Annotated in this window: 43 protein-coding genes (2 of these 43 cut by a window edge); 28 read left to right on the forward strand and 15 right to left on the reverse strand. The window is 45.7% G+C overall.

The window, feature by feature from the left end; translation table 11 throughout:
• Together MHI12_RS12790 and MHI12_RS12795 are read left to right on the forward strand one after the other, a co-directional pair.
• Positions 1–599: the 3' portion of an alpha/beta hydrolase family protein gene (locus MHI12_RS12790; protein ID WP_353883785.1), read on the forward strand. Its footprint begins 421 nt before the window's first position; 599 of the gene's 1,020 nt are visible here — the last part of the coding sequence; its start codon lies off the left edge, out of view; its stop codon occupies positions 597–599.
• Between the two features lie 656 nt (positions 600–1,255).
• Positions 1,256–2,371 carry a rhamnogalacturonan acetylesterase gene (locus tag MHI12_RS12795; RefSeq protein WP_405172985.1) on the forward strand — a complete coding sequence of 372 codons (1,116 nt, stop codon included), beginning with the start codon at positions 1,256–1,258 and terminating at the stop codon, positions 2,369–2,371.
• Between the two features lie 133 nt (positions 2,372–2,504).
• Here the strand turns inward: MHI12_RS12795 and mnhG are convergent, their stop codons facing one another.
• Genes mnhG through MHI12_RS12825 form a run of 6 tightly spaced genes read right to left on the reverse strand, consistent with a single transcriptional unit; the run spans position 2,505 to position 8,413 of the window.
• On the reverse strand, positions 2,505–2,897 hold the full coding sequence (mnhG, locus tag MHI12_RS12800) for a monovalent cation/H(+) antiporter subunit G (RefSeq protein WP_405172565.1): 393 nt from the start codon (positions 2,895–2,897) through the stop codon (positions 2,505–2,507).
• Positions 2,881–3,165, reverse strand: coding sequence for a Na(+)/H(+) antiporter subunit F1 (locus MHI12_RS12805; RefSeq protein WP_017688855.1), 285 nt, complete (start codon positions 3,163–3,165; stop codon positions 2,881–2,883). Before MHI12_RS12805 ends, mnhG begins: the two co-directional genes overlap by 17 nt.
• A complete protein-coding gene (locus tag MHI12_RS12810) occupies positions 3,165–3,641 on the reverse strand; it encodes a Na+/H+ antiporter subunit E (protein ID WP_036608718.1) in 477 nt (158 codons plus the stop codon). Before MHI12_RS12810 ends, MHI12_RS12805 begins: the two co-directional genes overlap by 1 nt.
• 6 nt (positions 3,642–3,647) lie before the next feature.
• Complete coding sequence (locus tag MHI12_RS12815) at positions 3,648–5,126, reverse strand: Na+/H+ antiporter subunit D (protein ID WP_315939646.1); 1,479 nt, start codon at positions 5,124–5,126, stop codon at positions 3,648–3,650.
• On the reverse strand, positions 5,119–5,457 hold the full coding sequence (locus MHI12_RS12820; protein ID WP_036670645.1) for a Na(+)/H(+) antiporter subunit C: 339 nt from the start codon (positions 5,455–5,457) through the stop codon (positions 5,119–5,121). The genes MHI12_RS12815 and MHI12_RS12820 overlap by 8 nt, the downstream gene beginning before the upstream one ends.
• Position 5,458: 1 nt before the next feature.
• Positions 5,459–8,413, reverse strand: a complete 2,955-nt coding sequence (locus MHI12_RS12825) for a Na+/H+ antiporter subunit A (RefSeq protein WP_405172986.1) — start codon at positions 8,411–8,413, stop codon at positions 5,459–5,461.
• A 461-nt stretch (positions 8,414–8,874) separates the two neighbouring features.
• Between MHI12_RS12825 and MHI12_RS12830 the strand changes: the two genes are divergently transcribed.
• Positions 8,875–10,515, forward strand: a complete 1,641-nt coding sequence (locus MHI12_RS12830) for a diguanylate cyclase domain-containing protein (RefSeq protein ID WP_405172566.1) — start codon at positions 8,875–8,877, stop codon at positions 10,513–10,515.
• A 71-nt stretch (positions 10,516–10,586) separates the two neighbouring features.
• The gene (locus MHI12_RS12835) at positions 10,587–11,108 is read left to right on the forward strand and encodes a hypothetical protein (RefSeq protein WP_405172567.1); all 522 of its coding nucleotides are present in this window, start codon (positions 10,587–10,589) and stop codon (positions 11,106–11,108) included.
• Positions 11,109–11,211: 103 nt separating this feature from the next.
• Here the strand turns inward: MHI12_RS12835 and MHI12_RS12840 are convergent, their stop codons facing one another.
• Positions 11,212–12,351, reverse strand: coding sequence for a GGDEF domain-containing protein (locus MHI12_RS12840; RefSeq protein ID WP_405172568.1), 1,140 nt, complete (start codon positions 12,349–12,351; stop codon positions 11,212–11,214).
• Positions 12,352–12,583: 232 nt separating this feature from the next.
• Between MHI12_RS12840 and MHI12_RS12845 the strand changes: the two genes are divergently transcribed.
• From MHI12_RS12845 to MHI12_RS12875, 7 genes are all read left to right on the forward strand, one after another.
• Positions 12,584–19,294, forward strand: coding sequence for a hypothetical protein (locus tag MHI12_RS12845; RefSeq protein ID WP_405172569.1), 6,711 nt, complete (start codon positions 12,584–12,586; stop codon positions 19,292–19,294).
• Positions 19,291–20,982, forward strand: a complete 1,692-nt coding sequence (locus MHI12_RS12850; RefSeq protein WP_405172570.1) for a hypothetical protein — start codon at positions 19,291–19,293, stop codon at positions 20,980–20,982. Before MHI12_RS12845 ends, MHI12_RS12850 begins: the two co-directional genes overlap by 4 nt.
• Positions 20,983–21,135: 153 nt before the next feature.
• The gene (locus MHI12_RS12855) at positions 21,136–21,393 is read left to right on the forward strand and encodes a YolD-like family protein (RefSeq protein ID WP_036608707.1); all 258 of its coding nucleotides are present in this window, start codon (positions 21,136–21,138) and stop codon (positions 21,391–21,393) included.
• A 100-nt stretch (positions 21,394–21,493) separates the two neighbouring features.
• Positions 21,494–21,613 (forward strand): hypothetical protein, encoded by a 120-nt coding sequence (locus tag MHI12_RS12860; protein ID WP_017688846.1) that lies wholly within the window; start codon positions 21,494–21,496, stop codon positions 21,611–21,613.
• 156 nt (positions 21,614–21,769) lie between these two features.
• The gene (locus MHI12_RS12865; RefSeq protein WP_076217026.1) at positions 21,770–22,273 is read left to right on the forward strand and encodes a ferritin; all 504 of its coding nucleotides are present in this window, start codon (positions 21,770–21,772) and stop codon (positions 22,271–22,273) included.
• 476 nt (positions 22,274–22,749) lie between these two features.
• Complete coding sequence (locus MHI12_RS12870) at positions 22,750–23,490, forward strand: polysaccharide deacetylase family protein (protein WP_405172571.1); 741 nt, start codon at positions 22,750–22,752, stop codon at positions 23,488–23,490.
• A 44-nt stretch (positions 23,491–23,534) separates the two neighbouring features.
• Complete coding sequence (locus MHI12_RS12875; protein ID WP_405172572.1) at positions 23,535–24,443, forward strand: hypothetical protein; 909 nt, start codon at positions 23,535–23,537, stop codon at positions 24,441–24,443.
• Between the two features lie 186 nt (positions 24,444–24,629).
• On the opposite strand, the gene MHI12_RS12880 is transcribed toward MHI12_RS12875, so the two are convergent.
• The 3 genes from MHI12_RS12880 to MHI12_RS12890 all read right to left on the reverse strand — a co-directional run bounded on the left by MHI12_RS12880 (position 24,630) and on the right by MHI12_RS12890 (position 27,520).
• Positions 24,630–25,229 carry a response regulator transcription factor gene (locus tag MHI12_RS12880; protein WP_036608692.1) on the reverse strand — a complete coding sequence of 200 codons (600 nt, stop codon included), beginning with the start codon at positions 25,227–25,229 and terminating at the stop codon, positions 24,630–24,632.
• On the reverse strand, positions 25,226–26,374 hold the full coding sequence (locus MHI12_RS12885; protein ID WP_405172987.1) for a sensor histidine kinase: 1,149 nt from the start codon (positions 26,372–26,374) through the stop codon (positions 25,226–25,228). The genes MHI12_RS12880 and MHI12_RS12885 overlap by 4 nt, the downstream gene beginning before the upstream one ends.
• Before the next feature lie 87 nt (positions 26,375–26,461).
• On the reverse strand, positions 26,462–27,520 hold the full coding sequence (locus tag MHI12_RS12890) for a fatty acid desaturase (protein WP_405172573.1): 1,059 nt from the start codon (positions 27,518–27,520) through the stop codon (positions 26,462–26,464).
• A gap of 374 nt (positions 27,521–27,894) precedes the next feature.
• Between MHI12_RS12890 and MHI12_RS12895 the strand changes: the two genes are divergently transcribed.
• From MHI12_RS12895 to MHI12_RS12945, 11 genes are all read left to right on the forward strand, one after another.
• The gene (locus MHI12_RS12895) at positions 27,895–28,734 is read left to right on the forward strand and encodes a YitT family protein (RefSeq protein ID WP_017688839.1); all 840 of its coding nucleotides are present in this window, start codon (positions 27,895–27,897) and stop codon (positions 28,732–28,734) included.
• A gap of 538 nt (positions 28,735–29,272) precedes the next feature.
• Complete coding sequence (locus tag MHI12_RS12900) at positions 29,273–30,502, forward strand: ROK family protein (RefSeq protein ID WP_405172574.1); 1,230 nt, start codon at positions 29,273–29,275, stop codon at positions 30,500–30,502.
• A 36-nt stretch (positions 30,503–30,538) separates the two neighbouring features.
• The gene (locus MHI12_RS12905) at positions 30,539–31,591 is read left to right on the forward strand and encodes an ROK family protein (RefSeq protein ID WP_405172575.1); all 1,053 of its coding nucleotides are present in this window, start codon (positions 30,539–30,541) and stop codon (positions 31,589–31,591) included.
• A 49-nt stretch (positions 31,592–31,640) separates the two neighbouring features.
• The gene (locus MHI12_RS12910; RefSeq protein WP_341007133.1) at positions 31,641–32,864 is read left to right on the forward strand and encodes an MFS transporter; all 1,224 of its coding nucleotides are present in this window, start codon (positions 31,641–31,643) and stop codon (positions 32,862–32,864) included.
• A 21-nt stretch (positions 32,865–32,885) separates the two neighbouring features.
• Positions 32,886–35,129, forward strand: coding sequence for a helix-turn-helix domain-containing protein (locus MHI12_RS12915; RefSeq protein WP_405172576.1), 2,244 nt, complete (start codon positions 32,886–32,888; stop codon positions 35,127–35,129).
• Between the two features lie 236 nt (positions 35,130–35,365).
• Positions 35,366–35,740, forward strand: a complete 375-nt coding sequence (locus MHI12_RS12920; protein WP_405172577.1) for a hypothetical protein — start codon at positions 35,366–35,368, stop codon at positions 35,738–35,740.
• Positions 35,741–36,136: 396 nt separating this feature from the next.
• A complete protein-coding gene (locus MHI12_RS12925) occupies positions 36,137–37,738 on the forward strand; it encodes an extracellular solute-binding protein (protein ID WP_339784173.1) in 1,602 nt (533 codons plus the stop codon).
• 110 nt (positions 37,739–37,848) lie between these two features.
• The gene (locus MHI12_RS12930; protein WP_062834078.1) at positions 37,849–38,751 is read left to right on the forward strand and encodes a sugar ABC transporter permease; all 903 of its coding nucleotides are present in this window, start codon (positions 37,849–37,851) and stop codon (positions 38,749–38,751) included.
• A 38-nt stretch (positions 38,752–38,789) separates the two neighbouring features.
• A complete protein-coding gene (locus tag MHI12_RS12935; RefSeq protein ID WP_076249554.1) occupies positions 38,790–39,662 on the forward strand; it encodes a carbohydrate ABC transporter permease in 873 nt (290 codons plus the stop codon).
• 244 nt (positions 39,663–39,906) lie between these two features.
• A complete protein-coding gene (locus tag MHI12_RS12940) occupies positions 39,907–41,613 on the forward strand; it encodes a hypothetical protein (RefSeq protein WP_405172578.1) in 1,707 nt (568 codons plus the stop codon).
• Positions 41,614–41,914: 301 nt separating this feature from the next.
• The gene (locus MHI12_RS12945) at positions 41,915–42,880 is read left to right on the forward strand and encodes a sugar phosphate isomerase/epimerase family protein (RefSeq protein ID WP_405172579.1); all 966 of its coding nucleotides are present in this window, start codon (positions 41,915–41,917) and stop codon (positions 42,878–42,880) included.
• A gap of 146 nt (positions 42,881–43,026) precedes the next feature.
• Here MHI12_RS12945 and MHI12_RS12950 read toward each other — a convergent pair whose 3' ends face one another.
• From MHI12_RS12950 to MHI12_RS12965, 4 genes are all read right to left on the reverse strand, one after another.
• A complete protein-coding gene (locus MHI12_RS12950; protein ID WP_405172580.1) occupies positions 43,027–43,662 on the reverse strand; it encodes a response regulator in 636 nt (211 codons plus the stop codon).
• Positions 43,659–45,962 carry a sensor histidine kinase gene (locus tag MHI12_RS12955; protein WP_405172581.1) on the reverse strand — a complete coding sequence of 768 codons (2,304 nt, stop codon included), beginning with the start codon at positions 45,960–45,962 and terminating at the stop codon, positions 43,659–43,661. Before MHI12_RS12955 ends, MHI12_RS12950 begins: the two co-directional genes overlap by 4 nt.
• Positions 45,963–46,126: 164 nt before the next feature.
• Positions 46,127–48,163, reverse strand: a complete 2,037-nt coding sequence (locus tag MHI12_RS12960; protein WP_405172582.1) for a serine hydrolase — start codon at positions 48,161–48,163, stop codon at positions 46,127–46,129.
• 309 nt (positions 48,164–48,472) lie between these two features.
• Positions 48,473–49,057, reverse strand: a complete 585-nt coding sequence (locus tag MHI12_RS12965) for an AAA family ATPase (protein ID WP_091031308.1) — start codon at positions 49,055–49,057, stop codon at positions 48,473–48,475.
• Between the two features lie 243 nt (positions 49,058–49,300).
• On the opposite strand from MHI12_RS12965, the gene MHI12_RS12970 reads away from it, so the two are divergent.
• Both MHI12_RS12970 and MHI12_RS12975 read left to right on the forward strand, forming a co-directional pair.
• Positions 49,301–49,636 (forward strand): PadR family transcriptional regulator, encoded by a 336-nt coding sequence (locus MHI12_RS12970; protein WP_076318094.1) that lies wholly within the window; start codon positions 49,301–49,303, stop codon positions 49,634–49,636.
• Positions 49,633–50,970, forward strand: coding sequence for an FtsW/RodA/SpoVE family cell cycle protein (locus MHI12_RS12975; RefSeq protein WP_405172583.1), 1,338 nt, complete (start codon positions 49,633–49,635; stop codon positions 50,968–50,970). Before MHI12_RS12970 ends, MHI12_RS12975 begins: the two co-directional genes overlap by 4 nt.
• 44 nt (positions 50,971–51,014) lie before the next feature.
• Here MHI12_RS12975 and MHI12_RS12980 read toward each other — a convergent pair whose 3' ends face one another.
• Positions 51,015–52,826, reverse strand: a complete 1,812-nt coding sequence (locus MHI12_RS12980; protein ID WP_405172584.1) for an ABC transporter substrate-binding protein — start codon at positions 52,824–52,826, stop codon at positions 51,015–51,017.
• 134 nt (positions 52,827–52,960) lie between these two features.
• On the opposite strand from MHI12_RS12980, the gene MHI12_RS12985 reads away from it, so the two are divergent.
• From MHI12_RS12985 to MHI12_RS13000, 4 genes are all read left to right on the forward strand, one after another.
• Positions 52,961–54,580 carry a DUF4153 domain-containing protein gene (locus tag MHI12_RS12985; protein ID WP_405172585.1) on the forward strand — a complete coding sequence of 540 codons (1,620 nt, stop codon included), beginning with the start codon at positions 52,961–52,963 and terminating at the stop codon, positions 54,578–54,580.
• A 92-nt stretch (positions 54,581–54,672) separates the two neighbouring features.
• On the forward strand, positions 54,673–55,023 hold the full coding sequence (locus tag MHI12_RS12990) for a hypothetical protein (protein WP_235193801.1): 351 nt from the start codon (positions 54,673–54,675) through the stop codon (positions 55,021–55,023).
• The gene (gene yidC, locus MHI12_RS12995) at positions 54,960–55,847 is read left to right on the forward strand and encodes a membrane protein insertase YidC (protein WP_405172586.1); all 888 of its coding nucleotides are present in this window, start codon (positions 54,960–54,962) and stop codon (positions 55,845–55,847) included. The genes MHI12_RS12990 and yidC overlap by 64 nt, the downstream gene beginning before the upstream one ends.
• 288 nt (positions 55,848–56,135) lie before the next feature.
• Positions 56,136–57,671, forward strand: partial view of an AraC family transcriptional regulator gene (locus MHI12_RS13000; RefSeq protein ID WP_405172587.1) — the 5' portion only. It continues 432 nt past the right edge of the window; only the first 1,536 of its 1,968 coding nucleotides appear in the window; it begins with the start codon at positions 56,136–56,138; its stop codon lies off the right edge, out of view.

Genomic DNA, 57,671 nt, shown 5'->3' on the forward strand with positions numbered 1-57,671 from the left:
ATGTGGTTGCGGCTCCAGAGTTGCTCGGATTTGGTGATCGAAGATTGGAAGAGGACCGCGATGCGCCACCAGGGGTAAGTTCCTGTACGAAGATTGCTGCGCATCTGCTCATGGTGGGGAAGACCCTTGCCGGTCATAGGGTGTATGAAACAACACGTGTATTGGATTATGTATCGACTCGGCCAGAAGTGGATTCGGAGCGAATTGGAAGCATGGGTATCTCGGGCGGTGGGCTGGTGACCGCATTTACAGCCGCGTTGGATGAACGGTTCAGGGCAACTGTGGTAAGCGGTTATGCAAATACATTCCAGGGCAGCATATTGGATCGGAATCATTGTCTGGACAACTATGTGCCAGGTATCCTACGTGAAGCGGAGTTGCCGGATCTCATCGGACTGATTGTGCCTAGGCCACTTTTTATAGAAGCTGGAAGTGATGATCAGGTGTTCCCCATCCATGCAGCGAGAGAGGCGCATGCCCGTTTGACACACATATATGAGCAGGCGGGAGCATCAGAATCACTGGATGCGGATTTCTTTACAGGTGGACATGAGATTAGCGGTGCGAAGGCTTATGACTGGCTTGACCAAGTTCTGTAAAACTGAGGCTTTATTACCATCTATATAAGTTGAACTAATCATTTACACGATAACGGAGAAGAGAGAAAAAACCTGAAAAAGCGAAGCTACATCGGAAGCATACGCTATCACCGGATTTTCCCTTGAGAAAAGGGAATCGAAAAATCTGGGGACAACAGCGATTGGAAGGTTATTCTGTCTTCGTAGTGTCTGTGTAAATAATTTTCAGTTCAACTAGATTGTGTCTTCAAACTGAACGTGTCTGGAGCAGGGCACGGAGCGGGAGCGCTAACGACCCTGTGACGTCTTATTTAGCGATTTGAAGCGCCCGCAGCAATCTAAGGAATCTGAAACACGCTATATTGGAATAAGCAGCCGTTTACAGCGTGTTTGTTAGGTGAATTTGGTTAATAACGTGTCTCAGGTTCCTTACAAAATAAAAGGAGGACTCGAAGGCTAAATAAGACGTCCTCGGTTCCTTAGAAAATCGTCTGGACAATTCGCCAGGATCAGCAATCCTTGACTTCAAGCTGTTGGACCCTGACATCCTTCAACGTATTGCATGCCTAAGTTTGAAGACACACCCTAATTTAATTCTGATTCGAGAGGAGAATTCAGTGATGAAATGTTCAATATCGGTTAAGCTTCTGCTCTGTTTTGTTCTGTTTGCGAGTACAATGGGCATCGGTTTGGGAAGCAGTGGAGGGCAAGTCGCCGAAGCGGCAACGGACAATTACAGATTTGATTTTGGTTCGGGTGCTGTTGAGAGCGGTTACACAGGCGTGTCCGCAGGAGATGCTTATACGCCTACGAAAGGTTATGGCTTCAACACACCTGCACAGATGAGGAATGTGTCTGCCTCAGGAAGCGGGGTTAAGAGTGACGCTGTGCAGTTTCTGACTTACGGCACCAAGAGCACCAATACCTTCAATGTGAATCTGTCCAATGGTCTCTATGAGGTCAAAGTGGTTCTGGGCAATACAGCCAGAGCGAGTGTGGCTGCAGAAGGTGTCTACCAGATCATTAATATGACAGGCAACGGGGCAACGGACCAATTTCAAATTCCGGTGACTGACGGGCAATTAAACCTGCTGGTTACGGAAGGAAAGACAGGCACCGCCTTCACACTTAGTGCACTCGAAATCCGGAAGTTATCCAATCAGACCGTTACCAACCGCACAATCTACATTGGTGGGGATTCAACAGTCTGCAATTACTATCCGCTGGGTAGCAGTGTACAAGGAGGTTGGGGACAGCTGTTTCCGTCCTATGTGAACAATTCCACCTTCCAGGTTCGCAATATAGCGGCAAGTGGTCAGTTTGCGAGAGGATTCCGCGATGATGGTCAGATGGAAGCGATTCTGAAGTATATCAAGCCAGGAGATTATTTTATTTTGCAATTCGGAATTAACGACACCAATGCCAAGAACAATACAACGGAGGCGCAGTTCAAGGAGATTATGCGGGATATGGTGCGTCAGGCAAAGAACAAAGGAGCAACGGTCATTCTCTCTACGCCTCAAGGCCGGGCAACGGACTTTAACTCAGCCAATGTGCATCAAGCGGAGAACCGCTGGTACAATCAATCCACACGTGCACTAGCTCAGGAAGAGGGAGTCACTCTGGTTGAACTGAATAAGTTAAGTTCTGCCTATTTCACGTCCATTGGTCCAGCGGCAACACTTGCTCTGTATATGACAGGAGATAGTCTGCATCCGAATCGTCAAGGGGCTGCGGAGCTTGCACGTATTGTGGCTGCGGATCTGAGAAGACAGGGACTTAGTGGATTCTGACTATGCTATGCTACTTAATCTGTCTGTATAATCAGTGTTGATCCGTGTATGAAAAATAAAAAAATACCCCCGGGAACATGCCGCGAAACGGGCGGCTGATCCTCGGGGGTATTTGTTATGCCTAGGCTGGGGATTACTCCATCATATCCTTGGCTTCATGGTTCACTTTTTTCCCTTTTAATAAGGGTTCCAGTTCATCTTGAACGCTCTGCTCCCACAGTGGTACATCTGTGCGATAGGCGGCCCGTCCGTTCAGATGTCCGGCGACCGGAGCCGTGATGAATACAAACAGGATACCTAACAACAAGCGGGCACTGATATAGTTATCGAAATACCAGAAGTAGAAAAATGTAGCGCCTAATACACAGAACACACCAAGCGTCATACTTTTGGTTGCGGCATGGGCACGTAGATATACATCAGGCAGACGAATAAGTCCGAATGCACTGAGTGCACTGAGTAGTGCACCGAGCAGTACGAGTAGACCTATAGCGGTTTCAGTGGTTACTTTAACGATCTCCATCATTTTTGAATACCGCCCCCCGTTCGATATAACGTGCAAATGCCACTGTACTTAGAAAGGCCAGAATACCAATCAGCAATATAATATCCAGATAGGCTTGGGTTTGCAGCATCATCGACAGAACGGCAACGATGGCAATCACATTGATACCGATGGTATCCAGTGCCGTGATCCGGTCAGCCATGGATGGTCCCCGAAGCACCCTGTACAAGCAACCCAGAATGGCTAAGGAGAGAATGAGCAATGAGATGAACAACAGTGAGGATAACATTAACGCGTCACCTCCATAATTGCTTTTTCAAATGTATTTTGGATATCATCTCTCATTTTCTGTTCATCCTTGATATCCAGTGCGTGAATAAACAGTTTGCGTTGATTACCCGAGATCTCAAGCGGCAGAGAACCTGGTGTCAATGAGATGAGTAAGCAGAGCAGAGTAACTTCCCAATCCGAGGACAATTGAGTTTTATACGTAAAAATACCGGGCCTTATATCTAACTTGGGCTTGATAATCTGGCGTATAACCTCAATGCTGGCTCGCACCAGTTCCTTGAACAGCAGTGTAATCAGTTTGAAAATGGCCCAGACTCGCACAATATAGAAGCGCTGGGGGAAGAATCTGCGCATCCCCCCGATTAGAAGCAGTCCGAGCAGGTAACCTATGAGAAAACCAACACCATTCCAGGCGTTGTTCAGAAACATCCATACAAAAGCAATGATAAGATTCAGTACAATCTGAAAGGCCATAGACATCTACTCCTTCAATACGGCATCAATATAAATATTGGGATGCAGTAGAATATCACCTGCGCGGGAGGTTAATTGGAACATGCCTTCAGCCCCCACACCCATTACGATGATGAATACAAACAGAATTCCGGCAGGAATCAGAAGGCCGTTCACCGCGTAAGGGCGTCTTGTAACCCCGGCAGGCGGTTCGCCCCAGAACGCTTGTATGAAGATGCGCAGTACCGAATATAACATCAACAAGCTCGAAAGCACCGCAATGCCGGTAAGACCATATAAGCCTGCCTGCAAGCCTCCTTCAAAGAGAAGCAACTTCCCTGGAAATCCACTAAATGGCGGCAAACCTGCCAAGGCAAGTGCACTAATGAAGAACATCCAGCCGAGCAGCGGATAGCGATGGATCAGCCCACCCATGTTATCGAGTTTTGATGTTCCGGCAACAGCGATCAAGGCACCGCCGAGCAGGAAGAGCAATGTTTTGATCAACATATCATGCAGCATATAGAAGAGCAGCCCCTCCAGTGCAGGACGACTGGCCGAAGCCATACCAAAAGCGACAAAACCTACACCTGCGACCACGTTGTAAATGAGAATTTTGTTCACATCGCGGTATGAGATCGCACCAATGACACCAAGGACCATCGTTGCACCAGCCATCCATCCGATCAGTGTATGGAAGAAATCAGGATCATGATAGAAGATCAGTGTGAATGTTCGCACAATTGCATACAAGCCAACTTTGGTGAGCAATCCTGCGAACAATGCAGTGACGACAGCAGGTGGTGCCGCATAAGAGCCCGACAGCCAGAAGAACAGGAACAGTCCGGCCTTGATGCTAAATACAATCAGAAAGAGAACAGCAATTAAGGTAATGACTCCGCTCTGTCCCACTTCAGCAATTTTGACGGACAAATCTGCCATGTTCAGTGTGCCAGTTATGGAGTAGAGGAAGCCGATGGAAGCAACAAAAAGTGCTGAAGAAACGATGTTAATCAAGACATACTTGATCGTTTCCCGAAGCTGTCTTTCGGTACCTCCCAATACGATCAGTGCATAGGAAGAGATGAGCATCAGTTCAAAGCTGACAAACAAATTGAACAAATCTCCTGTTAAGAATGAACCGTTAACTCCTGCGATCAGAAAATGAAAGAACGGATAGAAGTGATGTTCTTCTCTCTCCTTGTTTACACTGCGGAATGCATACAGCAGACAAGCCAGCGCAATGATGGAAGCAGCAACAACAAGCAACGCAGACACCATGTCCGCAACAAGCACAATACCATAGGGAGGTGCCCAACCGCCCATATTAAGCGTTAGAACTCCAGTTTGAGTCACACGAGTAATGAGTATCGTTGAGACCGCAGCTGTAAACAAAAGTCCGATGACACTAATGATCCGCTGGATATTTGTTTTCCGGAAAAATAGCAGAGCCAGAACACCTGTAATCAAAGGCAACAGAATCGGCAGAACGACGAGATTATTCATATGGGCGCCCCCTTACTTCTTCCATATCGTCTGTTTTTAACTTCAGATAAGAACGATAGGAGAGAACAAAGAAGAACGCAGTGAGGCCAAAATTAATAACAATCGAAGTTAGTATCAAAGCCTGAGGAAGTGGATCGACATAACGTTCAGCCATCTCCCCAAGCAGTGGTGGTGCCCCAGTTTTGAGACGTGACATGGTGATCAAGAGCAGATGAACGCCATGGGTTAGTATGGACATGCCAAGTACGATGCGGAGCAGGCTCCGCGACAAGATTAAAAAGACGGCAACCGCAAACAGAATGCCAACGGCTACACACATCAATATTTCCATATCAGCGATCCTCCCCGATCTGTAGAATGATGGTCATGGTGACACCCAGGACAGCGAGATACACGCCAAGATCAAACAGCATGGCCGTGGCGAGTTCTGTTTCTCCCAGCAAAGGAAGTTCGAAATAGCCGAAGGTTTGACTTAGGAACGGGACTCCGAATATAAATGAACCCGCACCCGTAAGTAAGGCGATACCCAATCCGATTCCTGTTAGAATACGGAAGTCAACCGGTAACGCTTTGCGTATCGTATCTGTACTGAATGCCAGGGCAATCAATACGAGCGCTGCTGCTGTGACCAAGCCACCGATGAAACCTCCGCCCGGATTGTGGTGACCTGCAAAGAAGAGATGCATGGCAAACGTCAAAATGATGAACACAACGACCTTGGTGGTCGTTTGCAGCAATACATCATTACTCTGCAAGGGGACAGTATCCCACGAGGATGAGCTGCGTTCCCGGTTACCATACTTTTTCGTATTGTCTGTTTCATCATCCAGATCGGGCTCGGAATCCTTAGTTTCGTCTTTCTTACGGAACTTCAAGCGGGCTCCGAGATCCTTCGCTTCGAGGTTCAGATTAATCATGGAGTAGATGGACAATGAAGCAACCCCAAGCACCATAATCTCCAATAACGTATCGAAGCCTCGGAAATCCACCAATAACACGTTCACGACATTTTTACCACCGGCCGAATCATAGGCTTCCTGAAGGAAGAAAGTAGAAATGCTGTCGAGTGATGCTGTTCCGCTTGCAGCCAGTGCAACAAAAGTCATCACGATCCCGACTGCAATCGCTACGATCATATTTACCGTGAGATAACTGCGGCTTGATTTGCCACGTTGAAGCTCAGGCAGATGGTAGAAGCAGAGCAGGAACAATGCAACGGACACCGTCTCAACAATCATCTGTGTCAACGCCAGATCCGGCGCCCGGAAGAGTACAAACAGCAGAGTTACGAGGTAACCAACCGCTCCGGTCATAATGACTGCCGACAATCTGTTCTTGGCAAAAGGAATCGAAACTGCAGCACCGATGAGCGTGACTAGCAATACGACCTCATAGAATGAGTAAGGTGCATTGCCCTGAAGATTCCAGGTAATATTTTCTCCTGAACGGAAGAAAGCATAGACCAGCAACGCGACCGTGAATGAGAAAATGTAAACGAGATAATTACGAACCGAGCCATTCATATAGGCTTCCGTCCATTTGCGTGCATAATGCTGAAGATTATCCAGCACGACATGGTACATATTGTTAATTGTTAATCCTTGTGGATAATGCTCATAAATATTCCTCCATCGTGGCAACAGCTTGTAGAGAGTGATTCCGAGAATCACAACTCCGATCGTCATAATCAGTTCCGGAGTCCATCCATGCCACAGAGAGAAATGTACATCGAAGCGCTCATTCCCATTCAAGAGGGATGGAAGCACAGCGGCCATGGCCGGTTCAATCAGTGATCCGGCCAGCAGATTCGGGAAGAGTCCGAATACGATGACAAGAACACCTAGAACAACAGGCGGAATGAGCATGCCAGCGGGCGCTTCGTGCAGCTTCTCGGCAGGGATCTCGCTTTGGCTACGACCGAGGAATGTTTTGAACACGATAATAAGCGCATAGATCAGGGTAAACACACTTGCAAGCCAAGCGAATACCGGCAATAGAACACTCCAGGACCCAAGTCCAAAGATTCGTAGATGCGTGACTTCCACCATCGCCTGGAAGAATAGCTCCTTGCTGAGGAATCCGTTGAACGGCGGAATACCCGCCATGGCAAGTGAACCAATCAATGCCACCGTGAATGTAATTGGCATGAATGAAGCAAGTCCACCGAGCTTCCGAATGTCACGTGTACCCGTTTCATGATCAACAATCCCTACGACCATGAACAGAGCGGCCTTGAAGGTTGCATGATTAAACAGGTGAAGCAGCGCAGCGGTTATTGCCACAGTGTACATCGCAGATGATTCGCCATATCCGAAGTAGAGAGCAGCAGATCCAACCCCTAACAGGGACATGATCAGACCAAGTTGAGAGATGGTCGAATAGGCAAGAATCGCTTTGAGATCGTTTTTTTTCACCGCCAGGAATGATCCATAACATAAAGTCAGAAGACCAACGCCGGTAACGAGCCAGAACCAGAGTCCCTGTCCACCGAAGATCGGCGTAAACCGGGCGACAACGTACAGTCCGGCCTTGACCATGGTGGCTGAGTGAAGATAGGCACTAACAGGTGTCGGAGCTTCCATGGCATCCGGCAACCAGATATGGAACGGGAACTGAGCTGACTTGGTGAAAGCTCCAATCAGGATCAAGATAAGTGCGGGTAGAAATAGTGCGCTTTCCTGAAACTGACCCAATCCTGCAATAGTTGCACGAATACTGAACGTTCCGGTAATGAGATACATCATCATGAATCCGGTAAGCATGGCGAAACCGCCAAATACCGTAATCAGGAATGATTTTTGTGCTCCTGAAGTCGAGGCTTTACGTTTGTAATGGAATGCAATCAACAGGAATGACGTAATACTGGTCAATTCCCAGAATCCGTAGAGCACGATCATATTATCAGATAGCACCACGCCCAACATGGCTCCCATGAACATCAACAGATACAGGTAGAAACGGTTCAGCGCTTCTTTCATATCCATGTAGAAGATGGAGTAGAGAACAACGAGGACACCGATTCCGGTGATTAGCAGTGTCAGCATGAGGCTCAGACCGTCCAGATACAGGTTAAATCCAATGTCCAGTGAAGGAATCCATGGGATATTTCCAGATACGGTATTGCGCTGTGACACAGCGGGTATGAGACTCGCAAAGTATACAAATAATAGTGCCGGAACAAGGAGAACCGGCCATCCCAAATGTAATTTACGGAAGAAACGATGCAGCATGGCAAGTAGAATGCCAGCGGCAAAAGGCAGAATAACAGCAACATGAAGCAGGCTCAACATTACACCCCCAATGTTTAGTATTTCGATTACTCTCTCTGTGACATACAGGCGCATGATCCTTTGAAGGATATGCTTGCTCTCTATATTCATAACCCAAGTATGTATATACAGAATCGTGTCTATTCTTTGAATGGAAGAAACACGGTGAAAATTTCAGTATAATATTGTATGGGCATGTATAATAAAAGAACACACAAGTTCCGATAAATATGAAAACGATTAGGGCGTGTCTGAAACTCCGAAGAAGCAGATTTTGCCGAATTTTCGTTCCAAGCCAGGAAGTTTTCCGCAGGCGTGCCGGGGCACGTCAAGGGAAAGTGACGCAGCAGGGGGCGAAAAGGCGGTAAAAGATGCACTTCAGCGAGTTTTGAGACACGTCCGAGGTGACATTCCGTGTACTCTTTACAGCATAGTTATGTTGAAAAGCAAGATGGTTTCACCGTGTAATGGAGGAAGTAATGTCATTCAAAATTAGAACTGTGCTTACAGTCATCTTTGCTGTGTTATCCCTGCTGGTTACTCTGACGATTGGGTCTATTTTTAGCCAAAAGTCATTTGTTGCTGTAGAGACTGAGATTGGTCACTCGCTTACAGGCACGGCCTCACAGGCTTCGGACAAGCTGGATCGATTCATGTCCGCTCGCGCGGGTGAACTGGACCTGCTGGGCCGGATGGTTTCGTTGAAAGATGGATTCCAACCTGATGAGATTCAGATGCTGCTGGATCAGTTACAAGATAGCTTTCCCTCATTCTCATGGGTTGGATTCATGAACCCAAAAGGAAAAGTGTTAGCTGCCACGGATGGTATCTTGCTTGGGGAAAATTTATCGGAGCGACCTGTGTATCAGGAGGGAATCAAGGGTAAATTCATTGGAGATGTGCATAATGCAGTACTTCTTGCCAAGCTGCTTCCGAATCCAACGGGAGAGCCGTTGCAATTTGTCGATATCAGTTTTCCGCTGAAGGATAGCAAAGGAATGATTCAAGGTGTGCTCGCTGCACATTTAAGCTGGGAATGGGCGAAGGAAGTTGAGGAATCCGTACTTGCCCCATTGAAAAGAGAAGAAAAAGACATTGAGTTCTTTATCGTGAGCAAAAAGGAACATACAGTGCTGCTCGGGCCGAAGGAATGGGTCGGTAAACCGTTGGTATTGCCCGGCATTGAAGAGGCCCAGCACAACAAAAGCAGTTGGTCCATTGAAAAGTGGCCTGACGGTAATGAATATGTGACAGGGTTTGCCTACAGCCAGGGCCATCTGGATTATCCTGGATTAGGCTGGACTGTAGTCATTCGTCAAGTCAAGTCATCTGCTTTTGCGTCTGTGTTTGACCTGATGTGGTTTAATGTGTGGGCGGGACTTGCCGTTACCGTGCTGTTTGCACTGATTGGCTGGGTTGTCTCACGTCTGATCTCTGCCCCACTTGTGCGTCTTACCAGAGTAGCCAATCGACTGCGTGCAGGGGAAGAGCTTGAGATTCCTGCGATTAAGGGGATTAAGGAGATTGAAGTGTTGTCCCGTTCGCTTCGGGATATGCTGACCTCTCTTATGAATAAAAACTCAGAGCTGGTCGTGATGCAGAATCTGGCGCATTTTGATCAGTTGACTAGTCTGCCGAATCGCACTGCTCTTGAAGTGTATTTGGAGGAGTCTCTGGAGACCGAAAGTGAAAATCACACGCTGACTTTTCTCTATCTGGATCTCGATGGATTCAAACGGGTCAACGATACACTTGGACATCAGACTGGAGATGTGCTGCTACAGAAAGTGGCCCAGCGACTGTCGGCTCTTGGTCAGGAGAAGGGTATAACAGTCCGATTGGGCGGAGATGAATTCCTGATTGTACTTCAGTCTGTTGGAAGTCATCCGAGGGAAGAAGCCATGGCTTATGCAGAAGCCATCATTCAAAGCCTGAACAAGCCGTTTATTATTGAATACGAGCGAATTCGAATTGGATGTAGCATCGGAGGTGCTGAATATCCAACCAACAGCGACAACCCAAGTGAGATTATTCGGATGGCGGACGAAGCTTTGTATGAGTCCAAACGTGCTGGCAAGAACAGAATGACATTTTATTCCGAGTTGAAGCAAGATCGTTAGCGTATAATAACATTAGCTGGGTTATCCCAATCACCTTTGTGCGAATGTGCGTATAAACAAGGAGGGGTGAAATGTCTGGAAAATATACATCTGTACCTTATGGTTATGAGCCACCTGCGGCCAGCCGCAAAGGCACACTGACTTTTTATGACTCGTTTGAACATGTGACCGATGAGCAACTTGAACGCGCCGCTGCAACGGCGGACATCCGTTCATTCGTACAGCTCGTGCTGTATCCTTTACACGAGAGCACGTTTAAACGAATGAGCAAAGGTACAATACAAGCCTATTACAAAAGAGAAGATCGCCTGCATGATTGGCGGCGGGAACATCCAACCTCCCGTATACGCGTGGAAGGACTGGAGGGCAAGAGAAAAAAATATACGCCTGTGGATAGCGCGCTCCGCCATATCACTGCGGAATATCCAGCCCCTCACTTTCTGTATTTGACGATAGAGATGGCGAATATGTTTGCTTCATTTGATTCCTTCAAGGATTGGATCAAAGAGCTGCGTCTCATCATTGACGGATCGTCCGAATACCTGCATCCGATGCTGGAGCAAAATCGCCATCGCTGGGAATGGGCGGAATGAAAACATAGATGTATGAAAAAGATCGGCGTGTTGATCGTATTCAGACCCAAAAAAAGTTGTGTTGTACAAACCGGAATTCCGGTGTACAGCACAACTTTTTTATTTATATTTTCTCTGCCAAGGACGAAGCCAGATCAAGTGATGTTACGGTTTTATTTTTACCTGTTCGTTTGGCGGCATACAGACAGGCATCCACTTCCTCGAACAATTTGTCTTTGGTTAGATTAGGGCTGTAGCTTTTGAGACCGATACTCACGGTGATGGAAGCTCCTTCAAGTTCCAGATGGCCCATCAGGGCAATCTTCTGGCGAATCTGTTCCACCAAGGCATAAGCCTGCTTGAAAGATTGCTCAAACATCAATAAGGCGAACTCTTCGCCCCCGTACCGTGCTGCAATATCACTTGAGGTAATGGTTTCCTGAATGATCAGGGACACTTTCTCCAGAATGATGTCTCCAACCCGATGACCATACGTATCATTAATGGATTTGAAGTCATCAATATCGATCAGGGCCAGATGCAGACTCATGCCACTGTTGGCATACTCAAATGCTTTTTCATAATAATCCTTGAAGGAGCTTTGATTATAAAGGTTGGTTAAACCGTCTGTTTTGGACTGTTTGGTCATAATGGCATTTCGCACAATAAGGTCCTGCTTGGCAAGCATGCTGGCCTGAAGATCATTGAGCACCTCAACGCCGCTTGTTACGATAACCTGTGCTACATATGTACCTAGGATTAGAAAAGCAGGAATGGATACCATGTCAAATGAAGACAGGTACAACCGGTAGGCCGGATCGAACAAAACCAGAAAGTAACCAGTCATCTGCATCAGAAAGACAGTCCAGACTCTCTTTTTACTGAAGAACAGCACCGAAGCAAAGATGGGCAACAGACAGATTGCTAATATAATCCGAATGTCATAATTGACATGAATAATCGTCCAGGCGATAACCGTGCTGGCTATAGACATGGTGTAAAAGGAATATGAACTGAAGCGCCGATCAACCCAACTTGCGAACAAAATGCATGAACTGCTGACGGCCGTAGGCCAGAAGAGGACATTCATCACGAAATCTGTAGGTGTGCGATCATACTCCAGAAACAGGAAACAGCCAATCTGAATGGCGAAATGTGCAATGATAACAACCCAGTAGGCATGGAGCATTTTTTGAATCCATTTGGAATGTTTGAACTCGTACTCTGTTGGAATGTGGCTATTGTGCGTATGGAAACCTTTCATATATCACCGCTGACTGCATCATAATGGTACGACAGAATTACTCTCGTATATGATAATTATAAATCACAATGAACAAAACGCAAATGTATTTAACTGTTATGTGAGAACAAGACTCACATAAGTTTCGAGTTGTCACAAACTTTTTATGGAGGACAAACAAAACTCAACAATACACTCATAGACTATATACATGGCTCCGTTCCATATGTAGGAAATCATTGATGAAGGGGAGGTGATCTTCATTCCTCTTGTCGTTCGTTCAACCGTTAATGCTACGGGAGCAATTACATTTACAGGAAATACGCTTGGACTGAGTCGTTCGGAAACAGCGGGAGTACCCGGAACACAGGACAGTATTGGAGGTTTTATCACAACCAACACCAGCCTCCAGTACGGCACCTATCCACTGGGAACGACAAGCCTGTATCAGAGCAACAGTTCAGCAGCCATTCTTACACTACCTGCTGGAAGTACCGTTCTGTATGCAGAATTGATCTGGGGCGGCAGTTACATTAATGGTACAGTCAATCTGAGTGCTGCCATCAACAATCCGGTTACGTTTATTACACCCGCAGGGACTTCCAGTGTGACTCCTGATCCACTTACCTACAATCAATTCGATCTGGGGGGCGGTGCTGCTGGCTATGTACGTTCCGCCAATGTGACTACACTTGTTCAAAGCGGGGGAGCCGGTACATATATCACTGGAGCAGTGGTAGGCACTATTGTTATTCCAAGTGATTCCACGGCCAATCATGCGGGATGGACACTTGGGGTCATTTATCAGAATCCCAATCTGCCTTTTCGCAACATGTCTTTGCGTGCAGGCGGCGTACTTGTTCAATCCACTTCACCACCTGTTGTTACCACACTGACTGGATTTGCAACGCCCCTTTCCGGTGTATTGGGAGGAAGAATACTGTTCAGTGCGCAGGAGGGCGACGCGAACCGGACCGGTGACCAGGCATTATTCGGGCCAACCTCAGCTACATCGGTTGCTTTGTCCGGGCCCAATAATCTAGCTGCGAACTTTTTTGCTTCTCAGATTAACGGAGATACCGGAGCGCTTAATACAACAGGAACGTTTGGGACACGAAATCAGATCAACGGGGCTCCAGGTACGAATATTATCGGTGGACGTCAAGGCTGGGATATTACCAATGTGGATGTTTCAGCAAGACTGATCAATAACCAGTCATCTGCGGTATTGACATTAACGACCTCGGGGGATGCCTACATTGTCAACGCCAATGCAATTCAAGTTGATATTAATGCACCCAAGATCACATTGGCTAAGGCAACGGTGGCCGCCGGTGCAGTTGCCGGGGATAGTATTCTATATTCAGTTACCGTTACCAATGCAGGCACTGCGAGTGCGGCCAGTGTTGTTTTATCCGATTCACTTCCTGCAGGTCTTACTTTTATTCCAGGCAGTGTCACGGTTGCAGGTGTATCCCGTCCAACACTTGATGTGACGGCAGGCATTCCGCTGGGTTCGTTAGCTTTATCCAGTAGTGTTGTTGTAACCTATCGAGCACTCATCGGTCAGGATGCAAGCATCCTGCAACTGGTGAATTCGGCCAATGCAGCCTTTACATTTCAAAGTGTAGCAGGGGGGCCGGTCATTACCGGAGTTATTCCGTCCAATAACTCCACCCTTACTGTTTATTCGCCAAACCTGTCCATTGTGAAATCGGCGAGTACCACCAATGCGACGGTGGGTGACCTGGTAACCTACACACTTCAAGTGAACAACGGAGGGAATGTTGCTGCTAATGTTACATTGAGGGATAACATTCCAAGTGGTAGCTCATATGTAGCAGGCAGCTTTCGTCTGAATGGAAATGTGATTGCTGGCGCCAATCCGGTTACCGGCGTTAATCTGGGGAGCCTCGCGGCAGGAAGTGCCAATACCGTGACTTTTCAGGTACTTGTAACAAGCTTGCCGACACCGCCGACGCTTGTGGATCAGGCGACAGCTTCTTATTCCTTCAATTCACCTGATGGTCGTACGATCACGGGAAACATCGCCTCGAATACCTTAACAATCCCGGTAACATTGCCCAATGTGACCACGGTAAAGTCAGCATCCGTTACCGATGTTGCTGTCGGGGAGACCTTCACGTACACCGTAGTTACTACCAACAGCGGTATTCAGGTGATTAACAATGTAGTACTTACAGATGCGCTCCCTGCTGGAACAACTTTTGTTCCCGGCAGTGCAACCGTAAGGGGAACTGTCGTACCGTCTGCGAATCCGAGCAGTGGTATCTCTATTGGGACATTGGCGGCCGGAAGTTCTGCGACGGTGACGTTTCAGGTGAATGTGCAGTCTTTGCCTGCTTCAGGTTCGTTAATCAATCGAGCGGTAGTGTCCTATAGCTCTGGTTCGTTCACGGGCATTTCCAACTCCAATTCCATTACAACCCCTGTATACCAAGCTGTTGTTGGTATCAACAAGTCGGCAAGCCAAACTAATGCGACACTGGGGGATCAGATTGCATACACACTTGTGGTCACGAACAGTGGAAATATAGCGACTCAAGTGAATGTGACCGATACGATTCCAGCGGGGCTGACGTTTGTCCCGAATTCGGTAACTGTGAATGGTACTGCACGGCCTGGAACAAGCCCATTAACCGGAATAACACTGGGCAGCCTCCTACCGGGAGTTACGGCTACGGTGGTGTTTCGCGCTACACTCACCACACTTCCGACTCCCCCGACACTGGAGAATCAAGGGACAGCAAGTTATACGTACCAGCTTCCAAGTGGGAGGAATCTCTCAGGCAGCAGCTTATCCAATATCGTTCGTATATCTGCATCGGCTCCCAATATTTCTCTTAGTAAAACAGTAAATACACCGGATGCGACAGTTGGAGATGTGCTTACGTATACCGTTGTTGCAACAAACGCAGGAATTAGTGGAGTACAAAATCTGGTGATTTCGGATACACCATCCGGCTCTGAATTTGTCCCGGGTAGTGTCACGATTAATGGATCTGCTGTTACCAGCGCAAGCCCCGTTGCGGGAATCGCAGTGGGTACATTGAATAGCTCAAGCAGTGTAACTGTGACCTATCAGACCCGAGTGAATTCCGTTCCATCTACGGGTTTGGTTAGTAACCAGGCCAATGCAGCATTTACATCAGGCAGTTTTAATGGTGTTTCTTCTTCTATATCAGTAAACACCCCCATATTTCTGCCAGTGATCCAAGTGGTGAAGTCAGCAAGTACAACAAGTTTGACGGTAGGCGATACGTTTAATTACACCATCCAAATTAACAATACAGGTAACATAGCTGCAACGGTTACCTTGACAGATCCCATTCCAGCAGGAGCAGTATTCAGCACAAATAGTGTCATTATTAATGGCGTACCTACCCCTGGGGTCAGCCCGGAGTCGGGTATCAGTCTAGGAGAGATTGCTGCGGGCTCAGGTGCAACGGTCACCTTTGTTGCGACGGTTACCAGTTTGCCAGATGCAAGGCAGTTAATTAATCAGGCGGTTGCCTCGTTTGCCTACACACTCCCAAGTGGGAGAACAATTGCCGGTCTCTCGTCATCAAACACCATCACTATTCCAGTGTCTCTGCCCAATGTTACCATTGTCAACAGTGACAATGTAGAGTACGGCGTAGTCGGAGATGTCATTCGATACACATCTGTTATTCGTAATAACGGCACAGTAGCCGTTAATAATGTGGTATATGTCAATCCTCTTCCTTCGAATACCCCATTTGTACCCGGAAGTGTCATTGTGAACGGGACTTCGTTCCCGCTCTCCAATCCGACCGCCGGCATTCCAATCGGTACGTTGGCTCCAGGAGCCGAGGTTACCGTAACTTTTGAGGTGACGATTACCATGCCGATTCCTTCGCAGATTAACAATCAGTCGACGGTCAGCTTCACATCCGGTTCATTTTCAGGGTCATCATCGTCCAATACCACACAGACTCCGGTTATACAACCGCAGATTTCACTTGTCAAAACGGCAAATACCGTAAATGCGACCGTAGGTGATACGGTTGTATACACGGTAACGGTCAGCAACACAGGCAATCTGGAGGCAAATGTTACCGTGACAGATACCATTCCTGCTGCGACTACTTTAGTACCCAACAGTGTGGTTGTATCCGGTGTGCCACAGCCAGGAGCGACGCCAGCAGCAGGCATTCCGGTAGGCATTGTAGCAGCGGGGGCGACGGCTGTTGTCACGTTCGCCGTTGTTGTGGATTCACTTCCATCTCCGCAGCAGCTTAGCAATTTTGCTACATCATCCTTTACATTTACACCTCCAGATGGGCGGACGTTGACTGGCTCAGCCACTTCGAATACGCTCACGTTTCCAGTCTCGTCACCAAACGTTGCTGTTGTCAAAAGCACAACTTCCACTGCGGCTACTGTAGGCGATACGGTGACCTATTCCATTCTGGTGACCAACAGCGGAATTGCACCGGTGAACAATATTCAGTTCTCGGACCCGATTCCAGCCGGAGCCTCCTTTGTTACAGGTAGTGTCACAGTGAATGGGGTTGCGCAACCTGGAGCCAATCCGGCAGGTGGGGTATCCCTTGGTACATTGGGGCCCGGAACGTCCGCAACGGTCACGTTCAGTATCCGTGTCGACGCGATCCCGCCAAGCAATCAGTTGAGCAATCGCTCTACGGTCAGTTTTACCTCAGGTACATTCTCAAGCACAACCTTTTCAAATACCGTGGTCACTCCGGTGTACCAGCCTATTCTTTCAGCACAAAAAACAGCCAGTACACAAAACGCTACCGTTGGGGATACGGTGAGCTACACGATAACCGTGAGCAATCAGGGAAACTATGGAGCCCAGATTAACCTGACAGATAACCTTCCAGCCGGAACCATTCTTGTTCCAAATAGCGTTATTGTGAACGGTCAACCGCTGCCAGCAGGAAGTCCGGCAACCGGCATCCCCGCAGGCAATGTGGCTCCCGGAGCTACGACCACCATTACCTTTTCAGTGGTTGTTGATACGCTGCCAAGTCCGCAACAACTGGTGAATCAGGCTACGGTAGCTCTATCATATACATTGCCGGATGGGCGGAACATCACGGAGTCTGTTCTATCTAATGTGCTGACCATTACCGTATCGGCACCGGATGTCGATGTCGTCAAATCCACAACTTCGACGGCGGTATCTGTTGGTGATGTCGTAACGTATAGCATCGCTGTAACCAATAACGGAATTGCAACGGTCAACAATGTGGTTTTCACGGATGCAGTGCCAACAAGTACCGTTCTTGCGCCAACCGGCGTGTTTGTCGATGGTGTTCTGCGACCAGGTGCCAATCCTTCTACGGGAATAACACTTGGTTCCATCGCACCTGGTGTTACGGTAACCGTTGTATTTAGTGTGCAGGTTACGGCACTCCCGGCAAGTGCAGTGTTAAACAATCAGTCCACTGTCAGCTTTACATCAGGTGTTTTCTCAGCGACCACATTCTCCAATACGGTTACAACTCCGGTCTATCAACCTATTCTGTCGGCAGTGAAAACGGGAGATCAGACGATAGCAACGGTAGGGGATACCGTTGTGTACAGCATCGCCATTTCCAATACCGGGAACTATGGGGCATCCGTCACGTTGACCGATACCATTCCGGCAGGAACAGAGCTTGTTCCAAATAGCGTTATTATTAACGGGGCTTCTGCACCAGGTGCAGATCCGGCTTCGGGTATTCCGCTTGGTGTCGTTTCCACAACAACTCTGGTTACCTTCTCCGTTGTGATTGTGACGTTACCTTTGAGCCAGTCCATTACCAATCAGGCTTCTGCGACATTTTCGTATACATTACCTGATGGAAGAACACTTGGAGGCACGATTACGTCCAACGCACTCAACATTCAAGTATCTGCTCCGAACGTGAGTGTAGTTAAGACGGCTTCGGTAGTTGATGCCGTGGTAGGCGACACGATTGTGTATGAAATGGTTGTGACCAATGAAGGAATTGACCCGGTAAACAACATTGTGATCACCGATCCGATTAACCCAGCCACCACATTTGTTACAGGCAGTGTTCTGGTGGACGGCGTCCCACGTGCCTTGGCCAACCCTGCGCTGGGCATAGCTCTTGGTAGTTTGGCGCCTGGAGCATCGATAGCGGTATCGTATGCAGTGCGGGTCAATACGCTTCCAACACCACCACAAGTGAGCAGTCAGTCTTCCGTAAGTTTCACATCGGGTGTCTTCTCGGGAGCAGCGTATTCCAATACGGTTGTAACACCAATCTATCAGCCGATTATTGCCGTAACCAAAACAGGGAGCACCTCCAATGCAACCATTGGTGACACCATCACGTATTCTTTTGCAATTATCAATAGTGGGAATCTTGCTGCTAATTTAACATTAATCGACAGTATACCAAACGGAGCGGTACTGCTTCCTAACAGTGTTCTGATTGATGGTGTTCCACAGCCAGGTGCCAATCCGGAGACGGGTATCGTTGTGGGTACCATACCGTCCGGAGGTACGGTTACTGTAACGGTTACCCTCGAAGTGACTGTAGATACGTTGCCGCAGGATCAGCAACTGGTTAACCAGGCGGTGGCCAACTATACATTTAGTCCACCCGATGGCCGTCTGTTGACGGGGACCGTATCTTCGAATGTTCTGGTTATCCCGGTATCTGCACCCAATGTTGTTGTTGCCAAAAGCACAAGTGCCATTGATGCTGTTGTTGGTGATGTAATCACCTATACGGTTGTAGTAACCAATAGCGGCATTGAAGTGGTGAATAATGTGGTCATGGTTGACCCGGTACCTGTCGGTACAGTATTTGTGCCAGGAAGTGTTACGGTGGATGGTGTGCCAAGACCAACAGGGAATCCGAATACAGGCATCACGCTTGGTTCGATTGCTGCGGGTGCTTCCGTTACGGTTACATTCAGAGTAGAGGTTGTGGTGATATGAGCCAATCTTCCGGTCCGTTGTCCCACTGGCTAAAGAATCAGTCCCTGGTTCGATTCAGCTCGGGTGCGACTGAACTGGAACAGGTATCCTATTCGAATACGGTTGTAACACCGTGGATCGGCCCCAGGCTTGAAGTCAGAAAAGTGTGCAATGTCACAGAGGCTGCCTTGGGGCAGTCTCTTATCTACCATGTTGAAATTGTTAACACCGGAAATCTTCCGGCCTTAGTGCACCTATTGGATCAGCTATCTGCAGAGACGGCACTGCTTCCCAATAGTGTACTGCGTGATGGTATTCCGTTACCGGGAGCATCACCAGAGAGAGGATTGCCTCCAGCCGAAATCGAGCCCGGAGCCACGTTGCGATACCACTTCCAAGTTGTAATCTTGCGTTTACCTGAGACACTGAAGCTGCTGAACCAGGCACAGGTTAACTATGAGTTTTTGACACCGGAAGGCAGAACGGTTACAGGTATGGAACAATCCAATATCGTGGAGGTCAATCTGGTCTCATCCCGGCTGGAGATCTCCTTGCAGGCGGATCACATCTATACCTTCTCTGGGGATATTGTCATGTACACCGTCATCGTGAGCAATCCGGGTTTTATTGCAGCCACGAATGCCCAAGTAACGATTTCTTTGCCACAAGGTATTGTTTTTATACCTGCGAGTGTAATAGTAGATGAAATGTTTGCGCCACAAGTAACGCCTGATACGGGTATACAACTTGGAGAGATTTTGCCCGGAAGCTCAATTAGGGTACAATATCGGGTTCAGGTTATGGGGGGAAGCGATGCGAACGGAATATCAAGTGTAGCTGTACTGTCATATATCTCGGTAGGACAGCAGGAGACGGTCTACTCCAATCAGGTTACCCTGGAAGTGATACAGCCCCAGGTCTCTGTGCTGAAAAGTGTGCTCCCGGTAACGGCCACATTGGGTGATGCCGTCCAATATAATATTACCGTCTCCAATGCAAGCAGTTATGCGGTGGATGGAACTCTCCTGGATGTACTGCCAACAGGTATGACATTTGTCGAAGGCAGTTTGGGCTGGAATGGGGTTAAACGTCCCGGAACCAATCTGGTTAAAGGGCTTAATCTGGGGACGTTGACAGCCCGGTCGATACTGAATATTCAGTTCGAAGCGAAACTTCCAGATCGAGATGAATCGATGCCTGATGACTACAGGTATGTGAATCATGCTAGCCTGATGTATACATTTAGATTGCCAGATTCACGGTCAGTGCAGCGGATGATTACATCCAATGAAGCTGTGGTCGAATTGAAAGCGCCGATAATTCGCGCTTACGTTCAAGTGACACCCACATTGGTCGAGCAGGGAGGTACCGTCACTTTTCAGGTACGCGTGGGGAATACGGGCAATTTGCCGGCACGTGTACAACTTGGGAGCATTTTACCTGAGGGTGCCAGATGGCTTGGGCAAGCTACGGGTGAGCTCCAATTGAGCATATCAGAGTATTCCACACCACGGGTTCTGCATGTGGGCGTGATTGAGCCTGGAACGGAAAAAAACATCTCGTATGTAGCGAAGTTAGCTTCTGAGAAGGCGGGGACGCTGCAAGGAGACTTGATTGCTCGGTACACGTATGAATGGAATGGACAAAAACGGGCTGGCGAAACCCGATCGAATGAGTACAGCATCATTGTGGAGTATAGAGAAGAATAGGAGGTATCACGGTTAACGGTAACTTGCCTGAGTAATTTGTTCATTCTGGATGCCATGAGATTACACGAACGTAAATGAATGGTATACTAACTGAATATGAACTCGGCAATCAACCCGTGGAATCGGGACGTCGGAGTAGAGGAGGCAGCCACATTGGCAAAAGCAAAAGTAGCAAAAAGACCTACACGGGATGAGTTTGAACTTGAAGAGTTGGGAAACCAGCTGGTTGAAGCCTTTCGGGAACGTTCGGAAGTACTGTTGACGGTATGGGGCAAAGAAGATCAGGTGCAAGGAGTCATCGTCAAAATGGACTCCCGTACACGACTCGTGCATGTAGAGTATACCGAAGAAGAGTTCACAGCGAAGGTACCTTTTCTGGATATCATGCGTGTGCAATCTCCCCGGTACTGAACGAAAAAAACAGCAATCTGAATAATTAGGGCATCCGCCCTGTCAAAGTCGTTCTTCCTGCATAAGATAACCCATACCTGTTGCAGAGGAGGTACGGTCAATGAGCGAAGTATTAGGTGGAGAAACAAGAGGCTACGGATACGGAGGTTTCACTTCTGTAGGTGCCATTCTGGTTCTGTTCATCCTGTTGGTTATCATCTCCAAAGCGTTCTTGGTATAATTGCATATCTTTAAAGAATGAAAGAAGCTCTGCCATCGCGGCAGAGCTTTTTTGTTCATTCAGTCTTTGGCGAATTTTGTAGAAAATCGGTGTAAGTCCTGCTTACGTTATGTTAGAATATAACCATCCCTAGAGAAAGAAAGAGGTGTTTTGATTATGAGCCAAACGTTAACAGAATCTTTAAATGAACAGATGAACTTTGAGTTTTATTCCGCTCATGTATATCTGGCTATGGCAGCCTATTGTTCCAGCAAAAGTCTGGATGGATTTGCGAACTTCTTCATCGTGCAAGCCGAAGAAGAGCGATTCCATGGCATGAAAATATACAAATTCCTGAATGATCGTGGACAACGTGCCACCCTTGCGGCTTTGCCAGAACCGAAGAATGAATATGCTTCGATGCTGGATGTATTTGAGCATGGTTATGCTCATGAACAGCAAAACACGAAAAAATTCTACAATCTGGCTGACATCGCTCTGAATGAACGTGAACATGCAACGATGTATTTCCTGAAATGGTTCATTGATGAGCAGGTTGAAGAGGAAGCATTGTTTGACAATATTATTCAGAAGCTGCGCCGCATTGAAAAAGACAGCAATGCCTTCTACATGCTGGATGCCGAGTTTGGCAAACGTTCGTTCACAGCTCCTGCTGAATAAATGCACGTAGGGAGTCGATAAGATTCCAGCGTCAAAACACCATGTACATACAGCATGAGGTAATGATCCTGAAAGCAATGGGGGCAATCCCCTTGCAAGGGATGATGGTTTGATGCCATATGCTGATTGAAGACAAAGAAGCCTGCACTTGTGCAGGTTTTTTTGCATGCAACGATATTTAATGATTGTATTGTATTGATTTGCTTGAATTGGAGTAAAGGTCTATCAAAATTCTGAATATGGGTAATAGAGGATATGTCACAATTGATCTATCCTGGCGGGATCTTATTTTGCGCAAATCTATCAAATTCGTATTAAATTTTAGGTTTATCTGACAAAAGTGTAACTCTACCGTAGTCTTTGGAGCGAGAACAGGAGCCACTATCTTTGATAGTATTAGGATTAATCGCCAAGGGATGAAGGTAGAAAAACATGGACACCCGGGGAAATATAACACAAAAGGGAGACTTTTAATTATGCTACATATTCGTAAATCTATCATGGTCACACTTGCTATTTTACTAATCATTCCACTATTATTGCCGCAGTCGGTATCTGCCAAATCTGCTGCATCCAAGGATGGTGAAAGCAAAGCGAATTCCAAAATCATATACCTGACGTTTGATGATGGGCCAACCGCTCATACGGGTCAGTTACTGGATATTCTGGATCAGTATCATGCGAAGGCAACGTTTTTCATGCTGGGTCCTCAAATGGAGAAATTTCAGAAGGCTACCAAACGAATCGTAGCTGACGGGCATGGATTGGGTCTGCATGGTGTGACTCACGTTCCAGGCAAATTCTATAAATCTGCATATAGCGGATTGAAAGAGATGCAACAGGCCAATGTAAGTCTGAATAAGGTTGCCGGGGTTAAAACAAGTCTCGTTCGGACGCCATATGGTAGTAAACCATATCTCAAACCGGCATTCCGTAATGTACTGCTGGGACAGGGTGGATTCCATCTATGGGATTGGAATGTGGATTCGGAAGACTGGAAATACCAGAAAGATCACCAGAAAGTTTATAACAGTGTAATGAAGCAAATCCACAATGTGCAAAAGAGTGGAACAACGCCAGTTGTGCTTATGCACGACCAGGAAGCAACGCTGAAAGTATTACCGCAAGTGTTGAAAACATTGAAGGCAGAAGGGTATCGTTTTGAAGTATTAAGCAAAAAAGTGCAGCCGGTTAACTTCTGGAACGACAAGCGTTAATCTTTTTAATTTTTAGATTGGCTACAACGAAGGAGGTACACATCATGAAGAAACAGCCATTATGGATCACGATTCCAGTAACGACAGCCGTTTTACTTGCTCTGGCAGGATGTGGCGGACCGGATTCAAATGCAGCAACATCAGAGAATAGTTCTTCACCAACGACAACAGTGGGGGAGCAGACCGAGACCGGAAGTGGTGGTGCTGATTTCTCTAATGAAAATGAAACAGGAACCAAAGAGAATACGGGCACAACAGATAATAAAGACACATCAGGATCGAAGGCAATTGACAACCAAATTGCCACTGGTCAATCAGGTGTGAATGATGTGATCAAGCAAGTTCGCAACCAGTTGAAGATGAAGGATGCAGCGTTACCCACTTCATTTTCATTGGACAAGGGTACATCTTTGGGGGCGGCAATACTGTCCAATACTGCTGATGCATTTAAGGTAAACTTCTACGCTACTACTCAGTCTGTTGCCATTAATGATCAATCTTTAACTGCATCCGACAGTAAGATACCTGTACTGGCTTCCTATGAAGTGAAGACCTATAAAGACCCGAATCAGCCAGAAATATTCCCTGAGACGGACCTGAAAGATATTCCAGCAGATATGGCTGTGGATCTAGGACATGGCATCAAAGGTATGAGTGAAGGTGCCGCAGGCAGTCAATATCTGACTTGGCAAGAAGGTAGATGGACGCTGGAAATTCGTTCGGTTTCCGAAGATGAAATGAATAATCCGGGCATAGCGAAGAAAATGGTGGAGTACCTGGAGTCACATACGTTGCCAGTACCCAAAGATAAAGGTTATATCAAGGTTGAATATCCAAGTGGTGGACAGTCTGTTCATGTAACGATCTCATGGCAGGACGGTAACCAAATTCATCAGCTTAAGACCGATCAAGTGCCATTAGAAGCTCTTGGCATGGTTGTATCTGTGAAATAAATCTTGAGTATTTTACGGATATTCTGCAATGTAGAAGAGATGAGTGTTGGATTGTTACGATACACATAAAAAAGCTTGGCCCAGGAAGAAATTGCTGGGCCAAGCTTTTTATTTTGAGCATGTTATCGCAGCTTAAGCAGCCGGGGTACATGCTTATTTTTGTTTCAATGGGTTAAAGCGGTGCTTTCATTTGAACCACCCTTTTTCCTTGGAGCGAGTGATGGCCTCAATCCGGTTACTGGCATTTAACTTGTTGAGAATAATGGAGATGTAGTTACGCACCGTGCCCGTTGTGATGAACAGATGCCCGGCGATTTCCTTGGTGTTTTTCCCATCTGCCATAAGGCCTAGTACGGCATTCTCCCGTTCTGTCAGGGGATTTTCTTCTACATAAGCTTCATCTACCAAGTCGGGAGCGAAGATGCGTCTGCCATTCATAACTTGGCGGATCGACTCGGCAAGTTCTTCAATTGGACTGTCTTTGAGCAGGTAACCACGGACACCGCCCTTTAGGGCACGTTCGAAATATCCGGTCCGGGCAAAAGTGGTCAGGATAATGACCTTACAGCTCATTCCTTTGAGTTCTTCTGCGGCTTCAAGGCCGCTTTTTACGGGCATTTCTATATCCATCAGACAGATGTCTGGTGCAAGCTCCTGAACAAGGGCAAGGGCTTCCTGGCCGTTGCTGGCACGTCCGACGACTTCCATATCTTCCTCCAGATTGAGGAGGGAGGACAAGGCGCCGAGCATCATGCGCTGATCTTCCGCGATTACAATTCTAATCATGATTCTGCCTCCTTTATCGGTTTGCGAACGAGTTTCGGAACATGAATAATGATCGCTGTACCCGGGATGTCTGTCGCAGAGCGAATATCCAGACAACCGTTCACAAATTCAAGTCGTTCCTTCATGCCCAAAATTCCTGTTCCGCGCCGATCCTGTTTGCGAGTTCGTTCTATTCCAACACCGTTATCTTGAACGGTTAATACATTATCCGATAGTGTTTCTTTAATGATGATAGTACAGGTTGTTGCCTGGCTGTGTTTGACGACATTCGTGACAGCTTCTTTCAAGCACATTCCGAGCACATTTTCATTTAATTGTGACGTATCCTGTAATTTCGGATTACCTTCCAGCACAAATTCAATCGAAGCGGCCTTCAGAATCTGCTCCGCCCGGAACAGTTCATCGACCAATTGTGTACCACGCATGGTAGTGACCATTTCCCGGACTTCCTTCAGAGCTGTACTTGCCGTTTGTCTGAGGTCGTTCAATTCAATCTCGGCCTGATCGGGATTATTGCGGAGCAGCCGTCTCGCCAGATCGGTTTTCAGACCGATCAGAGAGAGCTTCTGTCCAAGTGTATCGTGCAGGTCACGAGCGATACGCTGGCGTTCTTCCATTTTTACGAGATCATCAAGTCGCTTGTTCGCATTCTCCAATTGGCCTTCCAATTGTTCAGTTTTGTTTTTGTTATACGTACTGATTGGGAGCAGGATGGAGGCCATTAAGCTGATGAATACAAACGGGAGTTGGCTCACCAACAGAGAACTCTGATTAATGAAGCCGTAATTAATGGTTACGAAACTGGCTCCCAGGTTCACCGAGTAGAGGGTGAAGAAACCGGCTTTATTTTTAATATTCCCAATAAAGAAAGCAAGAAACAATGAGAAGTAGGCATAATCATAGGCGATCGTCATCGTAATGGATATGGCAATAAGCATTCCAATCCACATGTACACCTGCCAGCCCTTGGTGATGAAGGCGAGCAGGTAACAGACGAAGAAGACGAGGATAATGATGATGCCGGTTACCATCGTCCATAATTTAGAATATTGTGATATAAAATAGAATGGCAGGATGAAAAAGGCGAGCCATACATAAAGGTTCAACCCTGTTTTTTTATAAAAATTTTGCATCCACTTTTGAATGGAATTCTCCTCCTTGCACTTGTACTCAACTTTAGCATGACTGTAGCATGACTATGGCTTGAACACAAGAAAACGAATCCGACAGAGTTAAGGCTTCTCTGTCAGACCCGCTGGATTGGTTACTCGGATAGGCGGTTGAACATACGGCTTGCGGGATAAGCTTTTGAGCTGTCTGAAGCTAATAAACTGTTTAGAATCTTCATCCCACAGACGGAAGCGCAGGGCAACCAGACTGGAACGTAATGTAATAGTAGTTGCTTTTTGCAAAGGTGGTGTTGCGTTATGTGCTTCTTCCAAGAAATAGTTAGGTACACGTGGGCTCAAGTGATGCACATGGTGAAACCCGATATTACCACTGATCCATTGCAATAATTTTGGCAATTTGTAATAAGAACTGCCTTCAACAGCTGCTTTTACATAACTCCACTCATCTTCATGTTCAAAATATGTCTCTTCGAACTGATGTTGGACGTAGAACAACCAGATACCAAAGAAACCGGAGAAGAAGAAGATAGGTGCCTGCACCATTACAAAAGCCTGCCATCCGACTAACCAGGACATGAATGCATAGAGCACTACGATCAATACGGTAGTCAGGTGTGTATTGATACGTTCTTTACGTCTAGCACCTTTGCGGTTAAAACGGTAAGCCAACAGAAACACGTAAATGGGTCCGATACAAAACAATACAAACGGGTTACGATAAATCCGATAGAAGAGACGACCCCAAGGAGAAGCTGCTTTGTATTCGTCAACCGTCATAACCCAGATATCACCTACACCACGTTTGTCAAGATTACTGCTTGTTGCGTGATGGATAGAATGCTCGTTTTTCCACTGCTGATAGGGTGTAACTGTTAAAACACCCGTAATGGTACCGAGAATATCATTGGCGCGTTTGCTCTTGAAGAATGAACCATGACAGCAGTCATGGAAAATAATAAAGGTCCGAAGTACAAATCCGGATGCCACCAAGGCAATCGGGAAGGTCAGCCAGTAGGAAACCGATAAGCTAAAGTAAGCTGCAGCCCATAACAAGAAGAGCGGGAGCAATGTATTGATTAACTGGCGGATACTTAGTCTGAGATCATTTTTTTCGTAAGGGGTAACTTCTTTTTTTAAGGCCATTTCTTTTGATCTGTTCATAAAATTGTGTCCTCCTTCAATCGTTATAACTGTAATCAGCTACAACTTGGCGTTTCCCGCTAGACTTTCCTGTAGGAAGCGTTTTTATCATTGTAAAACAATCCGAACATGACAGTAAGTCATAAACGTCAGCCTTCTGTAATGATGAATATCAATGATGGACCATGACATTTGTCATGGGTGTATGATACTCAATAGCTCTGCAGAAGACAGAAGAGCAGGTTTTACAAATTCCTTTGCACAAATCACGCAACAATTTGTATTATGTATACAAATTTTGTTGAGAGCATGGTAAAATCTATCCTTGAGTGGTTATGACAACTTATGAGACGGGTCGATTAGGTTGATTTCTGATGGATTGGATGGAATGCATAATGAAGAAACGAATTACGGATATCCTATTTATTATGGCAGGTGCATTTCTGTTTGCACTGGCGGTGAACCTGTTTGTCATCCCGAACGATTTGGCTGAAGGCGGCGTCACGGGTATCACGATTATTTTGTATTACCTGTTTGAATGGTCCCCTGGACTGATGAACTTGATCCTGAACGGTATTTTGTTAATTGTGGGATATCGGTTTCTTGATAAAACAACTACGGTGTATACGATTATTGCGGTTGTATTCAACTCGTTGTTCCTGCATCTGACGGAGAGTTGGACGATTGCATCGGATGAACTCTGGATCAATACCATTTTTGCCGGATTATTTGCCGGTCTTGGTATTGGCTTAATTGTTAGAGTGGGAGGCACAACGGCGGGAACAGTGATCCTGGCCCGACTTGCCAACAAATATCTGGATTGGAATATCAGTTACGGACTTCTGTTCTTCGATCTGATTGTGGCTTTCTCCTCATACTTCATCATTGGACCGCAAGGATTAATGTGTACAATTGTCTTGCTGTTTGTTGGAACCAAAACAATGGAGTTCATTATTGAAGGGCTCAATCCGAAAAAAGCCGTTATGATTATCTCTTCCAAACAGGATGAAATCGCAAAGCAAGTCATTGAGAAGATGGATCGCGGAGTAACCGTCCTGTCCGGTCATGGCTATTACACAAAAAATAAGAAAGAAATTCTATACATTGTGATTAGCAAACAGGAAGTTTCTATGCTGAAGAAGATTGTCCGAGCAGAAGATGAGATTGCTTTTATCACCATTCATGACGTGCGTGATGTATTTGGTGAAGGATTTATTGAACTCTCCAAAACTTGATGAATATGTATATAAGGAAGAAAAGGAGTTGCGGGGAAATATCACCGCAACTTTTTTGATAGGTTAATGGTACCCGGTAATTAATCTAGCTCAATAAGAAAGAACCCTTCTCCGAAGAGAAGGGCAAAAGAATATTAATAATGTTTTCTTTTTTTGACTGGACAATATTCAACAGTGACACAACAATGTTTTTTACACTTTGTAGGGACATATTTAATTTTGGTAACACAAGTTTTCGTAATTTTTTTGTAAAAACACTTTGGTCTTGGATGATGACATTTATGATGTTTTCTATACATATTAAAACCTCCCTGATCGTGATAAGGTATTCTATGAGCGTGTCACTGTTTCGGAAATGTATAAACGTCTATTATTGTATAATAATTCCTTTATTAGGCTTTTGTGTTACAGGTGAAGGTTGGTTCTTTCTAGTAAAAGAGTGCAATGACAAAAAGCTGTACACCGACCAAGCACGATGATATATTGAATTTAATCAATTTGTTAATAAACCTAACTAACTATTAGAGGAGGCGATAACATGGCTGGCACACCGCAGTATATCCGCAATCTGAATGAAAATCTCATTATGGATGCCCTGATAACTCAGGGAACGATGTCGAGAGCGGATATCAGCCGTCAGACCGGACTTAGTAAACCAACGGTGTCTTTGGCGATCGAACATCTGATTGACCGTAATCTGGTGAGGGAAATGGGGAGAGCTGACAACGCTCAGGGTCGCAAAGCAACCCTCATTCGTTTCAATGAAACGGCTTATTATGTCTGTGGTATAGATATCGGCGCAACACGTATTCGGATTGCATTATCCGATCTGAATGGAGAGATCATTGCCTATCGAACATATCCTATGGTTGTTCAAAAAGCTCATGAGCCAGCAGAAGCGACGATGTTGGAGCTTCTTCGAAGCCATATGAACGAATTGCTTGATAAGAATCATCTAAACTGGGATCAGATTCAATGCATCGGGTTTGGTATACCAGGCGTAGTGCTGCCTGATTCAGGGCGTATCCATCGTATTGTGGACCCGTTAGCAGGTCTGGAAGAAGCTTTCTCTCTAGAGTCGTTGTCAGGAGCTTTTCCCTGTGAAGTAATTCTGGAAAATGATGTGAATCTTGCGGCGCTTGGGGAGTATCGGAGTGGTGCAGCAGCAGGGTATCCCTTGTTTGTTTTTTTCTCGATTGGTACAGGGACGGGTGCTGGCATCATGGTACATGGCCAACTGCTTCGAGGTTTAGGTGGCTTAACTGGCGAGATCGCAGAGATGCTGGTGGACGATGGTCGACGTCTGGAGGAAGTGCTATCCGCTGATGGTCTGATGCAACTGGCGAAAGATTATCTAGATCAGCATGATGAACTATTATTGGAAGCTGCTGATCCGGGTGCAGATGTAAATGTTGATGTAGTTGCAAATGATCTTCACAGACACCTGACTCCCGAGAAGTTATTTGAAGCTGCACGTAGTGGAGAAGTAGAGGCGTTAGAGATTTTAAAGCAATACAGCCAGAAGATTGCTTCAGCACTGCGGCAGATTAGCGTTGTGCTTGCTCCAGATCTCATTGTGCTTGGCGGAGGTGTAGGAGGAAACGGTGATGTGTTATTGCCTTTACTGAGGCAGATCATATCTGAGCAATTCCCGGTGCAACCACAGTTAATCTGTTCCAAGCTTGGTGAGCAGGCTGTTGTCACTGGCGCGGTTCAAATAGCCATACAACAAACGATGCTGAACCTTCAGCAGGAAGCCATGGAATAAGAGGTTGGATATACAACATGTGAGGAGGGGAAAGGGATGACAGAATCCGTGAAAAACGTAAGTAATGATTATCAGTCCAATCAGGATGGTACGGTTAGAGGGGATCGATCCGGCTGGATTGCAGGTATTGACATTGGAGGAACCAAAACATTAATGCTCTTGTCATCACAACAGGCTGGAAGTGAAGTTCATGAACGTATCTTGCCTACGCTTGCCAGTGATCAGCCGGATGAGTTCTTCCGATGGTTATTCGCTGAATTGGAAACGTTCTGCCGCGAAGTTGGATGCAGTCTGAATCAACTTTCCGGTGCAGGCTTGGGATTCCCTGGTGTGATTCTGCAGGAGGAGGGGATACTGCGAAATGCTCCAGCTTTTCAGTGGCCTGAGCTAGATATTCGCCCTGTTATTGCGAAGTATTACAGCGGGAATATTATGTTGGACAATGATGTGAATCTGGCCGCAATGGGAGAATATGATCGAGGGGCAGCGCAGGGACATCAACACTGTGTGATGGTCACGGTTGGAACAGGCATTGGAGCTGCTCTTATCCTGAATGGACAACTCTACAGCGGCCAGAATGGAGCAGCAGGTGAGATTGGGCATTTTATTGCAGGAGACGAAGGGCTTCATACCGGTTACGTTGCTGATGCGGATTCCTTTGGCGTATTTGAGCAAGTGACTTCAGGTACGGGAATTACCGAACAGGCGAGGCGTTATTTTGCTGCTGGAAAGGGGAGTTCCTTATCCCTGATTATGAGTCTGGCAGGAGGGGAAGTGGAACAGATTGAAGCCAGACATGTATTCAGAGCAGCCGAATCAGGTGATGTTGCTGCACTTGAGATTCTGGAACTGCCTATGCGTTATATGGCTAGAGGTCTGGCGAATATTACGGCTTTACTCAATCCTTCCATTATAGTGATCGGTGGTGGCGTGGCTGCATCCAACCCATCCTATTATCTAAATGAAGTGCGCACGCGCCTCCAACGTTACACTGTTCTACCTACACTTTTAGCTGTAGCTGAACTGGGGAACAAAGCAGGAGCAATCGGGGCATTGGCTGCAATCAAATCGAGTCTGACACGCACATAAAAATAGAGAATAGGCGAAGCAACTACAGAAATAAAGGATGGAGATCCGGATGAGAAGTAGACATATGAAGGCTTACACAGAGAAAACAAAAGCCGATTCCAATGATGCAAAACGTGTTTTACTCAAATTACAGGGCCTATATCTGTTTATGGGGCTTGCCGGGGGGATGTTTAACCCGTACATTAATCCCATATTGGTAGCACAAGGGTTTTCCAGCAAAGAAACCGGATTTATTATGGCGTTTGGCACACTTGTATCCATTATTCTTCAACCTATATGGGGAATTCTGGTAGATAAGTTTAAAAAGACACGGTTCGTCCTGGTGATAAGCCTGCTTGTTCCTGCGTCGTTAGCGTACTTCTACAATATTCAAGTGTACTTTATATTAATATTGATTTATACTTTATGCACTATATTCCAAGTGACTCAAATACCCGTTGCTGACTCCTATGCGGTTACAGCCGCGAGAGCCGCAAACACCTCATATGGCATGATCCGACTCTTCGGCAGCATAGGAACGGGAGTTGGTGGATTTGCCGCAGGGATGTATCTCTCCCAGTTTTCCATTCACATGTTATGGCTGCCATTTCTCCTGTTTAACATTCTGAGCGCTATACTGGCAAGTACACTTCCCCGGCAGACGAGTATCTCCTCGTCCTCGGTAACCTTCTCCGTAGGTTTGGCAAGATTGCTCCGAAACCGGACATTCCTTCTATTTCTAACAGGTTGTTTCCTGGTTAACCAAACGCTCACTGCGTTTAACTCCTTTTTTGTTATTTCATTTCAGATGGCTGGCGGTTCTGTGACCATGACGGGTACAGCACTGTTGCTGGCGTCAATTACTAATGTTCCATCCATGTTGGCAGCGGCATTCATACTCCGAAAATGGGGGCATGAACGGACGATGCTGCTTGCAGCAGGGGCGTATATGTTACGTTGGGGGATACAATGGCTATGGCCAACACCTGAGGTCATGATTGGCGTTCAGGTGCTGCATGGGTTATCCTTCGGATTCTTCTATATCGCAGCAGTGGAATATGTGGCTTCCGTTACGGGACGTGAGATGCAGGCCACAGGACAAAGTTTATTTAACATGGTGTTTGCTGGCCTGGGCGGAATTGTTGGTAATATGCTTAACGGATATTTACTCGATTCCGGCGGTCCATCACTGATGTATCTGGCTTGCACGATCAGTGCGGCACTAGGATCGGTGATTCTGTATATCGTCAGCAGGCAGGCCAAAGAACAGAGAAGAGCATACTCATTAGAATAGAAATGGAAGGAGTTGGAGCCTATGAAAGTAAATCTGAAGCGGAATTGGCACACCAAGTTGATGTATTCGTATTTTCCTATTTTTCTGCTTACGATTTCCATTCTGATCTTTCTCTCCTTCCTGATTGTCAACGAACTCTCACGTAACGAAACACAAAAAGCCGATATGATCTCCACCCGCTATATCGTGGATACATTGGAGCGCTCGTTAAGTGACATTGAACTTCGGTTGCTTGAAGACATTGGTGCAAACAAAACATATAGTCGCTTTCTGGAAGCTGGCCAGAGACAATTATCGAGTCAGTTCATCTATGATGCGGCAAGTGGGCTGGGACGTATGCTGGATCAGCAGGATATGATTCAATCCATTTATCTCTATCGTATGTCCGATTCCCAGATTCTTACGCCCAGAGGCATGATGCGTTTGGAAGATTTCGAAGATCGTGCCTATATTGAGCAAGCCTTGAAAGATCGGGAGAACCTCGGTTGGAACCTGCCACGTGATTATAAGGAACGTTCCTTCGACGTACCTTCACAGGTGATTAGCATGAATAAGTGGCTTCCGTTACCGTGGGGCGGGGAAGGACTGCTCGTCATTACCATCCGCATGTATGCAGTGGAACGGCAGATTGATAACATGACCAATGAAAAGTTATCTGTTCTTCAGGTTCGGGATAAGAGCGACAATCTGATCTATACCGCGCATCAAATGGACCCTTCAGCAGGTGAAATCCTTAATCGTGTGACTGCGGACAAACTTGGTCTGGTCTTTGAGAGTGGTATTCAATCCGGACAACTGTATTCATGGGTATCCCTTGTTTCTTATGTGTGGATCGGTATTGGTTTATTAACGATTGTTGGTGCGGTGGCGGGACTAATCTACATTACTCGGAGAAATACACGCCCCATTCAGCTGATCATGAATCGAATTCAGGCGTTACAGCCACGTGCCGAGGAGGATGAAGCTGCTCCATCTGTCAAAGATGAACTGGCACTCATCGACCGTGCGCTGGAACATTTGATTGCTCAGACGGTTGACTATGAGAAACAACATCATGAAAACTTGCTGATTCATCGCAGACAGTTGCTTGTTGATCTGATGGAAGGGGAGCGGATGGATTCGTTCCGTCAGCGACTTCGCCATCTGCAACCGCTAGAGGAACGATTCATGGAACCGAAGAGTGTTGCCGTGCTCATTGCAGAGATGAATGGTGACGATCTCTCGACCAATCAGAATATTCTAAAGATTGCGCTCATGAACGTAGTGGAAGAACTTGTGCAGAACGAGACTCAATTCGGTGGTTGGGCTGAATGGTTTGGGAACCGCAGGCTTATTGTGGTGATTGCGTCGGATGAGCAGGAAGGACTGGACCGTGAATTGCTTATGGATCTGGCTAAGCAGATGCATATGTGGATTGCGGAAAACTTCCGCCTCCGGTTTACGTTTGGGATTGGACGAACCGTATCGGGCTGGGATGAGATTACTCGATCCTATGCGAGTGCAGATGCGGGTTTGCGGCATAGACTTACCCTTGGTAAAGATGCCATCGTTCTCAGTGAGCAACTGCCGGATCGTATTGAGCTGCAATCGTACAAGTATTTGCAGATGCTCGCAGACTTTGTCCGTGAATTCAGACTAACCGGCGATGGTTGGCGAACGCAGCTGGATCAGATGTTTGTTGCGTTTAATGAAGATCAGATTACAGATAACGATATTCGCATGTTGCTGCAGGCGTTAATCCAGATGTTGTCCCGTGAATTCGGGGAACTGTCTGAGCGTTTGCAAAGCCAATTTGCCGAGGAAATCCTGACTCGTCTTCGCAGTGATATCCAGCAGGTGGAGACACTGGAGGGGATTCAAGAGATTTTGCAGGAGTGGCTTAAAGAGGTTTATCGCAATTATGTATCTGTAAATGAAACGAAAAGTCATCGCGCGATGATCAACGAGCTGCGGATATATATTGAAGAGCATTTTGATGATCCGGATCTGTCGCTGAAACATCTGAGTGATCGGTTTCAGATCTCGGGTAAATATGCGAGTTATCTGTTCAAGGAAGAGTTTGAGATGAAGTTTGTTGATTTTCTGGTGAAACTGAGGGTCGAAAAGGCCTGTCGTCTGTTGTCTGCATCCGATATGGCTGTTCAGGATATTGCTCTGCAAGTGGGCTATGCCAATGCCATCTCCTTTGGCAGAGTATTCAAAAGGATTATGGGCGTGACACCAGGAGACTACCGCAAGCAGAGTGGAAAACAAGGAGATCAATAACGGAATTGCACGTGTTAGAACATCCGAGTATCGGGTGAAATCCAATAATCTTAGAGATATCAATGAAATCTCCTGAATGAGGCAATAAGGTTTTTCCCTTATCGTCCTTTGCAGGAGATTTTTTGGATGTTCAACAACGATCTTAGGCCAGTGTAGCTGGTATGTTGTTATGGAATTTTACGAATGTCCTATACTAGCATTATGACAATTCATAGATTAATAGGGCAGGAGTGAAGATGATGTACAAACACGGACAGCAAGTAGGGGGATCGGTAGATATCAGTAAACAGGTTACCATCACAGCAAGCAACAACACATTTACATTTCATGTAGATGACTCGTCATATACGATAACTATACCTGTTGGTACCTACAAGACAAGTCAACAAAGGCATGAATCCGAACTTATTCAGGCCATTTCGAAGGCAGGGGCGGCTCAGAACATTCCTGTACGATTTATTTTGGGCGGAATGCATTATGATGAGAAGTATAATGTGTTGATTTTGGAACATACGGATACGAACAACGAACATGTTATCGATCAATTTGCGGGAAATGCCATCGATACGTTGTTTGGTCAAGTGAAGTTTAATCTTCCACCGAGGAATTAGTACGTTGAATCGTTCTACACGTGTTGCTAAACAAGGAGATCACATAAGATGTGGTCTCTTTTTCTTTTTTTTGAAGAGAAATTCTATGGAAAAAGGATTATTGCAAGATGGGTGATGCCAGATTGGGTATGAGAAGTCGACCTTAACACAACATATTATGTTAATATATCTAACGTTAGTGTCGTGAAAATTGTATATTGTCAGGAAATATGTTTATATATCGCGGTATTTAACTTAAAAAACGTAAATTTTACATTTTGAAAATAGTTTATTGTCTAAATATCAGATCGTATGTAATGATTAGTGACATTCACAGGTGCAACAAAATGGGATGAACAAAGTGGAGTGGCAATCATGTGAATTCATTCAGAGCGTGTGCGAAAGGGGAAAGGTCAAATGAGATTATTTCAAAGACGTAAGGCAGGCAAGGCAAGTTCAATCCTCGCAGTGGTAACAGCATTCACTCTATTATTATCTGCATGTTCATCAGGAAGCGAATCAACATCTTCATCTGGAGAGTCGGGTTCGGGAGAAAAAACAACTTTGAAAGTAGAAATCTTCGATCGGGGAAACACTCCGGCGGGCTACACCATTTCGGACAGTTATCTGACTCGCTTCATTCAAGAGAAGTTTGGTGATCCAAACAACATCGATGTTCAGTTTGTTCCGGTACCACGCTCGGAGGAAGTACAGAAACTTAACGTCCTGATGGCGAGTGGCTCTGAAGTACCTGATATCGTCTTTACCTACGATTCGGGAACATTCAATCGGTATGCAGAGCAAGGAGGTCTGACCGAACTTACGGATCTGATCAATCAAAGCGGTCCTAACCTGAAGAAGTTCCTCGGAGATGAAACGCTGGCCTACGGTCAATACGATGGACAACAGTTTGCGGTTCCAGGTAAACGTCTTGTACTTGGCAAGTATGCATCCTATGTTCGTCAGGACTGGCTGGATGCGCTCGGATTGCCTTCACCTGAGACAGCTGAGGAGCTGCATACAACACTGAAGGCCTTTAAGGAAAAAGATCCGGGTAAGGTTGGCACAGGACTTATCCCAATGGGGATGTCGATTGCCTCGGCTCAATATGAACCCCTGATCTGGTCATTCATTGAACCGCTAACGGAAGAACAAAAATATACATTAACGCAGCAACTGGGTTCCAATGACTATCCAACGTTGTTGCCTGGTTTCAAGGACGCTCTGAAATATATGAACACACTTTATAATGAAGGATTAATGAGTAAGGACTTTGGACTCGACAAAGACAAGAAAAAGCTGTGGGAAGATGTATCTAACGGCAAAGTTGGATTCTACACCGAGGATGCGGGGGAGATTTACATCTCCGGTACGTACAAAAACCTGCAAACCAATCAACCGGATGCAGTGATGACACCGATTGATGCATTCAAAAACTCCGAAGGCAAATTTGCCAAACCGGCATATGCACCCAATGCAATGTATGTCATGATTCCGAAATCGAGTAAAAATGCGGAAGCAGCGATGAAGTATCTGGATTGGATGGCTTCGGGCAACAACCTGTTCGACCTGCAATTTGGTGTTGAAAATGAGAACTATGAACTTGTGGATGGGGTACCACTGATCAAAGATGATGCTTCTCCTGAAATTGCAGGCCGTATCTATAATTCTGGTGACATTGCCATTATCGTGAACGGTAAATACGTTGGGGATGACAAGAAAAATGAAGAGGCCTACGTCGTTCAGGTAGAGTCGAAGTATCGGGATGATATGCGCAAGTCGGTAGCGATCTCTAACACGGACACCATTCAACCGGTGCGCTTCTCCAAACCGATTGATGCAGAAGCACGTTACGGTAACGGCTTGAAAGACAAGTTTATGGAGTTCTTCGTGAAAACAACCATTTCCAAACCCGCTGATTTTGAAGCCACGTATGACAGCATGATGAAGGACTACATGGCGAGCGGTGGCCAAGCAATCCTGGATGAACGTACAGAAGCTTACAAAGCGATGAAATAAGTAGAGTAGAGATCACATCTAATGTGTATGACAACAAAGAACAGGGATTTCATTAGGCGATGGCAACATCGCCTTGATGAAGAATCCTGAAAGACATGGGGGGAAGGTTTATGAAAACAAGCATCTATTTCCGCAGAAACTGGCAACTATATGCGTTGCTCCTACTGCCCATGATCTACTTCATTATTTTCAAGTATGGGCCAATGTATGGCGTGCAGATTGCGTTCAAGGATTTTAACTTCTTTCAAGGGATCTCCGGTAGTGAGTGGATTGGCTTGGATGCATTCAGAGAAGTATTTCAAAATCAGGGGTTCTACACTGCATTACGCAATACGTTAGTGCTTAACATGCTGGATTTGCTGGTTTCCTTCCCGGCGCCACTTATACTGGCTATCTTATTGTTTGAGCTGAAAAAGGCCTGGTTCAAAAAGTTGGCACAGACTTTACTGTACATTCCTCACTTTATTTCGTGGGTCATTATTGGAGGGATTGTACTTCAGGTATTCGGTACACAATCCGGTTTTATTAACAATATCTTAATGAGCATGGGATTTGATCCATTACCTTTCCTTTCAGACAAAAACTATTGGCTCTTCACGTATCTTGCGGTAGGTGTGTGGCAGAGTGCAGGCTGGGGTACGATTCTGTATCTGGCATCCCTGACGGGAATTAACCGGGAACTCTACGAAGCGGCTGAAGTGGATGGAGCAAGTCGGTTACGCAGAATCTGGCACATCTCCTTGCCCGGCATCAAAACAACGATTGTTACCTTATTGATCATCAATGTCGGCAACATGATCTCTATCGGCTTCGACCGACCATTTATTATCGGTAACGTGGCTGTACGTGAATACTCGGATGTGCTCAGCACGTTTGTCTATCGTGTCGGTTTACAATCTGGTCAAGTTACGCTCGCAACAGCTGTAGGTTTGTTCCAGGCTTTAGTTGGACTTGTCTTCATACTCGGAGCGAATTATACGTCCAAGAAATTGACCGATGAGAGCATTATGTAGTGGATTGATTCACATATGATCTGTAAGGAGTGAGTAAGATGTCTGAAAACACGGCGAATCGAATATTCAACACGGTAAACGTCATTCTTATTATCATTACGATGGTGCTGTGTCTTGCACCATTCATTCATATTATTGCAATCTCGCTCAGCTCAAACCGGGCGATCGGTTCAGGGGAAGTTTCCTTTTTCCCCAAAGAGTTATCCTTTGAGGCGTATACCAAAGTATTTGCAGATGGATCAATGATTCGTTCCCTGATCTATACGATCTGGCTGACCGTCCTAAGTACGGTGCTAAGCATGGTGATGACCATTGCAGCGGCATATCCACTGGCGAAGAGTAATCTGAAAGGGCGCAAGTGGTTCATGCTTGTCATTGTGGTAACGATGTTCTTCAGTGGCGGCATTATCCCCGAGTACATTCTGATCAAAAATCTACATCTACTCGATAGCACATGGGGACTTATTCTGCCTGGATTGATTAGTCCGTTTTATATGATCATCCTCATTACCTTTTTCCGAGGTATTCCCGAAAGTCTGGAAGAAGCAGCAGGCATTGATGGAAGCAGTCACTTCGGAACACTTATGCGCATTATTTTGCCGCTATCCCTTCCGGTTATGGCAACACTGAGCCTATTCTACGCGGTAGGACGGTGGAATGGTTTCCAGGATGCACTCATGTATATTACGAAGCCTGAACTATACCCTTTGCAATTGAAATTGTATCAGATGATTCAGCAAAACCAGATTACAGAACTGATGCAGAACGAAGGTATTGGTGCTGTTCAAGTCCTGCCTGAGAGTCTGAAAGCAGCCAGCGTTATATTCTCAACGTTACCGATCCTGCTTGTGTATCCGTGGTTGCAGCGGTACTTTATCAGTGGCGTAATGGTAGGTGCTGTAAAAGGTTAATAGAGGTTGTTCAAAAAGTTCACTTTTGATTACGAATGATGCCTAGTGGCATCATCAGCATCGAATATGAAATTTAGCCGAAATAAGCGGGAGGCTTACGAAGTATGTTTCCTTCGGAAACATTGTAGTTGCTCACGTAGTTGTCCTACGCTCCGCTACTCGATTTCTAGCTTAATTCCATCTTCTTGGTACTGAAAACTGATCTTTTTGAACACGCACCTATAGTCTCGGGAGGTTGCATGAAATGACACAAGGAATGGTAGAAAAGATGTCGAAAGAACAGCAGTATCTTGTAAATCAGTCCATGACGATGATGGATAGCTTCTATGATAAGGAACTGGATCTGCTTCGGAGTTTCGAAGAAGAGGATTCATCGCAGCACAGCACACGAGCCAGTGCGCATTATGCGCTCGGGTTGTTGATTCGAAATGAGCCTGGTGATGTGGAACGCGCGATACGGGTGTTCCACAAGGTGCTCGATGTTCAATATGACGCTCCAGATGAGATCTATCACGGAACCTTCGCGACCCGACCAACTGATGTGCATCCACCAGCGGGTCACTATGCTTGGAAATCTTTTGCGCCAGGCACGGCCTATTTCCTGGAACGCACCTTTGAGAAGGTGTCTGCGCAGTTTATCCATAAACTACAGGAAGATGGATCTCTGCTCACAGAGGCGGCAGATCCCAAACAACTGAAGCACATGTTTCATTCGGCAGTGAATCAGGTACTGCCACCGGTCTGGATCAGTTATGATCCCAACTGGCGTGAGTTTATCGCTTGTGTCTGTGTGGTCGTAACTGCCGAATTCTCCGAACTTATGCCGGAGACACTCATGAAACGGATGGATTATGCGATGGAACTGGCTGTTCAAGGGTCAGTAGAACGAAGATTATCCGACGTAATTCCAATGAACACCAATATCGAGTTAATGCATATTTTCATTACCCACTACTACGGCCATCGCTTGAACCGGACAGAATGGATTCGGCATTCGGATGAACAGGCGGAGGGATTGATGAAGGAGTTCGAACAATACGACGGCACATTCGCCGAGTTCAATACGACAACGTATTACGGAGTGGATCTGTCCGTGCTTGGCATGTATCGAAAGTATGGACTCACGGAACGTTTGATCGAAATTGGACACCGGATTGAACATGGGCTGTGGAATAACATTGCGCTATACTACAATGCCAATCTGGAGAATCTCTCCGGCCCGTTCTCTCGGGCGTACGACATGGAGATGCGAGAGCATAGTTCAATCGGTGTATTTATCTATCTTTTGCTTGGTGAAGGGTATGAGTATCTAACAGGAATCAACTGTGAGTCAGGTCATGATCCACTGATTGCGCTCCTTGGGGTGGATGTGCCAGCGAAGGCCGTGCCGTATTTCAAGGCTCATCAAGAAGATCGTCTTGTACAGAAACAGTTCATGGAACTGTGTGAGCGCAATGATCCAACGTCGAATCGTAATCTGTGTACAGCCAAAGCGTGGATTGGTGAGGATCGGATGATTGGGGCCATGTCCGGAAGTGTGAATACCAACGGCCAGATGCATCCCGCCACGATCCACTGGCAGACGAAGACGGGTGAGCGTTATTATCTCCGCTTGATCCGCCGTGAGGTAGGCGAGGGGTGGAATAGTCATCTGCGCGGAGTAACGTTCGATGCGGATCTCACGCCAGATTCGTTAACGATTGATGTGGAATTGGATACAGAGGAAGAAATCGACGTTTATTTTGAAATCAGAGGGCCATCCCTTCGTCAGCAGGATATTACACCAGTGTTATGGCAGTTCCCGGGACTTACGTGTACCATGAAGGCTGAAGCACCTGAACCATCCGTGTTAATGTACGTGAATCATGTGGAGATCATCTATCGTTATGTGGCTGGGAAGACGGCAAACAAGATGAGATTTGAATTGACTCTCCGTGAAGACAACGGATAGAGGAATAAATAGGTATATAAGATGAACTGAACATTTACACGAGAACGAAGAGTGCAGAACCGATCTGAAGAAGCGGAGCGTTCGCCTGAAAGCTTTCTGCAAGAAAGCTGCATCGGAAGCATAAGCTATCACCGGATTTTTCCCTTTGGAGAAGGGGATCTAAAAAATCTGGGGATAACAGCGATCGGAAGATGGTACTGTAATTGGAATGATCTAGTGTAAAGTTTATTGGTTCAACTTATACAGATAGAGATAAATGGAATATGAATGGGCGATAGAATGAGAGACAGGAGGACCAATCATGTATACAGACAAACAGGAATATTCATTCTCAACATGTTGGAATATCAAACGTCATACGACCGGACAAGGCATGATCGAAGAGATCAAGTCTCTTGGATTCAGACAGGTGGAATTGAATTACAACGTTACGGAAGAGATGTTGCAGACGATAGAACCGATGATTGAACGGGGCGAGATCGGTGTATCCAGTGTGCATAATACATTTCCACATGTGGCTGATCCGGATTACGGGACGGATTCCGTCCTGCTCGGATTTGATGATGAGCCGCGCCGCAAACGGGCGATTGAACTCTTACTTCGCTCAGCCGAGTACGCACATCGTTATGGGGCCAAGGCTGTCGTTGTACATCCGGGTGAGGTTCCCTTTGAATACAATATAGATGAAGCGTTGAAAAAGATATACCACGATCAGGGGCCAGATTCACCGGCATATCAATCTTTATGGCAAGAGATGCTGGAGAAGCGGGAAGATGGCAGTGCTCATTATCTGAGCCGGATTCAGGAGAGTCTGGAAGAGGTGTGTGACTTGTCTGAGCAGCGAGGATACGGGGTAAATTTCGGTATTGAGACCCGTTCACGCTGTTATCAGATGCCGACTTTGCACGAAGCAGGAACGATTATTGGACAAATGAAGGGCGCGCCGCTTGGTCTTTGGTACGATATTGGTCACGGTATGATGATGGATCGAATGGGGCTGTACGATAATGTACGTGAGGCTAACGCGTTGATTGATCACGTGGTTGGCGTGCATATTCATGAAACCGTAGGGTTGGCAGATCATTGGTGTCCATACATCCATAGTAAAGACATGACATTTTTTGATTCGTTTTTGGATATTATCGACCGTTCTCCGGTGAAAGTATATGAATTAAAAGCCGCGTGTACACCGGACGAAATCAATGAGAGTCATGGAATAATCACGGCTCGTATTGCTGAACGTCATGCGGCGCGTCAGCGCGGATAGGGAGCACACGCATCAAGCATGAATGCACCTTATAGGAAAACCTCATAGTAAAGTAAATCAACAGATAGAGCGCTTCAGAACAAACCTAAGGTTGCATTACAGGGTGTTCTAGCGCTCTTTTGTTGTTCTTTTAAGTGTGCATGCTTTTACCGTTTCTCAGGGAGTGTTAGGTCACCTAGAATACCTGCCTGATAGCCTTTGACTACAGCACCAATTCTGGACTTAACACCAAATTTCTGTGTAATAGAGGTGATATGATACTCCACTGTACGTTGACTGATCGCCAGATCCTGTGCAATTTCCTTATTGGTCATCTCCAGTGCAATGCGGTTAAGTACTTCCCGTTCAGTTGCTGTGAGAGACTCCTCCAGATTAGGGGATAACATGGTCTCTGGAATAAGAACATGTCCCAACATACTTTGGTGAATGGCGTTGATAATCTGTCCATACGTTGCTTGTTTCGACAAGTAGGCATGGACGCCCAGATCATAAGCTTTTAACTGGAATTCGTGATAGTTGTATCCGGATAGCAGTATGATTTTAACGGATAACCCGTATTGATCTTTCAATCTTCTCACAACCTCGAACCCGTCAAGCTGGGGCATGCGGATATCCATCACAACAACATCTGGTCGCAACGCCTCTACTTCGGATAAAAAAAGCAATGGATCGCTGAATGTTTTCAGTACCTGTATACCGGGTTCGCGGTTTAAGCGGTTGTTGAGACCTTCCATGACCAGGGGGTGATCATCAAGCAGTACGACTGTAATGGGTTCGCTCATTGTTCAGTTGCTCCTTTGGTTAAAGGCAAACGGATGTTGATTGAGGTTCCTTTGCCAAGGCTGGAATGTATGGTGAATTCTCCACCGAGATGCTGAATGCTGCTTTGTATGGATATCAAACCGAAGTGCCCTGTTGCAGTATCAAATGTGGTATGAACATTAAACCCCAAGCCGTCATCCTCTACTTGGAGAATCAAGTCATTATCCCTTGTATGTACCTGAATAGAGCAGAACGACGCCTGTGCGTGCTTCATCACATTCATGATAAGTTCGCGGATCGTCCGAAAGACGGTGGACTTCAGAGGTTCGTGCTTTAACTCTTCAGAGAGGGCGTTGTAGTTTAGTTCCATTCTGATGCCACTTTGCATTTGAAGTGTACGGATGAGCCATTGCAACGCTTCCTCAAGATCGCTTCGATCCATAATATGAGGGTAGAGATCATCACACAATTGACGTATATCTCTCTGGGAAGCATACAGGCACTCCAGCCAAACAGCCGTTTGATCCTTATGCGTCTCTCCGGTATCGTGTAATTCCTCCAAATCACGAGACAGGAAAATCAGATTTTGAAGCAGTTGATCATGAAGGAAATATGAGGTTTTCATACGCTCTGCCTGTTGGGCTTCCATCATAATATCATTGAACTGCCGATGACGGCGTATCTGGTGTTCATGAAGATCTGTCTGGTCTACACGGTATTCATATCGCTTCTGCAGATCGGATAAGAGTTTGCCATTGACGAGCATTCGAATCGCTTCCAGCCTGCCTTTATCAATGATATCCTGTTCTTCAGCTGAAAAAAGGGTGTGATTTTCTTTGTGACCAATGCCCAGAAATCCTATTGTCTCCGTAGTGGGTTCACCTGACAGCTCCCAAACCTGTGCCAAATCATATTTCTGTCGTACAACTTCAATATCCAACGCCTCATTATCGATATTCTGAATGGAAGTAAAAATCCCTGTACCTTCCTGAGAATATCTGTGCTTATCATCAATCCATATGACAATCATACCTTCAATATCGAGCATCTTGTGGAACATCTCGGCAAACACATGAATCATGTCCCGCATGTTTTGCTGCTCAGCCATTCGCACAGTCAACCGCAGTTGTTGGTGTTCCAACCAGTCTTTGTTAAGTTTGTTTTTCTTGCGTGAGCGGGTGAGCATGTACTGATACACCCAAGTGATCATTAAAAACGAGACAAACAGCAAGCTGATATGAATTAACGAATGCAGGTGAGAAGCAGCCAGAAACAGTAAAAATACGATCAAAGCATATAGTCCATGAATCATTAATCTTGGCATAACCAGTTTGAGGTCAAGCATACTCCGTTGTACAAGTACATAAGTGAACATCCATGATAAAGGCAGAAATCCAATTAATGTGTACTCTACAGGCAATAATGGTTCACCTTGAAGCAGGGTTGGAATGGCAAAACAGATGATGAATGGAATCAGGCTAACAAGTATTCCTGTTAACATGAGCAATAGCTGGTTCTGCTCCTTGCGGCTGTAGCTTTTACGATTAACCCATGTCATCCAGATTAAGGTCAGAAGGGTTGTGCAAAGTATAAAGTTAAGTAGATTGGTTGGACCAGACGGCGCAATAGGAGTACTGACGGTAGTAATGCCTTGATTGAACTGAACATCGGTCATCATCCACTGCTTGATGTACAAAAATACTAGGCCTGCAGAATAAGCAACTGCAATACCTCTGCTGATAAATAGTAACCACCGGAAACGATGCAGGCGGGTACGGAATACAAAAGACACATAAAAAGCAGTTAGACAATAAGGTAACCATGCCGCACAAAAGGCTAGAATATAATTGGATAAAGGCAACTGGGATGTGTATATCGTCAGTATACATATGGCCATGGACAGGTTAAGGAGGTAGAACAGACGCATCACTCGTGAACCGGGTTGGCTAAACAAGGCATAGGTTCCTGTCAGCAACAGCAATAATTCTACAATGGATGAGAAGCCGATGTTGAACCATTCACGTGGTCCAGGCTTCATTGTATGTTCGGATGCCTGACCGCGAGAAGTCTCAACGCCGATGGTGTAGGCTTCAGTCACTAAGAATACACCTTTTTGATGGAGTAACTGGACTTCTCTTTTGGGTTCCAGCGAGATAATGGTGTCACCCGATCTTATTCCGGATGTATAAGCTAACCCTTGCGGATCTACATCATGTACTGCCCAAGAATTGGAGGCATTTGGCGTTAACGAAAGTCCGATATAAGGATTCATAAATGAAGAGATATGGATATACGTGGCAGTCAGGATAAAGCACAACATCGTTACAAACCACACGAAATTAAATTTAGTTTTCATGAATCTATGTAATGAGAGTTTCAGTCGCATGGTAAAATCATCCGTTCTTATAAAATGCATCATTGGTAAAATGAAGTGGAAAAACAAGCCATGTAGCAATGACATGGCTTGCCGAGCATCACTCTATGTTAATGTAGCAGAGTGCCTAACATTTTGTACATCAAAACTGATGATTCCTGCCTGAGCATAGGTTGCTTCGATCGATAATCCACAGCACCGGTGCTGGATACAGATACTTCAGGACCGTAGAGACCTAGAGCAACCACAAACTGGACACCTTCTTCAGCCCAACGATCCTGTGAACCGATGAGATCGGCAGTTACGGCAGGTGCGCCAAGGAGTTGTTGTGCCGTTCTCGATATGATCACCGCGGCCTCTTGCCTTGTTATGGCTTGCTCGGGATGGAACAATCCACGGGTATTACCTTGCAGAATACCCAGTTCAAGAGCGGTTTGAATGTAGGCGGCATAGGGACTTGATTGGGTATCTTTAAATTTTGGTAATTGAGCTGAAATGGACATTCCGCTTATGCCCACAACCTGTGCTACAAACTCCCCACGACTAACAGACTTCTCTGGTTCAAATAGGGATTGATCCTGTGGATACAGGCCAATCTGTGTTAAGCGATAGATGTACGGAGCATAGGGATGGCCTTCTGGCACATCCTCATAAAGCCTAGCTTCTGGCAATTTTTCGGACCAGCTATCTGACTTATTGTAATAAAAGTACGTGATTTCCCCTGACTGATTTTTTTTGAAACCAGCAAGCTTGCCATCCTCATCCATGAACAGCATATCCTTAACGGGAGTTAAGGTGTGTATGCCATAAGCATCTATAACCTGAAGACCTGTCTCTGTTGCTGAAATATCATACAACCATGCGGGTAAACGGATATCCCGATATAGTCCCTCATAGGTACGGAGTGAAGACTTGGGTACACTATAATCACTAAAATGCGTCTCGTTGTTTGGATAAAAATGATCCATAAATGCTTGAAAAAGCGCTTCTCGTACATCTGGTCCATCACTGTTGGAGACGATAAATAGTCCAGTCTTCTCGTTGGGCAGCAGCCACAGATTGGAGTGGAATCCGTTAAGATCGCCTGCTTTACTCACGACTTTACGTCCATGATTATACTGAGAATAGGTGGATTCGAATCCGTAACCTGTGCCAGGTATATCCGGGTGTATGGAGACATCCAACGTTTGCATCGCTTGAACGGATGACGGTTCTAGTATACGTGCACCCTGGTACAAACCTTGATTGAGCTGCGCAAGCATAAAGTGAGCCATATCCCGTCCAGTCGTAATTAATCCGCCCTCAGGAGAGCTGTCCGGAACATTGGGATATTGCGGAAGTTCCTGTCCTTCAGCGCCATAAGGAGTTGCGAGTTTACTCAGCGTGTCTTTGCTTAGTGTAAAATGGCTATCCGACATATGAAGAGGGTTGAATATATGCTGTTGTACATAAGTCTCAAACGGAAGTTTAGACTGTTTCTGAACAATGTAGCCCAAGAGTGCATAGCCGTAATTGTCGTAACGGAAAACTTCTCCTGGATTGCGAACAACGGACGGTTTGTTGTCCTGGATGAATTGCTCAAGCGGATAAGAACTTTCCAGTTCTCTGTCTGAAGCTGCTGTATCTGTGAAATCAAACCCGCTGGTGTGGGTCATCAGATGTTCCAATGTTAACGCTGTTCCGGTATGGTTGGTCAGATGCAAAGCGTCTGTGTATGCGCTGATATTCTGATCAAGCTTTACGTTACCTTGCTCGGCCAATTGCATAATAGCGGTTGCTGTCAGCGTTTTGGAGATGGAGGCTACACGGAATAGAGTGGAGTCGGCGTCGACTGGGAGTTGTTTTGCCACATTGGCATAACCATATCCTTTATTCAACACAATCTGTTGATCGTGAACAACGGTGACTACCGCACCTTTCAGAGCAGACTTCACTTCAGGTTGGGCAAAGAATTGATTGATGAACGATTCAGTTTCCTGAGGGCTTACCTGAGGAAGAGGGAGACTGCTCTCTGCCGATACACTGGTTATTGTGGTGAAACTCAGAGATGCAACCAAGAGGATGTTGGCTACGGCACGTTTCCAATTAGGATTTGATTTGTAGCTGTGTTGTTGTCGAGTTGGACATGTTGCTACGTGAGATTTCATGAAATTCTCCTTTGAGTTGAGATATGTTGGCTATCTACATTTAAGTACATCTATAATCTATCAGTTCAAATGTGATGGCGATTCCGTAGTACGCGCTTATTACGGCAGGACTACCGCAAACATTTTTGCGTGATCCCGCAATTGTTGAGGATGAAGAGTAAGTTTTGAATGATCTTGAATATATGAAAAGAGGTATTTGTCATGATGGACCCAATGGGGGTCTCGACAAATACCTCTTTTTGTTTCGTCTTTTTATTTTCCATGCCAAGCGACATCGTGCAAAGGAATTGGGAAGTAGCTTTTATAAAACTACTCGTACATCCGTCGTTCAAGTTCAGCATAGGCAATCGCAGGATCATCACTGGAATTATCAATATAAGCGATGGATGCAGAAGGGAGCGGCCAAGCTATTTCTTTTCGGACGAGAGAAGCTCTGAAGGCATCCCAGTTCGCTAACTTCCATTCATCTAGTGGGGATTGTCTTGCTGAGATCCGTTTGTGATACAACGCTTCATTCTCAAGATAAATATAGGCAACCCGCACATCCGTATCTTTCAGAGAACGTCCAATCCGTGCGAGTTCCTGCTCGATCCAGTCAGGGGTACCGATTTCCTTGGTAAATGGCCCCACAACGATACTATCGATACCCAACTGAACGTTATCCAGAGCAGCATCCATCGTAATGCGGTACCCAAGATCACGGCATAACCTTTTGTATTCAGGTGAATCTCGGTCGGAGGGATCAAGTCCCTGAAGGGTCATGATCGCCTCAGCCGCAGGACGAAGCAGAATATCCATATCAAAGAAAGCCGCTTTATGTTTACGGGAAAGGGCTTTAGCAAGGGTGGTCTTGCCACTTCCGGCCCCGCCGAGAAAGAAAATTAGTTTGCTCATGAATGTAATGCCTCCTTAATTAAATTAAAAAATAGGATATGTAATTGAGTTATACGAATAGATAGATTCATCATTAGAGTACGTGAATGAAAGGACTTGTTTATTTTAACATAAATAAAGAAGCATGTTAGCTAGACAGAAAAGGAAGGATAAGGTAATATCATACCTAGTTGTTCTATGCATAGGTTTCCGATGTATATGATCAGAAGAATTTAAAAGTATGAAAAGGAAGGAGTGAGCACGTTGCAGGTTAACAAACAAATGATTAAAGGCAGTACCGAAACATTGATTCTGACCCTGCTTCAGGAACGACCGTTGTATGGTTATGAATTAATTAAGGAACTACATCGTCAATCCGAGGGTGTGTTTAATCTGAAAGAGGGCACGTTATACCCTATTTTGCATGCCATGGAGATTGAAGGATGGGTAGAGTCGTACTGGATGGAGGTCGAAGGCCGTAAACGGAAATATTATTCGATTTGTGACAAGGGGATGGAGGCCTTACAAAGTAAAAAAGCAGAGTGGAATTTGTTCCGTCGAGCTGTGGATCGGGTGCTTGGGGAAGGAGGCCTGACATGACGTATCGACATGAGCGAATTCAACATTATCTTGATCACATGTGTGTTCAGGTTAAAGCTCGCGAAGTACATAATGACTTGCGTGATGAGTTGGGAAACCACATGGAAGAGATGATTCTGAATAAAGAACAAGAAGGTTATACAGAGGAAGAAGCAATTTCATATGCCATTGAACAGATGGGTGATCCAGCTGTCGTAGGCAAGAGTATGCACCGATTGCATCGGCATCGAATGCATTGGGGTCTGTTAACGGGACTTGCCAGTTTGCTAATAATAAGCCTGCTGCTGATGTGGATTTATACGACAAATATTTCAGATGAAAACTATCAGTTGATATATATAAGTCATTTGATGTATACCATTTTTGGTTTAATACTGATGGTGTTTTTGATGTATTTTGATTATCAAAAATGGAAAAAAGCTGCCTGGTGGATCTATATTTTGTTAAGTGGTATGTTGTGGATTAATCCGCTGGTATCACCGTTTGATTACGGTGTACAACGGTTCTGGAGCATATTCGGTTTTACAATTGATCTTACAACGACATCGATGTGGGTATTGCCTCTCACCATAGGTGCAATTATGCTGGATAAGTTGAGCACCAAGTGTGATGTACAATCCGTCTCAACATATATGCTTCTTGTGGCTTTGCCGTCTTATAGCCTATTTCAAGCTTCAGATTGGGTACGATTGTTTCTGTTCGGAACGGCAACGCTGATCATGCTTGCCTGGATTACACGAAAATGGCTCTATACTTTCATCGGAGCTACAATAACCGGAAGTGTTATTATGTTGCAGTTGTTTTTGACAGGTGAATACAAGCGCTTTGAGAGACTCTCTGTCGTTTTGAATCTTCAGAATGATCTGCTGGGGAACTTCGAGTATAACCGTTCAATTATAAGTATCCTTCAGTCCGCCGGATGGTGGGGCAACGGTTTTGACATAACCTTTGGAATTTCCCAAAGGTTTTATATGGACTATCCCGGTGTGATGCTTATTGATGTGTTTGGCTGGTCAGCAGGCATTTTGCTATTGCTTGGAATCGTATGGTTTATTGCCAGTATGTTAAAGACGTTGCCTTGTATTAGGGATGGTTTTGGTCGAATGATTATTTTCAGTATTACAATCACGTTCGCTTTGCAAATGTTATATTCTCTTGCGATGACTACCGGGAAGGTTCCAATTGTCAGTGTCAACTTTCCTTTTATCGGGCGCGGCATTCATATAATATTAGAATACGCCATGATGGGTTTACTGCTTGGAGTATATCGTCGTAAAGATACCACTTTATTGAGAAGCAAACAGAGACATCCGATCACGATATTGTCAAAATAAAAAAGACACGTGATCGGATGGTATAAGTAAATATAATACGATGTCTAATCAAACTGACTTGCTCGCACGTCAGAAGGAAACCAGATATGACGCAGGTTCACCCAGCCCTGGCTGTTGAAAGATAGACCACGTACCGAAGGCAGATAAGCCGTCTCTACCGGTTTTTCAGATAAATGGAACAGTAAATTCTGATCAACCAAAAATTGCTCAATTCGATCTAATTCACAAGTTCGATCCGCAACGATGGGAGAGGCGGCGATGGTTTGCAAGATCTCATGAATCGTTATACGAGCAGAACCTTCCAGATGCTCAGATAACGTAGAGTAAAGATCATACCTTCGCAGTTCTTCGTCCCTGTCCCGAATGAGAGAGAAGAGAATCAGATCAGATTCCAGCCGCAGGTTTCCTTTGAACTGCTCCATCGTAGCGGTTCGGACGGTACAGGAGAAACCGCACTGCTCCAGTATGGACGCCAGATATTGGGCATCCCTGCGATATTGTGGAATGGTTGCAATGTGCAGGGAGATGGGACTGGAAGATACGGAACTTATCGATATATCGCTAAATCCCTCAGGGTCAACCATCCCGGTATTTCCCGCACTAAAATCAGGCACAACGACCTCAGAGTCATCGGCACGTCCGTCATCTCTATACATTCCAGCAAGGCATAACTGAAGGTGTGCTCTTACTTCCGGATCGTTTAACGGTCCGGTTTTTTGTGTATTACACGTGAGTAATTTATGAACCATCACACCCGCACTAATCTGTGTCCAGTCTGCACCCGCAGACGAAGACGGATTATGAACAAGATGAAAGAACGGAGTTTCGATATCTTGGCTATCGTCCATTTTTGCCGAGGCAGTCCACGGAATTTGCAGGATATCCACCCGGTCCATATGTGCTCTACCCTGAAAATACGATGAAAAGGCTTCAAGTCTGCATAAGTGATCATCCCAGGCAGTGACCTTGAACGGCCCCGTCCCAACAGGTTTTTGCATCCCATGCATATCACCCGAGTGTTTCATCTTCTGTTCGTTTGTTCCTGGTGAGGGTACAATCGCCGCACGACTCGTTGTCAGGAAGGACAAAAACAATTCATGAGGATCTTTCAACTGGAAACACACGGTTAAGGAATCGACCGCTTCAATAGATAGAATCTGTTTACTTACATCACGGTACAGTGTCCGGCGATCTGTAGATTGCAGCCGTTCAAACGTATGTACAATATCATGGGACGTCAACAACTGACCATTGTGAAAAGTAATACCTTTCCGCAGATAAAAGATCCATGTCTTTCGGTCTGCACTGACATCCCAAGTATGAGCGAGACATGGGAGAATCTCTCCATGTTCACCCCGCTGAACCAACCCGTCAAAGACATGGCTAGTAACAAAGGATTCAGCTAATAGATTAATGTAAAGCGGATCAAGCGCATGAAGCTGTTGGCGCAGAGGCAGCCGAAGCGTATCAATCTGCTCATTATTGGTGCCGGCTTCCGTATGATGTCCTGAATACCCTAGCAACCACTGGTTTAGATGATCCTGCATGATTGTTGAACTGGAGAATGCGCTCACCTGCTCGGCAGTTTCCTGTAACTCCCGGCGATTCATGGCCTGCATCATATATTCTGCGGCGATTTGATCAGCCGGAACAAGCAAAGTCAGTGAAGAACGCCGACCCCGGCCACGCTGGGAAACCCAACGAATCCAATCATGGGCAACCATCTTTTTAACAATCGTTAACGTATTGCGGTGTGTACAATTTAGCAACTCAGCGAGATCGGCGAGTGTAAGTTCATGTTCTGTATGGTGACCGTAATGACGATGCAACAGCAGATATTGCTGATGTAATTTCAAGTGTTGATTCCCTCCTGGAGGTGAACTCTGACGTGTTCCTCTAAAATAAGAAGTTTTGTCGATTTTAATTTCTATTTATATTCCTATTTTATCATCTAGAATATAGCATAGAAAGGTTAATGGAGGTTTTTCCCATGATTGATAAAATAATGGCTTCACCGCAACGCGCTCTAATCACGCTACTGTCTGCATGGATGCTGGCGATCATTCACCAGTATTTATTCTATGGTAATGAGATTGGCGTATCGTATCCTATCTTTGTAATTCTCTTTTATGTGTTCATGTATCTGTTTGCCCGGGACCGCATGAGGTCTTTCAAGTTCATTGATGCTTTTGTAGCGGCTGTAGTGCTATTGTTGTCGCTAACGTTCCTGTTATACGACAATGAACTGCTGTATGTTCTTAATTTTCTGGTTGTACCAGGCGTAGTTATCTTACATATGACGTATCTGATGGGCAGAAAACAGAAGCAGTGGTGGGAGATTGGTTTGATTGGTACGGCTATTGACCACTTGCTGCCTCAAGCCATACGTCATTGGGGGACTGTTGCTGCTATTGCTGTGAGAGCAGGCGGGCGTGGCATGGGCAAATCCCAAAAAACAGTTGTTTTCAAAGTGCTCATTGGTCTTGTGGCGTCCTTGCCTATCCTCATTGTAGTCGTTGCATTACTGTCCTCCGCTGACGGGGTCTTTGATCAGTATTTAGCCGGTTTTCCGGAGTGGCTGAATCAATTGGCTTTTACTCCAGGGATACCGAGAATCATCTGGATTGTCATCGCAGGTGTATTGCTGTTCGGTTATGTATGGGGATTTGTACAGCCAATGCAATATGAGGCAGAGAAGAGAGAGAACGCACATTGGAAAAATGGAGTAGCATCCACGGTTGATAAGCGTGATCAGACCTATATATTCTCTCCTGTGGACCCGGCCACTGAAGTTCAGGTTACCAATAAGATTATACCCGAGCCCGAACGCACTCCGGTTCATCGGGAACCATTCAGATTGGACCCCATCATTGTGGGGACGATGCTGATTGTCATTAACTGTGTGTACGTTTTGTTTGTACTTGTACAGTTTTCGTATCTGTTTGGTGCAGGAGAGGGGCATCTTCCGGTAGATCTGTCTTACGCAGATTATGCGAGAAGTGGATTCGCAGAGTTAATTCTCGTCACAGGTATTAACTTCTTTATTCTTATTGTTGCTTTGCAGTATACCCGTTCGAGTGGCAAAGCGGGTTCCATCGTGCATCAGGTACTTCTCCTGATTCTGGTCAGTTGTTCAGCAATTATGTTGTATTCCGCGTTTATGCGCCTAAATCTGTATGAGCAGGCATATGGATATACGTACATCCGCTTCCTGGTACACGCATTCATGATCTTCCTCGCACTCCTCTTGCTGATTGCTGGCCTTCGTATACGGTACACCTCAATACCGCTGATCCGCTGGTATATTGTGCTGGCGCTAACTGCTTATGTTGCTGTAAATTATGTGGGCATGGATAAACGGATTGCCGAGCTGAATATTGAACGTTATCATCAGACTGGCAATATTGATGCAACCTATCTGGCAAGTCTGTCGGCAGATGCAGTTCCGTTACTTCGTGAGTTTGCTCTGGAGGAGTATCCGGATCTCAAGAGGGAAATGCTGGAACGACAAGCATATCTGGATATGGATACATCAGATCGTTCATGGCCTTCTTATAACGTGGCAAGACACCGAGCTGAGCTAGAAATGTCCAAATTGAGAACGGAATAGCTGAACAGTAGTTGTTTTCACGTACGGATTTATGCAAAAACAATATGTAAGTGTTATAATATAAAAACTAACCTATAAAGGGGGTGAATCCCTTGTTTGAACTGCAGGAGTTATTACCATATTTATTCTCGATTGGACTCATCTTCACCGTCAGTTATGCCTATATTGCCCATCTTCATTGTGGCATGACAGAGTACTGGATGGAAGGTGGCGCCGGTGGTGGACTTGAACCTGTACTTCCCGCCCTGTGTTTGGACAGACAGCATAGACAGGAAGACTGGAGCCGCATGATTAGACGAAGAGAAGCGCCCGATGAAGATGAACCAGATTGTCATTCCTCGTTGAACGATTGGTCAACAAATCAACGAGGAGGATATATATGGAACATAAGACCAACAAGGGATTCACTTTTACTTCGGGCAAGGGACGGATCTATGGCCTGATTGCCATTTTGTTTGCAGTCACGTTGCTTGCCGGATGCAGTAACAACGTGTCGGAGATTACTTCATCGACACCGGGATTTTTTAATCACTATATTGTATTTCCACTGTCGTATCTCATACAGCACATTGCCACTATATTTAATGGAAGCTATGGGGTCGCGATTATCGTGATTACGCTGGTCATTCGTCTGGCACTGTTGCCCTTGATGATGCGTCAAGCCAAGTCCCAGCAGGGAACACGAGTCATCATGAACGCCATGAAACCCGAAATGGATGCGCTCAAGAAAAAATATGAAGGCAAAAATGATCCTGCTGATAAGCAAAAGCTGTCTCAGGAAACGATGGAGCTATACAAGAAACATAAGTTCAATCCGCTGAACATTGGTTGCTTGCCGATGCTCATTCAGTTGCCTATCCTGTCAGGTATCTACACGGCTATCCGACTTACACCGGAACTGTCTTCTCATTCGTTCCTGTGGTTCAAACTGGGAGCGCCGGACTACGTACTCGCTGTGGTGGTCGCGGTCATATATCTGATTCAAGCCAAGGTATCACAAGCCAATATGGCGCCTGAGCAGCGAAAACAGTTCGCCATTATGGGTTATCTCTCCCCATTGATGATGGCATTCTTTTCTCTTACAGCTCCGGCAGCGATGCCGCTCTACTGGACAGTTGGGGGTTCATTCCTGGTACTACAGACATTATTGTTCCGCAAAATGTACCCGGTGGAGCACCCACAGGAGCCTGTGGTTGTGGAAGTAAGTAAGAAAAAGAATAAAAAATACAGCTCCGCCAAACCTTCTCGGAAACCTGCAAAGTCTTAATAAATTTGGTCGCAGGTGACAAGAGAAACATGGTGACTACGTAATCTTGTTGAATACAAAAAACATAATGAAGAAGCCTGATCCATATGGATCAGGCTTTTTTTGTACTCTCAGGTGTTCCTTTTTAGTTTTTTTTACGAAAGCGGATGAAAAGCATAACGTCTACTGCCTGTTCCCCAATATCACTTAATGATGATATACTTACCTGATCAAATATGATATTGATAATCAATATCAATTATTGAGTGATGTATACATTGGAAAAAGTGAAACGAGGAGCGCGGATAGATGCAAGAGGAAGAAGCAAGACAGGGATTTACACCGGAGATGATTGATATGATGGCCAGTATCTGGACACGTTCGAACATTACATTAATAGATGTACGCTTTCAGAATGTAGCGTCACAATACCCGTTGGAGCAATATAAAATGCCTAGTAGCATGTTTATCTATGCATATGGGGGAGAAGCGCAAATCCAACTGAATGAAACCACATTTGCAATGGAACGTTTTGGCTTAGTTCACGGTGGGAAGGGGAGCCTGCTCAGTATTACGCCTAAAGAGGAGATTGTGAATACCTTTATGGTTTTCTATAGAGCAGAATCACCTCTCTTTTTCAAGAAACATCTGCAGCAATTACTGGAGCAAGTAAATCCATTTGTTCAACAGTTTGGCTATACGCCAAGTAATCCCATCTTGCTACGCGATTGGTTCCAACGGATGATGAATGGCTGGAAACGGGGAAAGGCGATGGATCAGTTGCAGGCCAAAAGTTTTTTATATCAATTGATTCATGAGGTGTACAGGGATTTGGAGGGTGGTGAGATTCGGTATCTCCAGCCAGACCCAGCCTGTTCTGCCAAGATATATCTCGATAAACATTACAGGGAGCCGATTATGTTCCAACAAATTGCCGATATGTTTGGGATCAGTGGTGGACAATTGACGCGTTTGTTCAAAAAAAGGGAAGGGATGAACTTACAGGAGTATCTCATTCAGAGAAGGATTGAAGCAGCCTGTCATGACTTGAAACATACAGAAGCGACGGTTAAAGAAATCGCAACTGGAGCTGGTTTCGCAGATGAGAAAAACCTGTTCCGCATGTTTAAGAAGCATTACAAGATGACGCCAAGTGATTATCGGAAAATAAACGCACTATCCATGCAGGTTGATGGTATTGATAATGATTCTCATCTCCCTTACGATGAGAGGGAACTAGCGAGCCTAGTCAAGTCTTATAGAGATGGGGAATCAACGATGTTTGGAACATTAAGAAGTAAAGAAATGATTTTGGCGGCGGCGATAAGCATGATGCTCTTATTGACGGCATGTACGTCGGGGACGCCAGCGAATAATGGGGGAACGGCAAATACAACACCTGCGCAGACACAGCAGACGGTACAACAGGAAGGGTCGGAGACAAAAGCTTCAGAAGCAGTCTCGCAGACCAGAACGATATCCACAGTTAAGGGTGATGTTGAGGTACCTAACAACCCTCAGCGAGTTGTAGTCGATTATTTGGTTGGTGATGTGGTAGCCCTAGGTGTAACTCCTTTAGGTGTGGCTAGAGCTGCACGGGGAGAGACAGAGCCTGTATATGCTAACCAGATTACAGACTCCATAAAAGTAGCCATGGAGCCGGAAGATATCATGACGCTTGAGCCTGATCTTATCATTTTGGCATGGAGTGATGAGTCGTATGATGATTTATCCAAAATTGCCCCGACCATTTATGTTCCCTATGGTGATATGACTACAGAGGAGCGGATACAATTTATTAGCGATGTTTTGAACAAACAGGAAGAGGCTAAGGATGTTTTGAAT

Origin of the sequence: Paenibacillus sp. FSL H8-0280 (assembly GCF_045040665.1) — a bacterium.
Lineage (GTDB): Bacteria > Bacillota > Bacilli > Paenibacillales > Paenibacillaceae > Paenibacillus > Paenibacillus xylanexedens_A.

Coding starts and splice junctions, on each gene's coding strand:
- MHI12_RS12795 (WP_405172985.1), top strand. CDS start 1,256: ATGGGCATCGGTTTGGGAAGCAGTGGAGGGCAAGTCGCCGAAGCGGCA.
- mnhG (WP_405172565.1), bottom strand. CDS start 2,897: ATGATGGAGATCGTTAAAGTAACCACTGAAACCGCTATAGGTCTACTC.
- MHI12_RS12805 (WP_017688855.1), bottom strand. CDS start 3,165: ATGTTATCCTCACTGTTGTTCATCTCATTGCTCATTCTCTCCTTAGCC.
- MHI12_RS12810 (WP_036608718.1), bottom strand. CDS start 3,641: ATGGCCTTTCAGATTGTACTGAATCTTATCATTGCTTTTGTATGGATG.
- MHI12_RS12815 (WP_315939646.1), bottom strand. CDS start 5,126: ATGAATAATCTCGTCGTTCTGCCGATTCTGTTGCCTTTGATTACAGGT.
- MHI12_RS12820 (WP_036670645.1), bottom strand. CDS start 5,457: ATGGAAATATTGATGTGTGTAGCCGTTGGCATTCTGTTTGCGGTTGCC.
- MHI12_RS12830 (WP_405172566.1), top strand. CDS start 8,875: ATGTCATTCAAAATTAGAACTGTGCTTACAGTCATCTTTGCTGTGTTA.
- MHI12_RS12835 (WP_405172567.1), top strand. CDS start 10,587: ATGTCTGGAAAATATACATCTGTACCTTATGGTTATGAGCCACCTGCG.
- MHI12_RS12840 (WP_405172568.1), bottom strand. CDS start 12,351: ATGAAAGGTTTCCATACGCACAATAGCCACATTCCAACAGAGTACGAG.
- MHI12_RS12850 (WP_405172570.1), top strand. CDS start 19,291: ATGAGCCAATCTTCCGGTCCGTTGTCCCACTGGCTAAAGAATCAGTCC.
- MHI12_RS12860 (WP_017688846.1), top strand. CDS start 21,494: ATGAGCGAAGTATTAGGTGGAGAAACAAGAGGCTACGGATACGGAGGT.
- MHI12_RS12865 (WP_076217026.1), top strand. CDS start 21,770: ATGAGCCAAACGTTAACAGAATCTTTAAATGAACAGATGAACTTTGAG.
- MHI12_RS12870 (WP_405172571.1), top strand. CDS start 22,750: ATGCTACATATTCGTAAATCTATCATGGTCACACTTGCTATTTTACTA.
- MHI12_RS12875 (WP_405172572.1), top strand. CDS start 23,535: ATGAAGAAACAGCCATTATGGATCACGATTCCAGTAACGACAGCCGTT.
- MHI12_RS12880 (WP_036608692.1), bottom strand. CDS start 25,229: ATGATTAGAATTGTAATCGCGGAAGATCAGCGCATGATGCTCGGCGCC.
- MHI12_RS12890 (WP_405172573.1), bottom strand. CDS start 27,520: ATGAACAGATCAAAAGAAATGGCCTTAAAAAAAGAAGTTACCCCTTAC.
- MHI12_RS12895 (WP_017688839.1), top strand. CDS start 27,895: ATGAAGAAACGAATTACGGATATCCTATTTATTATGGCAGGTGCATTT.
- MHI12_RS12900 (WP_405172574.1), top strand. CDS start 29,273: ATGGCTGGCACACCGCAGTATATCCGCAATCTGAATGAAAATCTCATT.
- MHI12_RS12905 (WP_405172575.1), top strand. CDS start 30,539: ATGACAGAATCCGTGAAAAACGTAAGTAATGATTATCAGTCCAATCAG.
- MHI12_RS12910 (WP_341007133.1), top strand. CDS start 31,641: ATGAGAAGTAGACATATGAAGGCTTACACAGAGAAAACAAAAGCCGAT.
- MHI12_RS12915 (WP_405172576.1), top strand. CDS start 32,886: ATGAAAGTAAATCTGAAGCGGAATTGGCACACCAAGTTGATGTATTCG.
- MHI12_RS12920 (WP_405172577.1), top strand. CDS start 35,366: ATGATGTACAAACACGGACAGCAAGTAGGGGGATCGGTAGATATCAGT.
- MHI12_RS12925 (WP_339784173.1), top strand. CDS start 36,137: ATGAGATTATTTCAAAGACGTAAGGCAGGCAAGGCAAGTTCAATCCTC.
- MHI12_RS12930 (WP_062834078.1), top strand. CDS start 37,849: ATGAAAACAAGCATCTATTTCCGCAGAAACTGGCAACTATATGCGTTG.
- MHI12_RS12935 (WP_076249554.1), top strand. CDS start 38,790: ATGTCTGAAAACACGGCGAATCGAATATTCAACACGGTAAACGTCATT.
- MHI12_RS12940 (WP_405172578.1), top strand. CDS start 39,907: ATGACACAAGGAATGGTAGAAAAGATGTCGAAAGAACAGCAGTATCTT.
- MHI12_RS12945 (WP_405172579.1), top strand. CDS start 41,915: ATGTATACAGACAAACAGGAATATTCATTCTCAACATGTTGGAATATC.
- MHI12_RS12950 (WP_405172580.1), bottom strand. CDS start 43,662: ATGAGCGAACCCATTACAGTCGTACTGCTTGATGATCACCCCCTGGTC.
- MHI12_RS12955 (WP_405172581.1), bottom strand. CDS start 45,962: ATGTTGTGCTTTATCCTGACTGCCACGTATATCCATATCTCTTCATTT.
- MHI12_RS12960 (WP_405172582.1), bottom strand. CDS start 48,163: ATGAAATCTCACGTAGCAACATGTCCAACTCGACAACAACACAGCTAC.
- MHI12_RS12965 (WP_091031308.1), bottom strand. CDS start 49,057: ATGAGCAAACTAATTTTCTTTCTCGGCGGGGCCGGAAGTGGCAAGACC.
- MHI12_RS12975 (WP_405172583.1), top strand. CDS start 49,633: ATGACGTATCGACATGAGCGAATTCAACATTATCTTGATCACATGTGT.
- MHI12_RS12985 (WP_405172585.1), top strand. CDS start 52,961: ATGATTGATAAAATAATGGCTTCACCGCAACGCGCTCTAATCACGCTA.
- yidC (WP_405172586.1), top strand. CDS start 54,960: ATGGAACATAAGACCAACAAGGGATTCACTTTTACTTCGGGCAAGGGA.